We start from the raw sequence: 57297 nt of genomic DNA, 5'->3' as shown, positions 1-57297 counted from the left end.
CACCGTCCACGGACTCTCGGACACGTCGACCGGAAGCCCCCCGACGACGACGCTGTCGGCGGCGGCGGGAGCGGTGGACACCAGCGGTATCGCGGCCGCCGCGGCCGCCAGGACCAGCGGCCGGGACAGGGCTCGGACAATGCGAGATCGCATGCACACTCCTGACTCAAGGTGATGAACGGACACCCAGAGTCACGCAGAGCGCGGCCGGCCGCAGCACGAAGGCCCGGTTCCCACGGGGGAAACGGGCCTTCGGCGTGGTCGTGACGGCGACCTAGTCGAGGTAGTCGCGCAGCACCTGCGAACGCGACGGGTGACGCAGCTTCGACATGGTCTTGGACTCGATCTGGCGGATGCGCTCACGCGTGACGCCGTACACCTTGCCGATCTCGTCCAGGGTCTTCGGCTGACCGTCGGTGAGACCGAAGCGCATGGAGACGACGCCCGCCTCACGCTCGGACAGGGTGTCGAGGACGGAGTGCAGCTGCTCCTGCAGGAGCGTGAAGCTGACCGCGTCCGCGGGGACGACCGCCTCGGAGTCCTCGATGAGGTCACCGAACTCGCTGTCGCCGTCCTCACCCAGCGGGGTGTGCAGCGAGATAGGCTCGCGGCCGTACTTCTGGACCTCGATGACCTTCTCCGGGGTCATGTCGAGTTCCTTGGCCAGCTCCTCCGGGGTGGGCTCGCGACCCAGGTCCTGGAGCATCTGGCGCTGCACGCGCGCGAGCTTGTTGATGACCTCGACCATGTGCACCGGGATGCGGATGGTGCGGGCCTGGTCGGCCATGGCCCGGGTGATCGCCTGACGGATCCACCAGGTGGCGTACGTGGAGAACTTGTAGCCCTTGGTGTAGTCGAACTTCTCGACCGCGCGGATCAGACCGAGGTTGCCCTCCTGGATGAGGTCCAGGAAGAGCATGCCGCGGCCGGTGTAGCGCTTGGCCAGCGAGACCACCAGGCGGAGGTTGGCCTCCAGGAGGTGGTTCTTGGCGCGGCGGCCGTCCTCGGCGATGATCTCCAGCTCGCGCTTGAGTTTCGGCGCCAGCTTGTCGGCGTTGGCCAGCTTGTCCTCGGCGAACAGACCGGCCTCGATGCGCTTGGCGAGCTCGACCTCCTGCTCGGCGTTGAGCAGCGGGACCTTGCCGATCTGCTTGAGGTAGTCCTTGACCGGGTCGGCGGTGGCGCCGGCGGCGGCCACCTGCTGGGCGGGCGCGTCGTCCTCGTCCTCGTCGGAGAGCACGAAGCCCGCGCTCTCGGCGCCCTCGGGCTCGTCGCCGGCCTTGGGCGCGTCCTCGAGCACCTCCTCCTCGAGGATCTCGACGTCGTCCTTCTTGGCGCTGGTCTTCTTCGCGGGGGTCGCCTTCTTGGCGGCCGCCTTCTTCGTGGTCGTCGCCTTCTTCGCGGGCGCCGCCTTCTTCGCGGTGGCCCTCTTGGCGGCTGCGTCGTCCTCGACGGGCGCGTCGGCGGTGGGCGACGCCGGGGCTGCGGGCGCGGTGGCCTTCTTCGTGGTCACCGTCTTGGCCGCGACCGCCTTGGTGGCGGTGCGCTTGGCCGGACTCTTCGCTGCGACGCTCTTTCGGGTGCGCTTGGGCTCTGCGGCACTGACCATCAGCGTCACACCCTCTTCCTCGAGGATCTGGTTGAGGCTGCGCAGTACGTTCTTCCACTGAGTGGCCGGAATCTGGTCAGCTTCGAAGGCCCGACGCACATCGTCGCCGGCGATCTGCCCCTCAGCCTTTCCCCGCTCGATGAGAGCCATGACAGAGACGGACTCGGCGATCTCCGGCGGGAGCGTACGGGATGTGCTGGCCGACACGAACAACCTCTCGGAACGTTGGAAAACGGCTTCCGGCCCCGTCCATGGCGGACAGGAGCCGACCGACGGCTTGGGGAACCGGGCCGACGGCACGGGCTGGGGCCGGGAAGAGGCACAGCGCCGTGAACGGCGTCCGCATTCCTTCCTCGGCTGTCACCTCTTAGGTCATCGTGACTGTTTCCACGAGCGTTACGCCCAATCTGCGTGGCCCGAGTCACACCCCGTAAGTGCGCAAAAATTGTCAAACAAGGACAAACAAGGTCGCCCGCGCTGCGGACCGGGTGCGCTGCGCCGGTCGCGCGGCCCCTCGCACCGCAGGACCCCGCAGGATCCCGGGAATCCTGCGGGGTCCGACGGCGGGCGGCTCGTCGGCCGGGTGACGCCACAGGAGGGGGAGGCATCCACCGGCCGCGCCGTCCGCGGTGGGCGGTCAGTGCTCGCGTGGGGCGGGTACCACACGCTCGACCTCGGGGTGCACGGTGAGCAATTGGCGCATGGCCACCTCGGCTCCGGCACCGTCGCCCGCCGCGAGCGCGTCGACGATCCTGCCGTGGTGCCCCAGCGACGTCTCGTTCGGCCGGTCACAGCCCGTGACCGGGCCGCCGGAGACCTGGAGGGCCGCCGACACGATCCCGGACAGGTGCTCGAGCATCCGGTTGCCGGAGACCTGGATGAGCAGGGAGTGGAACTCGGCGTCGGCCCGGGAGAAGGTGAGCGCGTCGCCCTGCCCCATGGCCTGCCCCATGATCTCGACCATGTCGGCGAGCCGCTGCTGGACGTCCTCGCGGCCGTGCCCGGCGGCGAGCCGCGCGGCGAGCGGTTCGATGGTCCAGCGCAGCTCGCTCAGCTCACGGCGCTGGTCGTCGCGCTGCGGGCCGAAGGCCCGCCACTCGATGATGTCCGGGTCGAGGAGGTTCCAGTCGCTGACCGGACGCACGCGCGTGCCCACGTTCGGGCGGGCACTGACCAGGCCCTTGGCCTCCAGGACGCGCAGCGACTCGCGGACGACGGTGCGCGAGACCTCGAAACGCTGGCCGATCTCCTCGGGCACCAGCGGGCGGTCGGCTCCCAGATCTCCGGAGACGATCATCTGGCCGAGCTGCTGGACAAGTTGGCCGTGCAACCCGCGCCCGCGGCTGCCCGCGGTGCGCCGGCTCACGCGGCCCAGCTCCGGGTCCGCGCTCTCCCAGGCGGGGGCTCCGACGCGGTCGACGGCTGGCGCCTCGGCGTACGGGTAGCGGTCGAGTTCGCCCGGGCCGGCGAGACCGGAGTCTGCGGCGCGGGCGGCGGTCATCATGGTGTGCGCAAGGGTACTCACGCATCCTTTGTCGGCGCTGTCCTCAACTCCCTTGAGGGCTTTGGTGAAAAGCACACGAAAGGGTGATCGCTCACCCCGTCGCAATTGACGCCTTATCAGAAAGAAATCAGCTATCCCCGGGGAGTTGCACACAGGGCGGAACCGGGCGGGTACGCATGGTGATCACCGGGCCCTGCCGCGCAGGGTCGTGAGCAGATAAGCGCAGAGCAGAGCGGTCAGCGACAAGGTCAGTGCGCCGCCAACGGGTTGGGCGATCACGCGGGCCGCCGCCTCCAGATAGCGCTCACCCCCGAAGGGCCACTGGGACAGGAACACCTCACGCACGCGCCCGGGAAAGCCCGCGGCCGTTCGCACGGCCGGTCCCCGGAAGGCCCTTTGTACGAGAGGTACGGCGACGACGGGTACGGCGACCACCGCCGCGAGCCCGGCCGCGGTGGACCGGAAGACGCCGGCTCCCAGCACACCGGCCCAGGCGCACCCGACGACGAGCCCGGTCCAACTCGACACCTGCGACAGCCAGTCGGCCGGGACCTGCGCGACCTCCCGCCCGTAGAGGAGATACAGCGCCGCGGCGTCACAGCCCGCGGTGAGGAGAGCGAGCGTCAGCGCGGTGGCGGCTGCCACGAGGAGCTTGGCGGTGAGCAGCCCCAGGCGACGGGGCACCGTGCCGCGGTCCGCAGCCAGGGCGGGGTGGCGGAACTCGTCGCCGAAGGAGAGCGCACCGAGCAGCCCCGCACCGAGCGCGGCGGGCGGCAGCGGCAACTCATCCGGCCAGGCGGTCAGCAGGCGCGGCTGCGAGGTGTGACCGGCCCGGGCGAGGAGTACGGCGACGAGGACGGACCCGAGGAGCACGGCGGCCCCGGTGAGGAGACCCGTGCCGATGCCGGTGGCGCGGCGGATCTCGTAGCGCAGGGGCCACAGCGGACTCCTGGCGGAACGGACGGAGATGGGGGGCGGGAGAGGAGGCAACGCGGCGGGGCCGAGGCCCTCGGGGGCGGGGGCGGGGCACAGCGGCCGCAGCGCCTCGGACCCTTCCACCTCCTGCTGTCCTTGCGGTTCTTGCAGTTCTTGCTGCCCTTGCGGTTCTTGCTGTCCTTGCGATTCTTCCGGCTCCCCGAGCCCTTGCGGCCCTTGCGGCTCCTCGGGCGTGCGACTGGGAGCCGGGGATCCGGCGGCGTCCGACAGTGGTACGGCACCGGTCGCGTGCGGGCTGCCGAGTGTCTGCGACTCGCCGGTGCCGGACGGTCGGCCGGCGTCGCGGGGCTCGTCGGCACCGGATGCCCCGCCCGGTGCCGACACCTTCAGCGGGGTCGTGTCCGCCCCCGGTCCCATGTCGCCCACCTCGTCGGCGAGTCGGTGGACGAGGATGCCGTGCCGGAAGGCGGCCTCGCCGATGTCGGCGCAGCTACTGCCGTAGACGGCAAGGCGGTTGCCGTCCTCGCGGACGATCTCGACGGAGCGCTGTGCGGCGCGGGACTCCCTGGCCAGCACGGCGGCGAGGCGGGCGGCGTGCGGACTCCGGACGGCGACGCGGGGCCGCAGCCTGGTGCGGGCGAAGTCAGCGGCCTCCTGATCGGCGACAAGTCGGCCTTTCTCCAACGTCACGACGTGGTCGGCGTTGCGCGCGGCCTCCTTGGGGTCGGCCGTGGCGAACAGGACCGTGCCGCCCTGGGCCGCGTGGGCTCGCAGTACGCCGTGCAGCCAGCGGGCCTCACGGGTGGAGAGCCCGTCGGCGGGGTCGTCCAGCACGAGTGTGTGCGGGTCGGCCAGCAGGGCGCAGGCGAGGCCGAGGCGGCGGTCCATGCCCCGCGAGAGGGCGCCCAGGTGCTCGCGGCACAGGCCGACGAGGTCGACCGCTTCGAGGACTTCGTCGGCCCGGCGAGCCGGGACGCCCGCGGCGGCGCACAGCATGCGCAGGTGACCGCGGACCGTGCGGGCCGGATGCCCGGGTACGTCGCCCAGCAGGACGCCGACTTCACGCGACGGCTGAGCGATGCGGTGCAGGGGGCGGCCCCTGAAGTGGGTGACACCGCGGCCCGGTTGGAGTTCGAGCATGAGTCTGAGCGCCGTCGTCTTGCCCGCGCCCGGTGTCCCGAGCAGCGCGGTCACGCGGCCCGCGCACGCCTCGAACGAGACGTCGTCCACAGCGGGCGGAAGCTCCTTGCGCGGGTTGCTGGTCAGTCCGAAGGCCTGGATCACCGCAGCAACATAGCGCGCCATATCCGGTTTTTCGGACATCACGGAGCCAACCGCGCAGGCCGTGATCGGCCCGGTCGGATCCCTGTTCGCCGTTCACTCCCGAGGCCCGGCCGGGCGGCGGGTGTCCCGGACGCCGGGCCGGGGCCGTACTCGTCAGACCTCGGGGCGCAGCATCGGCGGGTTGAGCAGCGTGGCCCCGCCGGCCCGGAACAACTGGGCCGGCCGGCCGCCCTGACGCGTCGTGGTCCCGCCGGTGGGAACGAGGAAGCCCGGGGTCCCCGTGACCTTGCGGTGGAAGTTGCGCGGATCGAGCGCCACGCCCCACACCGCTTCGTAGACCCGGCGCAGCTCGCCGACGGTGAACTCGGCGGGGCAGAACGCCGTGGCGAGCGACGAGTATTCGATCTTGGAGCGGGCTCGTTCGACGCCGTCGGCCAGGATCTGGGCGTGGTCGAAGGCGAGCGGCGCGACCGGTTCGCCGTCACGGCCGTACCCGCCCTGCTGGAGCAGCTCGTCCACGGGCGCCCAGCGTGCGTTGCTGGCGTCGCCACCGGCCCGGGGCGGGGGCAGGTCGGGTGCGAGCGCGAGGTGGGCGACGCTGACCACCCGCATCCGGGGGTCCCGCTTGGGGTCGCCGTAGGTGGCGAGCTGCTCGAGGTGGGCGCCGTCGCCCTGGACGGGGACGGCCGGGTCGTGGGCGTGCAGCCCGGTCTCCTCCGCCAGTTCGCGCGCCGCCGCCTGCGCCAGGTCCTCGTCGGCCCGGACGAAGCCGCCCGGAAGCGCCCAGCGCCCCTGGAACGGCGGCTCGCCCCTGCGTACCGCCAACGCGCACAGGGCATGGCGGCGCACGGTCAGCACGACCAGATCCACGGTCACGGCGAAGGGCGGAAAGGCTGACGGGTCGTAGGGCATGCGGCGATCATAGTCGTCTGCCTGACGATAAACACTCCTTTCACCGGCCGCTTCGGTGGCTGATCCACTTCGGTCCGGCTGTGGGCTACACCGTGTGTACCGGCCCGTCGTACGACACCAGGCGGGCCGGTACCGAGGTCGGGGAGGCACCCGGCATACCCCCCGAACTGTCCTGCGGGGTAAGGCCGTCGGGGACTGGAGCGCCGACGCTTCACACCCGGCCGCGGCCACGCGCACCGGCCCCTGGTGGAGGCGTCGATGGCTCAGGCATCCCCGCTCCGGGACCTGTCGGCTCCGGTTCCGGGGCAGGCGCCGCGGTGTCGTACCGCGTCCCTCCTCGTGGCACGCGGGCGCGTGCCGTCGGTCCGGGTGATGTCGGACCGCCTGGTGTCCGAGGCCGGCGTGCGGGGACGCGGAACCCCCGGCCTCCGGCCGTCCGTCCTCGCCGGCCCGGCGGTGCCGCCGGCCGAGCGCGTACGGCGTCGCAGGCGGGAAGGCGGGCGCGGCAGGGCCACCGCCGTGATGTCACCGTCCTCCGGACTCTCGGCTCCCTGCCCGGCTCGGGCCTGCCGCGCCCGTGCCGCGCCGCCCCGGCGTTCCGCCCGCAGGCAGCGGCGGATCGACTCGGGGTCCAGACCCTCGTTGCAGGCCTGGTGCAGCAGGCGGGCGAAGAGGTAATCGGGGTCCGCTCCGAGTGCCATGGCCAGTGCCTCGCGGGCCTCCAGGTCGTCGCCGCCGGACCAGGCGACCCAGCCCGCGAGGGTGAGCGGCGCCGCCGCGTGTTCGCGGTACGGACCGACGCACCGGCGGGCCAGGGCCCGCCACAGACGGAGCGCCGGGCCGGCCTCGTCGCCCTCCATCCAGGCTGCCGCACGGTCACGTGTCGTCCGGTCCTGCAGGCCGAGAATCAGCGCCGCGGCGTCCTCGTGCCCCAGCAGCTCGTCGTCCCGGAGGTCGGCTTCGAGCGTGTCGGAGACGGGCGGCGTCTCGGCCAGCCTGCGCATCATCCGGTCCGCGAGCTCCAGCGTCTCCTGAGCGACCGCGGCGCGACCCGTGTCGTCGAGGATCCTCGGGACGAGCGCCATGTTGGCGTCGTCGAGGGCGGTCTCCTGTTCGAGGGCCGCGGCGGTCTCCCAGGGGAGCAGCCTGGCCCGCAACTCGCTCAGACTGCCCCGCACCCGCAGGCCGGCGTACGCGGCCGCGGCCGCCAGCACGGAGGTGCCGGGCAGTCCCATCGGCAGGCCCTCGGGCGGGCAGCACCGCTCGTTGTCGCAGCAGTACGACCAGAAGCGGCCGTCCGAGATGCACAGCGCCTCGACCACCGGCACGTCGAGGCGACCGCACTCGGTGCGCAGCCTCTGGGCCAGCGGGCGCAGTCGCCGCATGACCTCGCGTCCCGATTCGCCCTTACCGGGCTCCTGGCACAGGTAGGCGACCATCTGCTCGGGTCGCGCTCCCCTGCGCTCGCTGCCCGTGACCAGCCCGTGGGTCAACTGTCGGGCGGCGGAGTCCCAGTCTTCCGCGTTCGTGGGGATGCCGAGCCGGGCCCGGCCACCGAACCTGCCCCGACCGTCCCTGTCGTGCAGGGCGACCAGGACGATGCTGTCCTCGGGGCGGTAGCCGAGCAGGTACGGCAGGGCGTCCGCCAGTTCGGCAGGGGTGCGCAGCGTGACCTGCTGCTCGGCACCATGACTCTCGTAGGGGGTGCAGTCGAGGCGGTTCCGGCCGGCGTGGGGTGCGTCGTCGTACACATCGTGCGGGACGTACTCGTCGAAGACGGCGCGCTCGGCGGATACGGCGGGCACAGCACGCTCGGCGGGTACAGCACGCTCGGCGGGTACAGCACGCTCGGCGGGTACAGCACGCTCGGCGGGTACGGCGATGTCGCCGTTCTCGGATGATCCAGTGGTTTCGTCGCGGTTCGTCATGGGCCGACGATCTCGCGGATCGCGCATCTCGGTCCGGACCTGTGGACAAGTCCGATCAGGAACACGACAGTGCACGGCTCGTCAGGATCATCACCTCAATGAAAGCCCAGCTCACAGCGGTTTCCCCGCAGGGCTGGAATTCGTACGACCATCACACACCCCGCCGCGCCTCGCTCGCCGCCCGCCCCCACCCTCATAGCCCCCGCCGGCATACGCGGTCCGGCTGTCCGGATTGTCAGTGCCGTCCTGTTGGATGGGACGCATGGAGCACACGAGCAACGCGGATCTCCGGGCGGCCGCCGACACGGTTCTCGCCCGCCTCGTCGGGGACGCCACGGGGACGGCGCGCCTGCGCGAGGACCAGTGGCGCGCGATCGAGGCGCTGGTCGCCGACAGACGCCGGGCGCTCGTCGTGCAGCGCACCGGGTGGGGCAAGTCCGCGGTCTACTTCGTCGCGACCTCGCTCCTGCGGGCCCGGGGCAGTGGCCCCACCGTGATCGTCTCCCCGCTGCTCGCGCTGATGCGGAACCAGGTCGACGCCGCGGCCCGGGCCGGCATCCACGCCCGCACCATCAACTCCGCCAACCCCGAGGAATGGGACACCGTCCAGGCCGAGATCGCGGCGGGCGAGGTGGACGTGCTGCTGGTGAGTCCGGAGCGGCTCAACAACCCGGACTTCCGGGACCAGGTGCTGCCCAAGCTCGCCGCCGCCACCGGGCTCCTCGTGGTGGACGAGGCTCACTGCATCTCCGACTGGGGGCACGACTTCCGCCCGGACTACCGGCGGTTGCGCACCATGCTCGGCGATCTCCCGCCGGGGGTTCCGGTGCTCGCGACCACCGCCACCGCGAACGCGCGGGTGACCGCCGACGTCGCCGAGCAGCTCGGTACCGGAGGCTCCACGGACGCGCTCGTGCTCCGTGGTCCGCTCGACCGCGAGAGCCTGAGTCTGGCCGTCCTGCGGCTGCCGGACGCGGCGCACCGGATGGCCTGGCTCGCCGACCATCTGGACGAGCTGCCGGGTTCCGGGATCGTCTACACCCTCACCGTCGCCGCCGCCGAGGAGGTCACCGCTTTCCTCCGGCACCGGGGGCACACCGTCGCCTCGTACACGGGCAGGACGGAGAACGCCGACCGGCAGCAGGCCGAGGACGACCTGCTCGCCAACCGGGTGAAGGCGCTGGTCGCCACCTCCGCGCTGGGCATGGGCTTCGACAAGCCGGACCTCGGTTTCGTGGTGCACCTGGGTTCTCCGTCCTCCCCCATCGCCTACTACCAGCAGGTGGGCCGTGCCGGACGCGGAGTCGAACACGCCGAGGTGCTGCTGCTCCCCGGGAAGGAGGACGAGGCGATCTGGGAGTACTTCGCCTCGCTCGCCTTCCCGCCGGAAGAACTCGTGCGCCGCACCCTCGACGTCCTCGCGCGCTCGGACCGGCCCCTGTCGCTGCCCGCCCTGGAGCCTTTGGTGGAACTGCGCCGCTCCCGGCTGGAGACCATGCTGAAGGTCCTCGACGTGGACGGGGCGGTCAAGCGGGTAAAGGGCGGCTGGATCGCGACCGGGCAGCCGTGGACCTACGACCGGGAGCGGTACGACTGGGTCGCGCGGCAGCGCAAGGCCGAGCAGCAGGCGATGCGCGAGTACGCGGCCGCGACCGGCTGCCGCATGGAGTTCCTGCAGCGCCAGTTGGACGACGAGGCGGCCAAGCCCTGCGGCCGCTGCGACAACTGCGCGGGTGCGCGGTTCACCGCGGACATGTCCACGACGGCATTGGCCGCGGCTCGGGAGGATCTCGGCCGGGCCGGTGTCGAGGTGGAGCCGCGCCGTATGTGGCCGACCGGGCTCGCTGCCGTGGGCATGGACCTCAAAGGCCGTATCCCCGCGAGCGAACAGGCCGGCACGGGGAGGGCGTTGGGGCGGCTGTCGGACATCGGCTGGGGCAACCGGCTGCGGCCGATGCTCGCCCCCCAGGCCTCCGACGGGCCCGTCCCGGAGGACGTGGCGAAGGCGGTGGTGGGTGTGCTGGCCGACTGGGCCCGGGGGCCGGGCGGCTGGGCCTCGGGCGCACCGGACGCGCCGCCGCGTCCGGTCGGCGTGGTCACCGTGCCCTCGCGAAGCCGGCCGCAGCTGGTCGGCTCCCTGGGCTCGCACATCGCGAACGTGGGCCGTCTGCCGCTGCTGGGCTCCCTGGAACACACCGGCGACGCGCCCCCCGTCTCCCGCAGCAACAGTGCCCAGCGTCTGAAGCTCCTCGACGGCGCACTGGCGGTACCGCCCGCTCTCGCGTCGGCCGTCGCCGGAGCAGGGGGGCCGGTCCTGCTGGTGGACGACTTCACCGAGACCGGTTGGACGCTCGCGGTCGCGGCCCGGATCCTGCGACGCGCGGGCGCGCAGGGAGTGCTGCCGCTGGTACTGGCGGTGCAGGGCTGAGCTCATCCGACGCCCGGCTCCGGCACCGACGCGGGGGCCGGGCGTCACCCCCTCGCCCGGTCCGGCGTCGCCCCCTCGCCCGGTCCGGCGTCGCCCCCTCGCCCGGTCCGGCCCTGGCGCTCCGGACAGCCCCTCGCTGCATTCGCCACCCAACCGGTCACCAAGAGTGAGTGAATGCCAGGTGAACGATCGCCTCACGCGTCACACCGCCGACCAGCGGGTAGGGATATAAACCACACACCACCGAATTTCGGACGGTGACGCCAATTGCTCGTTGCCGCAATCAAGTTCGGCAGGAAGAATTGAAGTCCGCTCCCCGCACTGCCCGCCCGTGGACCGGTAGGGCTCTGCTGCGGTGCGCGCTCCCCCGAATCCGACCCTGCCCGCAGTGTGGGCGCGTAGCCGAAGGGAGGACCGTGACCTTCGGAATTGCTCCGTCCCCCGCGGCAGCCACGACGACGTCAGCCGACCTGTCCACCGCTTCCGCCACCCCCCTGGCCCGCATGCTCGAACCGGCGGAGTGGGCCGCCGCCGGCATCCCTCTGCTGCGCGATCCACGCGAGGTTGTCAGCGGGCTGCACTCCCGTCATCACCCCAGACCGGGGACCGCTGTCGTGGCGGTGCTCGACCCGGACGAACGGCTGCGGGCAAGCGCCTCGTTCACCCGTCGCACGGCTCCGGCCGACGGCTGGCTGTTCCGCAACGTGCTGCTGGCCCAACTGCGCCGGATCATCCCCCACGACCTGCGCCGCCGGACGCCGGTGCGCACCGCCGTGCTGCTCTACTGCCGTGAGGGCGACGCGCGCTGGACCGAGGAGGACGGCGCGTGGATGTGGGGCCTGCGTGACGCCTGCACGCTGCACGGCCTGCGCTGCGGGGCCTACATCACGCTGACCCGCGACGGCTGGCAGGTCCTCGGTGAGGGCCGCGGCGGACGCCACCCCAACGCGGATTCCACGCCGGGTCCGTTCAGCCTGTCCGAGGCGCCTCTCCCGCTCCCGCGCACCGGCGGCGCCGCCTCGGAGATCCTGCGCCGCGTGGCCGCCCGCTGAGCACAGCGGTCATCCGCTGCCGCACCGGCGGAGCGGCGGGGCTCCCCGTCGGCACCGCTCCCCAGCACCGCTCCGCCGCACATCCGTCGCACACGAAAGCCGTGTCCTGCGTCGCGCACGGGACCGTTGCGCCTCGCCCGGCACCCCGCACACCGGACAGGCCGCCGTATCCCGCCCGGGACCGCTCCCTGCGTCAGGGACGCCTCCGTCACGCCGCGCCGCTGCCGCCCGTGAACACGCCAGGGGCAAGTGCCCCTTCGGACCGCGCCCGACGCGTGCACACGCCCGGCCGCTTCAGGGCGAGAGGTGCCCGAAGGGACGTCGCCCCGCAGGCACGACGACGTCACCGTCACCGGTCCCCGTCACCTCGGCATGCGTTCCGTCCCCGGAACCGAACGGGGACTTCCACACCCGGAAGCGACGGCCACAGTCCGGGCACCCGGGCGCAGTCCGGGCACGCCGAACCGCCCACCGTGCCGACGCCGCTCACAGCGGCGCACTCGTCGCTCCGTCGGCACGCGAACGTGCCGGGACGGAATCAGACGCCTGCGCCCAGTATCGAGTTGATCTTCTGCGGGTCGCCGCAGACGATCAGCAGGGCACCGGCCCGGGCATGGGCCAGCGGCAGCACGGTGGCGGCCACCGCGTCGGAACCGCCGTTGACGGCGACCACGACCACGGGACGTGATGCGGCACGCTCGGCGACGGCGGCTTCGGCGTAGAAGATGTCGTCGCCGGCGTCGTGCTGCGCCCAGTAGGAGGCTTCACCGAAGGACAGCTCGTGGGCGGCCCACGGATGCTGTTCGCCGGTCGTGATCACCAGCACGTCACCGGGGGCACGGCCCGACTCCAGAAGCAGGTCCACGGCTTCCTCGGCGGCGTCGAGCGCGCCGTCGACCGAGGCCGGGATCAGCTGGATCTGCGGGGTCGCCGAAGCCGTGGCGGGGGCGGCGGGTGCAGCGGGGCCCGACGGGGCGGGCTTGGCCGGAGCCACGTCACGCGGCGTACGCTGCGCCGGCGGCGCGGGCCGGAAGGGGCCCGGACGACCGGGGCGCGGCGGAGCCGCTGGACGGGGGCCGGGTACGGGGCGGGGGGTCGGCGCGGTACGGCCGCTGGCCGGGGTGGCGCGGGGACCCTGGGCACTCTCGTGAATCTGAGGCTCCTCGGGAATGAGAGGCATGGGCTGATTTTTATCAAACATTGGTACGGCCCGCGTCGGCGGGTGGCACACGAGTGCGAGCGGAACCGTCAGAAGTCGAAGCCGAGCTGACCCTCGACCTCCGGAACGCTTCCGTCCGCCCAACCGCGGGCCTTCTTGAGGTGCCGCCACTGGGGCAGCGCATCAAGATACGCCCACGACAAGCGGTGGTACGGGGTGGGGCCCCGCTCCTCCAGTGCGGCCTTGTGCACGGGTGACGGATACCCGGCGTTGTCCGCAAAACCGAAGTCTGCATGGTCGATACCCAGTTCGGCCATCATTTTGTCGCGCTGGACCTTGGCGATCACCGAGGCCGCCGCGACCGCCACACACGACCGGTCACCCTTGATCACCGTGCGGACCCGCCAGGGAGCACCGAGATAGTCGTGCTTCCCGTCGAGGATCACGGCGTCGGGGCGGACCGGCAGCGCTTCCAGGGCGCGTACCGCCGCCAGGCGCAGCGCGGCGGTCATCCCCAGGTCGTCTATCTCCTCCGGGGAGGCGTGCCCCAGGGCGTACGACGTCACCCACTCCCGCAGGTGCGCAGCGAGTTCGGTGCGTCGCCTGACGGTGAGCAGCTTGGAGTCGGTGAGGCCTTCAGGGGGTCGGCGCAGTCCGGTGATCGCCGCGCAGACGGTGACGGGGCCGGCCCACGCGCCGCGCCCCACCTCGTCGACACCGGCAATGACCTTCGCTCCGGTCGTGGCGCGCAGGGAGCGCTCGACGGTGTGAGTGGGTGGCTCGTACGGCATGGCGCCCTTAGCGTACGCCGCCGGGATCACCCGGCGACACCCCGGTTCCCACGGCGGCGCCGAGGGCGTCGCGTGCCGCCGTCAGGCGCTGTCCGGCCTCAGCAGGGGAACCATCGACTGGTCGATCATCTCCTCGAGATCGCGGTCGCTCCATTCACTTCCGCACATCTTGGAGCGGTACATCATCACGGCCGGGACGGCATCGAAGACATAGCTGTCGGCTGCGTCGGATCGCACCTCTCCGCGCTCCATTCAACGGGCAATGACCTCCCTGAGCAGCTTCAGGGTGGGCTCCACGATCTGGTCGTAGATGACGCCATGGAAACACTCGGCCTACACGGGGTCGCATTCGTGAATCACCGCGCGAACGGCGGAGCCGGGGAGGGAGAACATGGCCCCGCGTGCCAGCCGGCACAGCTCGAGCAGGTCCGCGCGACGCTGCCGAGATCGGGCGCCACCTCGGCACTCGGCAGTCCGGCCTTGAGCGCGTCCGCGACGAGGTCCTCCTTGGACGGCCGGCGGCGATAGACAGCGGCCTTGCCGGTCTGGGCGCCGGCGGCGACGCCCTCCATCGTGAGGCCTTTCCAGCCGACCGTGCCGAGCTGCTCCAACGCGGCGTCGAGGATCGCGCGTTTGGCCATCCGCACCACCCCTCCGGCTACCGTCCCTCCCCCCACTCCGCGCCCGCGCCCGTTCGCACAGCAACCGCCACGACAACGAGCACCGGTCACAGAGAGTTCCCGTCGCGCACGGACGGTTACCCCCTGTGCCACCTGCCGCGCTACCCGGAGATCCCGTACGGTTCGGGGTCCCGCCACGCCCGCGAGGCCGGCGGGCTGGCGGGCTGGCGGGCGTCAGCGTCGTGACGGTCAAGGTCGTCAGTCCCTGAGCGGTCACCCGTGACCACACACGTGAGAATCCAGCGGCCGTCTGACGCCCCTTTCCGGAGCGCCGGACGGCCGGCTCGATCAGCTCTCGTCGTCGGCCTCCTCGGATGCCTGGGAACGCCTCCGGTCCCGGCGGTCACGAAGGAAGCGGAAGACCTCGGCTCCGAGCGCAAGGGCTGCGGTGGCTGCGCCAAGAGCCGCGTTGAGGGTGTTCACTGCTGCGGGTCCCTTTCTCCGGGACCTCGGCAGTCAGGCGTGCCAAGACCCCGGCACGTCCGTACATGCCTGGATTCCTTGGTCACGCCCGGCGACTTGGCGGCCGTACTGGGCTGTCCCTTTTCCAAGTCGCTTCCACGAGCAGTGGCAGGCTTCCGGTCCTCACCCCTCCTGGCTCGACGGAAGCTCCGAGGGATCTACCCACAGGTGGACATCAAAAATCCATGGAGCGGCGGCTCAAGAGCCTGCCGAAGCCGCGGGCTCCGACGACTGGTGCGGGACGGAACCGTTGGCGCCGGGCTGTGGGCGGGCCCCGGCCGAGTTCAGAACACCACCCAACTCGGGGAGCTTCGCGGCGGAGAACTTGAGGATCAACGCGGCTTGCAGATGCGCCTTGAGCGCCGGATCATCGACGTCTTCGAGCAGCCGGATCGCCTGACCGGCGTCCCGCTCGACCTTCATGTCCTGCCGGAGCGACTGCGTCTGGGACTCCATGTGCTTCAGGGCCAGGTCCGCCCTCCGGTGGAACAAGGTGCCGATGACCGTCATGACGAGGCCCGCCACGCTCGCCGTGACGGAGGCGTACTGGTCCCCGGTGCTCTCGGCCCGGAAGATCGCCATGCCGACGCCGGACAACAGGACAAGGCCGCCCAGCACAGAGCAGGTCAAGCTGACGCCGAAACTCCGACGGGCCTGCGTGAGCCCGTAGGCGTAGTACTCGATCAGGAGCCTGGCGAAGCGTGTTGCCGCCTGATCGTCGGAGGCCGTCCGGTCACCTCCGCTTGTGTCAGCGCCCTCTTCCGCCTTTGTCTCAGGCGTTTCACCCAGCACCTCGGCTCGCAGACGACGGCGCTCCTCGTCGACAGCCCCGAAGAGGGTCTTGCGAACGTAGGGCAAGAGGTACCGATTGACGAGGTAGATGTACCCGCCAAGGGCAGCAAGCGCGAGGGCCCCGACGCCGATTTGCTCCGGGAAGGTGAGCGTCACGCTCCAACCCTGTCAGAGCGTCGGCCCGTGTGTCTCTCCCTTCCTGACGGCCGTCAGCCCGTGACCGGTCACCCGTCAGCGTCCGAGGCTGGGCTCCGAAAATCCGATCACGCGACAGCCGACGCCCTCTATGGTCTTTCACATGGCCAAGGTCTGCGTCTTCTGCGGAGGTACTCCTCTGACGAAGGAGCACGTTCTCCCGCGCTGGCTCAAGGTCGCGTTCGACCCGACGGTCCGGCGACACCGGTACGTCCGGTTGAGCGTGGACACGGTTCGGCACCACGAGGCCCCGCCGCTGAACGAGCAGGTGAAGGTGGTCTGCTCGGAGTGCAACAGCGGCTGGATGAACCAGTTGGAGGAGAACGTCAGGCGCTTCCTGCCTGATCTGATCCGCGGAAACCCGTGCGACCTCGACGCAGGCGCACAGCGGGCATTGTCGGCGTGGTCCTTGAAGACCATGCTCATGTTCCAGCACACGCATCCCGCCGACGTCCGCGGCGTGATCCCAGCGGACGACTTCAGGACGTTCCACGAAGTGCGCGAGCCCACCAGGTCGATGCTCGGGCGCATCGGCTTCATGAACCACCCCCCTGACGATTCGGTCCCTCTCGTGGACACGATGTGCCAGGGGTACGCGACCACCGAGACGAGCGGTGTCGCCTGGATCAGCACGCTCAAGATCGGATGCATGGTGGTGCAGATCGTCCGGGCACCCGATGTGGCTGAGGGCAAACGCCTTGCTCCGTTCGAGGTCATGCCCTCGTTGCACCCGATGTGGCCGACGGAGGAGTTGATCCAGTGGCCGCTTCCGGCAGCGATTCCGTACGAACAGATGGTTGACCTGGGACACCCTGACGGTCTCAGCCTGACCATCCTGCCCGCCTAGGCCGCAGCTCGCCCCCTCGTGGAGGCCGGGGCGCTTTTCGCGTTCTCCTGGCAGGAACCACGCTGTGGATGCGGGAGCGGCGGCCGTTGAGTCGCAAGCCGTACGTCAGCGGCGCTCGGAGAGCCTGCGGCCTTCTCGAAGGGCGCCCTACTTCCATCGCTCGAAGGGCCGGTCGAGCACGTACTTGCCGTCGTCCCCGAGTCGGAGCATCCGCATCTCGGCGTTCCCCGGGTTCGACAGGGACTCGAACTCCGCCACCGTCCAGTGGAACCAGCGCATGCAGAACAGCCGCATGGCCAGGCCGTGGGTCACCAGCAGCACGTTCGGCGGGTGGTCGGGCGCCTCGAAGCTGCGGTACAGGCTCTCCAGGAAGCCGCCCACCCGGTCGTACACGTCGGCCCCGGACTCACCCTGGGCGAACCGGTAGAAGAAGTGGCCGTAGGAGTCCCGGTAGGCCTTCTGGAGACGTACGTCGTCGCGGTCCTGCCAGTTCCCCCAGTCCTGTTCGCGCAGCCGGGGCTCCTCGCGCACGCGAATGAGGTCCGGGTCGAGGTGGAAGGCCCGCAGGGTCTCGTGCGTACGACGGTACGGCGACACGTACACGCTGACGCGTTCGCGGCCGAACAGCTCCCGCAGCCGTTCCCCGGTCTCCTCGGCCTGGCGCCGGCCGCGCTCGGTCAGGGCCAGGGCGTGATCGGGCTCACGCTCGTAGACGGTGTCATCAACATTGCCCGTTGACTCCCCGTGCCGGACAAGAACGATGCGCCGTGGTCGTGCCATGCCGAAACCCTAGATCGGGTCGCGGCACATCGAGCACTCGTACGGTCCCCCTACGGCGTAGGTCACACAGTCCGCTCATACCGTCCAGGTCGATTCGAGATCCACGATGTCGCCCGTGAGGGCCGCGATGTCCGCCTCCGTCTGGGCCCGCAGGGCGAGCCGCTCCACCCGTTCCGTGCGGTACTTGCCGTGCTCGGCGGCCGAGTGCCACATCGACAGGATCAGGAACTCGTGCCCCGGCCCCTCCCCGAACAGCCCCCGGAGCATGCCGGGCGAGCCGGCCATGGCGGGGTTCCAGACCTTCTCCTGCATGAGCGTGAAGTGCTCGGCGCGCTCCTCGTGGACCCGGCAGAGGGCCACCCGGACGAGGTCGGCGTCGGTGAAACGCGGTTCGAAGCCCGTCTTCACGTCGAAGCGGTACTCGAACAGTTTCGCCCGGGCGTCCTTGAAGGTCCCCGACTGGGACGCCGCCAGCCGGTCGTGGGAGCGGGCCATGAAGGAGTCGTAGAAGGAACGGCTCTCCCAGAAGGAGAAGACGTGCGCCACGCCCGGCCGCCGCCGGCTCCAGCCACCACCCTGCCCCCGAAACCCCGGCTCCCCCAGAAGCCCCGCCCACTTCCGCTGCCCCCGCTCGAAACCGCGGCGGTCCACCACGGTGCAGCGAATCCACTTGACCAGCACCGCGCCATGGTAAGGCCCAGGAACGTGGCGGCGGTCACGCTCCGGCCGACAACGCCCCCGGACACCTCCGCGCCCGCGTGGCAGGATGGACAACCGCCCTTGTCTGCGCGGCAGTTAAGGGCCAAAACGGCATAGGGAGAAGGGGAGTCGGGTGAGCGCCATCAACAAGGGCATCCGCAAGGTCGAAATCGCGATCAAGTGGGACCCCAGTCCGGCGGGCGAGCCGCCCACCGATCTTGACATCGTGGCGGCGACCTATACGACGGACGATCCGTACGGTGATCCGGCCTATGTGGTGCACTTCGACAGCCGCTCCCCCGACGGCACCATCTACCTCAACCGGGACAGCCACGACGGCAAGGGCTTCGGCTGGGACGAGGTGATGACGCTGGAGCTCGAGCGGCTCAGCGAGCGGTACGCCCGCGTGGTGGTCGGTGTGGTGATCCAGCAGCGGCCCGCGCGCCGGACGTTCGTCGGCGTGCGCAGCGCGGGCCTGCGCATTCGGGAGGGGTACACCGTGCTGGCCGAGGACGACTTCGGCGGCGTCCTCGGGGCGACGGCGGCGACCGTCGCGGAGTTCGTGCGCGGGGGCGACACCGTCTGGGACTACCACCCCGGCATCCAGGGCTTCGACGACGACCCGGCGACGTTCACCCGCACCATGGGCCGGACGCGCCGGCCCTGACCCGCGCCGCCGCCGCGCACGGCGGAGAGGGGCGCCGACACGTGGTCGGCGCCCCTCTCGCGTGAAGCGTCCGTCAGGCGGGGACGCGCCCCGCCCCGGTCAGCTGCAGCCGCTGGTGGAGCCGCAGCCCTCGCAGATGTAGCAGGAGCCGGCCCGCTGCATCTTGGTGCCGCAGGAGAAGCACAGCGGGGCGTCGGCCTGGATGCCGAGCTGCATCTCCACCAGTTCGGCGCTGGTGTGCGCCTGCTTCGGGGCGGGCTGGGCCGCCTCGACCTCGGCCCTCGGCGCGGCGACGGCCTTCAGCTCCTGGGTGCGCGGCGCCGACTGGGCCAGGCCCTCGACGTCGACCTCGTCCTCCGACGGCTCGTAGGAGCCCGTCTCGAGGTGGCGCTGACGCTCCTCGGCGGAGTGGATGCCGAGCGCGGAGCGGGTCTCGAAGGGCAGGAAGTCGAGCGCCAGGCGGCGGAAGATGTAGTCGACGATCGACTGCGCCATCCGCACGTCCGGGTCGTCCGTCATGCCGGCCGGCTCGAAGCGCATGTTGGTGAACTTCGAGACGTACGTCTCCAGCGGCACGCCGTACTGCAGACCCACGGAGACGGCGATGGAGAAGGCGTCCATCATGCCGGCGAGGGTGGAGCCCTGCTTGGACATCTTCAGGAAGACCTCGCCCAGTCCGTCGTCCGGGTAGGAGTTGGCCGTCATGTAGCCCTCGGCGCCGCCGACCGTGAAGGACGTCGTGATGCCGGGGCGGCCCTTGGGGAGGCGCTTGCGGACCGGACGGTACTCGACGACCTTCTCGACCTTGGACTCCTTGGCCGACCGATCGGCCCTGGCCTCCGTCGTCTCCTTCTTCTTGGCGGAGAGCGGCTGGCCGACCTTGCAGTTGTCGCGGTAGATCGCGAGGGCCTTGATGCCCATCTTCCAGGCCTCGAAGTAGATCTCCTCGACCTCCTCGACGGTCGCCGTCTCCGGCATGTTGACCGTCTTGGACAGCGCGCCGGAGATCCACGGCTGGATCGCGGCCATCATGCGGACGTGGCCCATCGGGGAGATGGCGCGCTCGCCCATGGCGCAGTCGAACACCTCGTAGTGCTCGTGCTTGAGGCCGGGGGCGTCGATCACGTTGCCGTGCTCGGCGATGTGGGCGACGATCGCCTCGATCTGCTCCTCCTGGTAGCCCAGGCGGCGCAGGGCCTGCGGGACGGTGCCGTTGACGATCTGCATCGAGCCGCCGCCGACCAGCTTCTTGAACTTGACCAGAGCGAGGTCGGGCTCGAGGCCGGTGGTGTCGCAGGACATCGCCAGACCGATGGTGCCGGTCGGGGCGATGACGGACGCCTGGGCGTTGCGGAAGCCGTTCTTCTCGCCCAGGTGCAGCACGTCCTGCCAGGCCTCCGTGGCGGCGGCCCAGATCGGCGTGTCGAGGTCGTCCATGCGGACGGCCACGGCGTTGGCGTCGGCGTGCTGCTTCATGACGCGGTTGTGGGCGTCGGCGTTGCGGGCGTAGCCGTCGTACGGGCCGACGACCGCGGCGAGCTCGGCGGAGCGCTTGTACGCCGTGCCGGTCATGAGGGAGGTGACGGCGCCGGCGAGGGCACGGCCGCCGTCGGAGTCGTAGGCGTGGCCGGTCGCCATCAGCAGGGCGCCGAGGTTGGCGTAGCCGATGCCGAGCTGGCGGAACGCGCGCGTGTTCTCGCCGATCTTCTGGGTCGGGAAGTCGGCGAAGCAGATGGAGATGTCCATCGCGGTGATGACCAGCTCGACGACCTTGGTGAAGCGGTCGACGTCGAAGGACTGGTGGCCCTTGCCGTCGTCCTTCAGGAACTTCATCAGGTTCAGGGAGGCGAGGTTGCAGGACGTGTTGTCCAGGTGCATGTACTCGCTGCAGGGGTTGGAGCCGTTGATCCGGCCGGACTCCGGGCAGGTGTGCCAGCGGTTGATGGTGTCGTCGTACTGGATGCCCGGGTCGGCGCAGGCCCAGGCCGCCTCCGCCATCTTGCGGAAGAGGGACTTGGCGTCGACCTCCTCGATCACCTCGCCGGTCATCCGCGCGCGCAGGCCGAACTTGCCGCCGGACTCGACCGCCTTCATGAACTCGTCGTTGACCCGGACCGAGTTGTTGGCGTTCTGGTACTGGACGGAGGTGATGTCCTCGCCGCCGAGGTCCATGTCGAAGCCCGCGTCGCGCAGGGCGCGGATCTTCTCCTCCTCCTTGACCTTGGTCTCGATGAAGTCCTCGATGTCGGGGTGGTCGACGTCGAGGATGACCATCTTGGCGGCCCGGCGGGTGGCGCCGCCGGACTTGATGGTGCCGGCGGAGGCGTCGGCGCCGCGCATGAAGGAGACGGGACCCGAGGCGTTGCCGCCGGAGGACAGCAGTTCCTTGGAGGAGCGGATGCGGGAGAGGTTCAGGCCGGCGCCGGAGCCGCCCTTGAAGATCATGCCCTCTTCCTTGTACCAGTCGAGGATCGACTCCATGGAGTCGTCGACGGACAGGATGAAGCAGGCGGAGACCTGCTGGGGCTGCGGCGTGCCGACGTTGAACCAGACGGGGCTGTTGAAGCTGAAGACCTGGTGCAGGAGGGCGTACGCCAGCTCGTGCTCGAAGATCTCGGCGTCGGCGGGCGAGGCGAAGTACTTGTGGTCCTCGCCGGCCTTCCGGTACGTCTTCACGATGCGGTCGATCAGCTGCTTGAGGCCGGTCTCGCGCTGCGGGGTGCCGACGGCACCGCGGAAGTACTTGCTGGTGACGATGTTGACCGCGTTCACCGACCAGAAGTCGGGGAACTCGACGCCGCGCTGCTCGAAGTTGACCGAGCCGTCGCGCCAGTTGGTCATGACGACGTCACGGCGCTCCCAGGTCACCTCGTCGTACGGGTGCAGGCCCGGGGTGGTGTGGATGCGCTCGATACGCAGCCCCTTGCCGGCCTTGGCGCCCTTGGCTCGGGAACCTCGTGCCGGACCGCTCGCCGTCTCTGTCATGCCGCCTCCCTGGTACGGGCGAAACGCCCTGAAGTGCCCCGAATGTTCCCGTGGCACGGTGTGGTGTCTGATGTCGCGGGCGCTCTCCTGCCGCCGCCCGCAACGGGTCTTCGATCGCCGCCGTCCGGCCGGTCCCGGGGCCTCGGGCCCGGTTCCGGCCCTCCGGTCAGTCGGCGGCGTGGGCGGGCTCGGGGACCTGGACGGTCTCCCCGGGCCCGGATCCGTCTTCCCGGCTCTCCGCGACAGCGCCCGCACGGTCGTCGTCCGCGGCGGCGCGTCGCGTCTCCTCCCTGAGTTCCGCGATCGCGGCCTCGAAGTCCTCGAGCGTGTCGAACGCCCGGTAGACGGAGGCGAACCGCAGATACGCGACGAGGTCGAGTTCCTGCAACGGGCCGAGGATGGCCAGCCCCACGTCGTGGGTGGTCAGCTCGGCGCTCCCGGTGGCCCGCACCGCCTCCTCGACCCGCTGGCCGAGCTGGGCGAGCGCGTCCTCGGTGACGGGCCGCCCCTGGCACGCCTTGCGCACGCCGTTGATGACCTTGGTGCGACTGAAGGGCTCGGTTACTCCGGACCGCTTGATCACCATCAGTGAGCACGTCTCCACCGTCGTGAAACGACGGGAGCAGTCAGGGCACTGACGGCGCCTGCGGATCGACGTGCCGTCGTCGGTCGTACGACTGTCCACGACACGGCTGTCGGGGTGCCTGCAGAAGGGGCAGTGCATGGTTCCCAACCCTCCTCACAGCAGACTCAACAACCTCGCCGGGCCTCACGGGCCCCTCGAAGCAGCCCCCAGCATAGGCGATCTCCGGAGGTCCGAAGACCCGGGGCACCACAACTTCTGGGCTGCTGTCGCAATCCAACCACTAGATGTGGGGATTGGCTCATACACACAGGTCGCCCGCGCGTGTCGCGCAATGTCGGGCCGCGGCACGGCGCGGCGGACCGCGGCACGGCGCGGCGGGGCGGGCGCCGCGGGGCCGGCCCGCACGACGACGGCACGCACGCGGCGGTACTCGTCGGCGCCCACCGGGGCCCGGCGGGCTCCGCCGGGACAACATCGGCGCACGGCTGTACCGTCACCGCGCGTGCGGGGATACCGTGGGCGCCACACGGAGGGGGCGCGGGGCTCCCGCGCGGACGCGGAGCCGGTGCCGGTCGCCGGTGTCCCGGATGGCAGACTGGGCCGCGACCCACAAGGTCGCCGACCCGGCGGTGAAGCGTACAACAGCAAGCCCTTCCGCCTGCCGGGTGCCGCGTCAGCCATACACCCAAACACGCGATCGCGTCAGGTAACTCGCAGTTTTTCACTCGAACGTGTGTTTGGCGCAACCTTTCGAAAGCAACTACCGTTGTCCAGCAGGGAGACCATCGAGAGGGGCCGACGTGACCACCACCGCAGACAGCGCCACCATCACTGCCCAGGACCGCGCCCAGGGCCGACTCGAGCCGGTGCACGCGATGAACGAAGTTGTGAACGCCGAGGGGCCCAAGCGCTCCCTGCCCGGCCGACCTCCAGGCATCCGGGCGGACAGCTCCGGACTCACCGACCGGCAACGCCGGGTGATCGAGGTCATAGGGGACTCCGTGCAGCGACGCGGCTACCCGCCGTCGATGCGGGAGATCGGCCAGGCCGTCGGCCTGTCCAGCACCTCCTCGGTCGCCCACCAGCTGATGGCACTGGAGCGCAAGGGCTTCCTGCGCCGCGACCCGCACCGCCCGCGCGCCTACGAGGTGCGCGGCTCCGACCAGGCCGCCTCCGTGCAGCCCACCGACACCGCCGGCAAGCCCGCCGCGTCGTACGTCCCGCTGGTCGGCCGCATCGCCGCCGGTGGTCCGATCCTCGCCGAGGAGTCGGTGGAGGACGTCTTCCCCCTGCCCCGCCAGCTCGTGGGCGACGGTGAGCTGTTCGTGCTGAAGGTCGTCGGCGACTCGATGATCGAGGCCGCGATCTGCGACGGCGACTGGGTCACGGTGCGCCGCCAGCCGGTCGCCGAGAACGGCGACATCGTGGCCGCCATGCTCGACGGCGAGGCCACCGTCAAGCGCTTCAAGCGCGAGGACGGCCACGTATGGCTCCTCCCGCACAACTCCGCGTACGAGCCCATCCCCGGCGACGACGCGACCATCCTGGGCAAGGTGGTGGCGGTGCTGCGGCGCGTGTGACGGCCGCAGCGAGCGGTCCTGCGTCGGACCCGCTCCCTGACCGGGCCCCGGAACCACTGCGCCGGTTCCGGGGCCCTGCCCTGTCCTGCCCCGGCCGCCCTCGGTGCTGCCCCCTGGAGCCCGAGGGTGCTACTCCGCCTCCGCCTGCGCCTCGGCCTGCTTCGCCACCGCGTCGATCGCCGCCAGCGACCTGCGCACCTGGTTGCGGTCCGTGGTGTACCAGAAGTCGGGCAGAGACGCCTTCAGATAGCTCCCGTACCGGGCCGTGGCCAGCCGCTGGTCCAGCACCGCGACCACACCGCGATCCCCCGACGCCCGTACGAGGCGGCCCGCGCCCTGGGCCATCAGGAGCGCGGCGTGGGTGGCGGCGACCGCCATGAAACCGTTGCCGCCGGCGTCCTCCACCGCCTTCTGGCGGGCGCTCATCAGCGGGTCGTCCGGCCGCGGGAACGGGATCTTGTCCATCACCACCAGCTGGCAGCTGGGGCCGGGGACGTCGACGCCCTGCCAGAGCGACAAGGTGCCGAAGAGGCAGGTGCGCGGGTCGGCCGCGAAGTTCTTGATCAGCTCCCCGAGGGTCTCCTCGCCCTGGAGCAGGATCGGGAACTCGGGGATGCGGTTACGCAGTTCCTCGGCAGCGAGTTGGGCCCCCCGCATCGAGGAGAACAGGCCCAGCGTGCGGCCTCCCGCCGCCTGGATCAGCTCCGTCAGCTCGTCGAGCATGTCGGCGCGGTCACCGTCGCGGGCGGGTCGGGCCAGGTGCTTGGCGACGTAGAGGATGCCTTGCTTGCGGTAGTCGAAGGGGGAGCCGACGTCGATGCCCTTCCACTGCGGCACGTCGTCGCCCTCGGTGCCCTCCGGGGCGAGGCCCAGGGACGCGCCGACGCCGTTGAAGTCCCCGCCCAGCTTCAGCGTCGCGGAGGCCAGGATCACCGAGCGGTCCGCGAAGAGCTTCTCCCGCAGCAGTCCCGACACGGACATCGGGGCCACCCGCAGGGAGGCGCCGCTGTATCGATATGCGGCTCCGCCGCGGGGCTCGTGGCGCTCGTACCAGACGACGTCCCACTCCGAGCCGTTCACCACCCTCTCCGCCACGTCGTGCACCGACTCCACGGAGGCCAGGGCCTGCTTGCGGACCGCGTCCTCGTCCTGGACGGACTTGTCGCGGGTCGCGCCGATCGCGGAGATCACCGTACGGCAGGCGTCGCGCAGTGCCATGAGGGCGTAGCCGAGGTCCTCCGGGATCTCCTCCAGGCGGCCCGGCAGGGCCAGCTCCATCAGCCGCTCGAAGCCCTCGGCGGCGGTCTGGAGCTGATCGGCGGCCTTCTCGTTGACCAGCTTCGCCGCGCGGCGCACCGCGCGGTTGACCTGGCCCGGGGTGAGCTCGCCGGTGGCGACGCCGGTGACCCGCGAGACCAGTTCGTGCGCCTCGTCGACGATCAGCACCTCGTGCTGCGGCAGGACCGGGGCCCCCTCGATCGCGTCGATGGCGAGCAACGCGTGGTTGGTGACGACGACCTCGGCGAGCTTGGCACGCTCGCGGGCCATCTCGGCGAAGCATTCGGCGCCGTAGGCGCACTTGGACGCGCCCAGGCACTCCCGGGACGAGACCGACACCTGGGACCAGGCACGGTCGGAGACCCCGGGCGTGAGGTCGTCCCGGTCACCCGACTCGGTCTCGTCCGCCCAGTCGCGCAGCCGCAGCAGGTCCTGGCCCAGCTTGCTGGTCGGCGCGGCCGCCTCGAACTGGTCGAAGAGACCGTCCTCCTCGTCCTGTGGGACGCCCTCGTGGAGGCGGTGCAGGCACAGGTAGTTCGACCGGCCCTTGAGCATCGCGAACTCCGGGCGGCGGCGCAGCAAGGGGTGCAGCGCGTCGACCGTGCGCGGCAGGTCCCGCTCGACGAGCTGGCGCTGCAGGGCGAGGGTGGCCGTGGCCACGACGACGCGGTCTCCGTGCGCGAGGGCGGGCACAAGGTAGCCCAGCGACTTGCCGGTGCCGGTGCCGGCCTGGACCAGCAGGTGGGAGCCGTCGTCGATCGCCTCCGCGACGGATTCGGCCATGGTCACCTGGCCGGGGCGCTCCGTGCCGCCGACGGCGGCGACGGCGGCATGCAGGAGTTCGGGGAGTGAGGGCTTCGTCATAGCGCGACCACCCTACGGCCCGGCACTGACAATCGGGCGATCAAGGCGGATCCGGGGGCGGCGGGCGGCACGGTGGCGCTCCTCTCACAGGACGACGGGGTGGCTGTGGCCCGGGACGACCGTCCCGGCGCCGGAGTGACAGTCGAGGTAAGGGTGTCCGTCGGCGCCCTCGGCGGTCAGGCCGCGGGCCCGCACGGGGACGATCGGCAGGGCGCGCGCGTAGCTGCGGGCCGTGGAATCCCGGGCGGGGCCGGCGCCGCGGGATCGTCTCGTGCGCGGACTCGGCCACGTTCTCCCTGCCCTCCCGTTTCCACCGCTTCGCCGGAATCCACCCCGGTTCTCCCGGTCCGCCCTGTGGTGCGGGACGAGTCGGCGTCTCACTACGCAGGCGGACGTGCCACGCCGCACACAGGAGTGGAGGACCGCACGCGCACGGCAGACCACGCAACGACTACAACCCCACCGCGCCCGACGGGTTACGGACGGTTCCAAGATCCTTCCGTGCTCCTCGGCCCGCCCCGCCCCTCGCAACTCGGACCGCACCCGGCGCCATTGGCATCGACGCGAACCGACTCCCCCTCACGGAGCGGCAGGTCAGACGCCTTGTAGCCGAACCGTTGCCGTTCCGTCGGAACTCGCCCGCAGCGACCGCATAGTGTGTGGTGCCGTTCCGACGAACCGGGGCCGCGCCTGCGGTCACGGCCGCAACACCGGTACTTTCATCAGCTCAGGGGGAGTTCAGACCATGCGATCCACCAGGCCACCGTTCACCGCTCGCAGTGAGAGGAGCGTGCGCCGCAGGACCTCCCCCGTTCTCGTCGCCGTCGCCCTCGCCTCGGCTCTGGCGCTCACCGCCACTGGTTGCTCCTCCGGTGACGCCGAGGCCGGCGGTCAGGCCTCCGCCACCCCGACCGGCGGCGGCGACGGCAAGATCCAGATACCCGACGACATCAAGCAGAAGCTCAAGGAGCACGGGTTCGACCTCGACAAGTGGAAGAACGGCGCCTGGAAGAACTGGGACAAGGACGACTGGCTGCGTGAGGCCGACGAGTTCATCAACCCGATCATCAAGGGGCTGTGGGACCCGGACCGGATGCGTGACGCAGAGGACCCGGACAAGAGCGTCGACGAGAACGACATCTCCGGCGACCAGGGGGTGACCGACCCGGAGCCCGCGCCGGTGCAGGCGAAGGCGGTGGCGCCCGCGTACCACGCGAACGCCGCGACGGCGGGCAAGGTGTTCTTCGACGCGCCCGAGGGCACGATGGTCTGCTCGGCGACCGTGGTGGAGGACCCCGCGCACCCGGGCAAGTCCAACCTGGTGTGGACGGCGGGCCACTGCGTGCACGCGGGCAAGAAGGGCGGCTGGTACCGCAACATCGCGTTCGTGCCGTCGTACAACGACGCGGGCCGGACGGCGGACCAGTTGCAGAACGCCACCCGTGAGGAGGTCGCTCCGTACGGCGTGTGGTGGGGCGACTGGGCGCAGACCTCGGACCAGTGGATCAAGCAGGGCGGGGAGACGGGCGGCGACGGCGCCTCGTACGACTTCGCGGTCATCCATGTGACCCCGGAGAAGGGCGGCAACGGCAAGTCCCTGGAGGAGACGGTCGGTGCGGCGCTTCCGGTGAACTTCAACGCCCCGGCCGTACCGGAGGTCTCCGACATCACCGCGACCGGCTACCCGGCCGCCGCCCCTTACGACGGCCAGAAGCTGTACCAGTGCACGGACAAGCCGGGCCGGCTGTCGCTGAACACCTCCGACCCGACGATGTACCGCATCGGCTGCACCATGACCGGCGGTTCGTCCGGCGGCGGCTGGGTCGAGACGGGGTCGGACGGCAAGCCGGCGCTGGTCTCCAACACCTCGATCGGCCCGGTGACGGCGGGCTGGCTGGCCGGTCCGCGGCTGGGTGACGTGGCCAAGGACGTGTACGACGAGGTGAGCGGCAAGTTCGCCAAGCAGTGAACGACGACGAAGGCCCGCTCCTGGGTGGGCGGGCCTTCGTGCTGTCTCGGGTGGCTGCGCCGGTGGCCGGACCGGTGATGGACCGGTGACTACGCGGCCGGTGCCGGGACGTACGGCGCCAGATCGGCCGCCAGTTCCTCGTGCACCCGCACCTTGAGCAGGGTGCCCTCCGGGGTGTGCTCCTCGGAGATCACCTCACCCTCGGAGTGGGCGCGGGCGACCAGCTTGCCGTGGGTGTACGGCACCAGCGCCTCGATCTCGACGGACGGCCTGGGCAGCTCGCTGTCGATCAGGGCGAGCAGCTCGGGGATGCCCTGGCCGGTGCGGGCGGAGACGGCGATGGACCGCTTCTCGATCCGCAGCAGCCGCTGGAGGGTCAGCGGGTCGGCCGCGTCGGCCTTGTTGACGACGACGATCTCGGGTACGCCGGTGGCGCCGACGTCCCTGATCACCTCGCGCACGGCGGCGAGCTGCTCCTCCGGGTTCGGGTGCGCGCCGTCCACCACGTGCAGGATCAGGTCGGACTCGCCGACCTCCTCCATGGTGGAGCGGAACGCCTCGACCAGGTGGTGCGGCAGGTGCCGGACGAAGCCGACGGTGTCCGCGAGCGTGTAGAGCCGGCCGCTCGGGGTCTGGGCCCGGCGGACGGTCGGGTCCAGGGTCGCGAACAGCGCGTTCTCGACCAGGACACCCGCACCGGTGAGGCGGTTGAGCAGCGAGGACTTGCCCGCGTTGGTGTAGCCCGCGATGGCGACGGACGGCACCTTGTTGCGCTTGCGCTCCCTGCGCTTGATCTCGCGGCCGGTCTTCATCTCCGCGATCTCCCGGCGCATCTTCGCCATCTTCTCGCGGATCCGCCGCCGGTCCGTCTCGATCTTGGTCTCACCGGGACCACGGGTGGCGAGGCCGCCGCCCTTGCCGCCGCCCATCTGCCGGGACAGCGACTGACCCCAGCCTCGCAGCCGCGGCAGCATGTACTGCATCTGCGCGAGCGCGACCTGCGCCTTGCCCTCCCGGGACTTGGCGTGCTGGGCGAAGATGTCCAGGATCAGGGCCGTGCGGTCGATGACCTTGACCTTGACGACGTCCTCGAGGTGGATGAGCTGGCCCGGGCTGAGCTCACCGTCGCAGATGACGGTGTCCGCGCCGGTCTCCAGGACGATGTCCCGCAGCTCGGTGGCCTTGCCGGAGCCGATGTAGGTGGCCGCGTCGGGCTTGTCGCGGCGCTGGATCACGCCGTCGAGCACCAGCGCGCCCGCGGTCTCCGCGAGGGCGGCGAGCTCGGCCAGCGAGTTCTCCGCGTCCTGCACGGTCCCCGAGGTCCAGACGCCGACGAGGACGACCCGCTCCAGCCGGAGCTGGCGGTACTCGACCTCGGTGACGTCCTCGAGCTCGGTGGACAGTCCCGCGACGCGGCGCAGGGCCGCGCGCTCGGAGCGGTCGAACTGGTCGCCGTCCCACTCGCCGTCGATCTCGTGGCTCCAGGCGACGTCCTCTTCCATCAGGGCATCGGCCCGAAGACCCTCGGGGTAGTTCTGCGCGAGGCGCTGCGTGTCCTGGGAAGGGGATGAAGAGGAGGTCATTGGATCCTTACGTCGTCGGTGGGTGCCGTGTCGGCAGTGGTTGCCGGCGGTCATTCTGCACAACGCACGAGTGCCCCGGGAGATTCCCGTGTCCCCTGCGACGCCGGCCTGACGATGGTGGCACGGTGCGGTCCGTTCCGTCACCGTCTTATTCGGCGGGCGCGGCGGAGGAGGCGGCAGTGGACGTGGCGACGGGCGCGGCGGAGGACGCGGCCGGCTTCCAGTCCGGGTGGCCGGGCATCGGCGGGGTCTTCTCGCCGTACAGCCAGGCCTTGAAGAAGCCGCTCAGGTCGCGTCCGGAGATCTCGGCGGCCAGCCGTTCGAAGTCCTCGGTGGTCGCCGTGGAGTCCCGGTGGTCCCGCACCCAGGCCCGTTCCAGGCGTTCGAAGGCCGGGCGGCCGATCTCCTGGCGCAGGGCGTAGAGGACGAGCGCGGCACCGTCGTAGACGTTGGGCCGGAAGATGCTGATCTTCCGGCCGGGGCTGGGGGGCTCGGGCAGGGCCGGCGGTCCGCCGGCGGCGCGCCATCGGTCGGAGGCGGCGTAGGCGGCCTTCATGCGCGTCTCCATGGGCTTGTTCGCCTTCTCCTGCGCGTACAGGGCCTCGTACCAGGTGGCGTGCCCCTCGTTGAGCCACACGTCGGACCAGGTGCGCGGGGTGACGCTGTCGCCGAACCACTGGTGGGACAGCTCGTGCACCATGACCGATTCGACGTACCACTCCGGGTAGGCGGCCGCGGTGAACAGGCCCTTCTCGAAGAGCGAGAGCGTCTGCGTCTCGAGTTCGAAGCCGGTGTCGGCGTCGGCGACGAGCAGGCCGTACGTCTCGAAGGGGTAGGGGCCGACCTTGCTCTCCATCCAGGCGATCTGCTCGGGCGTCCGCTTCAGCCAGCGCTCGAGCCGCTCACGGTCCCGGGTGGGCACGACGTCGCGCACGGGCAGGCCGTGCGGGCCCTCGCGGTGCCGCACGGTGGACCGGCCGACGGACACCTGGGCCAGCTCGGTGGCCATGGGGTGCCGGCTGCGGTACGTCCAGGTGGTCGCCCCGCCGGCCCGGTGGACACCGGCCGGCAGGCCGTTCGCGACGGCCGTGTAGCCGTCGGGCGCGGTGATCCGGATGGTGAACCGCGCCTTGTCGGAGGGGTGGTCGTTGCAGGGGAACACCAGGTGGGCGGCGTCGGCCTGGTTGGCCATGGCGAGTCCGTCCGCGGTGCGCACCCAGCCGCCGTCCTGGCCGCGGGCGGGGACGGGGTCGCTGGTGTGCCGCACGGTGATGCGGGCCAGGCTGCCCTCGGGCAGCGGGTCCTCGGGCGTGACCACCAGGTCGTCGCCGGCCTGCGCGAACGTGGCCGGCTCACCGTCCACCCGCACCGACTCGACCGTGCCGTGCGCGAAGTCGAGGTTGACCCGGTCCAGGTCCGCGGTCGTCCAGGCGTCGATCGTGGTGACCGCCCGCAGCGGCTCCCTGTTGCCGCCCGGGTAGGTGAAGGAGAGGTCGTACGACGCCACGTCGTACCCGGGGTTGCCCAGGTACGGGAAGAGGCGGTCGCCGACGCCCAGGGGGGTGGCGGGAGCGCTCGCCGCGAGGAGGCAGGCGCAGACGACCGGGGCGAGCAGCGCGGCGGCCCGCGGCCGGGGGCGGGGCCGGGGGCGGTGGGTGAGCGGCATGCACCACCGCTACCAGTGCACGCGCGCGTGACGGCGGCGACGCGGCACCGGTTCACCCGAACGGGTCGTTCAGGCGCCGGGTGCCTGCGTCCGGTTCACGTCGTACACGCCCGGCACGTCGCGCATGGCCCGCATCAGGCCCGGCAGCAGGGCCGCGTCGGGGAGCTGCACGGTGTAGGTGTGGCGGACCCGCTGCTGGGCCGGGGGCTCCACGGTCGCGGAGACGATCTCGGCGCCTTCCAGGGCCATGGCCTCGGTCAGGTCGGCCAGCAGGTGGGGCCGGACGAACGATTCGGCGAGCAGCGTGACCCGGCACTCCGCGGTGTCGCCCCAGCGGACGCCGACCTCCGGGCGCCCCCCGTCCTTCATGCGTGCCACCGCGGCGCACTCGACGCGGTGGACGGTGACCACGCCGCCGCGCACGGAGAAGCCGGTCACCTCGTCGGGGGGGACGGGGGTGCAGCAGCCGGCGAGGCGTACCGTCGCGCCGGGGTGGTCGACGATGACGTCGGGGTGGGCCGGGCGGGCGGCCGGCTGTTCGGCGGCGGGGCGGGGAGCGGCGGCCGGCGGCCGGCCCACCGCCTCCTCGGGGCGCACCGGGTGGGTCGGGTGGGTCGCCAGCCACCGCTGGATGGCGATGCGCGCGGCGGGGGTGTGCGCGTGCTCCAGCCACTCCCGGGAGGGCTCGGAGGCCGGGTCCTGGCCCATGAGGAGCTGCACGGTGTCGCCGTCCCGCAGGACCGTGCTCAGGGTGGCGAGACGGCCGTTGACGCGGGCGCCGATGCACGCGTGCGCGTCCTCGCCGTACTGCGCGTACGCGGCGTCCACGCAGGTCGCGCCCTCGGGCAGGCCGAGCGTGCCGCCGTCGGGGCGGAAGACGGTGATCTCGCGGTCCTGGGCGAGGTCCTCGCGGAGGGTGGACCAGAAGATGTCGGTGTCGGGCGCGGCCTCCTGCCAGTCCAGGAGGCGGGAGAGCCAGCCGGGGCGGGTGGGGTCGACGCGCTCGCCGTAGCCCGTGGCGGAATCCGCGGAGGCGGAGGACTCGGTGGAGGGCTGTTCCTCGGCGGGGGGAGCGTAGGGGTTGCCGAGCGCGACGACGCCGGCCTCGGCGACCTTGTGCATCAGGTGGGTGCGGATGAGGATTTCGGCGACCTGGCCGTCGGCTCGCGCGACGGCGGTGTGCAGCGACTGGTACAGGTTGAACTTGGGAACGGCGATGAAGTCCTTGAACTCCGAGACGACGGGCGTCATGCAGGTGTGCAGTTCGCCGAGGACGCCGTAGCAGTCCGCGTCCTCGTTCACCAGCACCAGCAGGCGGCCGAAGTCGGTGCCGCGCAGTTCGCCGCGCTTGCGGGCGACCCGGTGCACGGAGACGAAGTGCCGTGGCCGGATGAGGACTTCGGCCGGGATGTCGGCCTCGCGCAGCACGCCGCGCACCTCGTCGGCGATCTCGGCGAGTGGATCGTCCGGCCGCGAGGCGTTGTCGACGATCAACTCCCTGGTGTGTTCGTACTCTTCGGGGTGGAGGATCGCGAAGACCAGGTCCTCGAGCTCGGTCTTGAGGGCCTGGACGCCGAGCCGTTCGGCGAGCGGGATGAGGACGTCGCGGGTCACCTTGGCGATGCGGGCCTGTTTCTCGGGGCGCATCACGCCGAGGGTGCGCATGTTGTGCAGGCGGTCGGCTAGTTTGATCGACATCACGCGGACGTCGTTGCCGGTGGCGACGAGCATCTTGCGGAAGGTCTCGGGTTCCGCGGCGGCGCCGTAGTCGACCTTCTCCAGCTTGGTCACGCCGTCGACGAGGTAGCGGACCTCCTCGCCGAACTGCTCGCCGACCTGATCGAGCGTCACGTCCGTGTCCTCGACGGTGTCGTGCAGCAGAGAGGCCGTCAGCGTCGTTGTCTCCGCGCCGAGTTCGGCGAGGATGAGGGTCACCGCGAGGGGGTGCGTGATGTACGGCTCGCCGCTCTTGCGCATCTGGCCGCGGTGCGAGGACTCGGCCAACACATAGGCGCGGCGGAGGGGTTCGAGGTCGGCGTCGGGGTGGTGGGCGCGGTGGGCGTCGACGAGGTGGCTGATGGCGTCGGGCAGCCGGTCGCGGGCGGCGGGGCCGAGCAGCGCGGCCCGGCCGAGGCGGCGCAGGTCGATCCGCGCCCGCCAGCGCGCCCCCGGGCCTGTCACCGGACTCGGGGTCGCGGGGTTCGTGGCCTCCGCACTCATGGGCACCTCCGGCTGCGTGGACCGGCGGACGGGGTGCCCCAGGGCGGACACGGCTCAGGGGGCGGCATCGGTCCCCCGTCCGGGCCGGTGCTTGATGCTACCGAGCCCACCACGTGCGCCTGACCAGCTCTCGTCGAGCGTGAAACGGATCACCCCTTCGAGCGACCGTTTTGAGGTTTACGGTTTCGATGCCGCAGAACTGTGACCGGTTTCAACGAACGGCGTTTTCCAGCCACTCCGCGTCGATCTCGCCTTCGGCCACGATCACCGCGGGACCGGTCATCTCGATCTCGCCGTCGGGCCGCTCGGTGATCACCAGGGTGCCTCCGGGCACGTCGACGGTGTACGTCACGGGGCTGCCGGTGACCGCCGGGTCGGCGCCGTCACGGCGGGCGGCGGCCACGGCGACGGCGCACGCGCCGGTGCCGCAGGAGCGGGTCTCGCCCGCGCCGCGCTCGTGCACGCGCAGCGCGACGTGCCGGGGACCGCGGTCGACGACGAACTCGACGTTCACGCCTTCCGGATAGGCCGCGGCCGGGCTGAACGGCGGCGGCGTGAGCAGGTCGCCGGCGTGCGCGAGGTCGTCGACGAAGGCGACGGCGTGCGGGTTGCCCATGTTCACGTTCCGCGCGGGCCAACTGCGCTCGCCCACGCCGACCGTGACGGCCCCTTCGGGCAGCAGTGCCTTGCCCATGCCGACGGTGATGCCACCGTCCTTGGCGATGTGCACGGTCTTCACGCCGCCGCGCGTGGCGACGGCGAGGTCGCCCTCGCCGACGTGTCCGGCGCGCTGGAGGTAGCGCGCGAACACGCGCACGCCGTTGCCGCACATCTCCGCGATCGAGCCGTCACCGTTGCGGTAGTCCATGAACCACTCCGCCTCGGCCGCCATGTGCCGCGCCTCGGGGTGCGCCGCGGACCGTACCACGTGCAGCAGTCCGTCGCCGCCGATGCCCGCACGGCGGTCGCACAGGGCGGCCACGGTGGCCCGGGGCAGGGCGACGGCGTTCTCGGGGTCCGGGACGACGACGAAGTCGTTCTGCGTGCCGTGACCCTTGAGGAAGGCGATCCGCGTGCTCATTCCTCGATCGTACGGGAGCACTCCGGCGGGAGGACGGACGGGCTTGCGGGGCAGGTGGCGGCCGGTACGGGCCGGTGGCGGGCGACACCGGCAGGTACGCCGAGACCGGTCGCGGGGTATCCCGAGGCCTCGTGGCCCCATGGCCCCGTTGGGCGCGTTGGGCGCGTTGGGCGCGTCAGCGCAGCCTTGCCACGCGCCACACGGCGAGCACGACCACCGCGGCGACGACCACGACGTAGCCGAGCACGACCCGCCAGTCCGGGCGGCGGCCGGACCCGCGCTGCGGCAGGCCGGGCCAGGTGTGTCCCACCCGCCGGGCGGCCGTCATGCCCCAGCCGGCCGCGCAGGAGCAGATCAGCAGTCCCAGCATGGCGATGACGGCCCCGCTGTCGCCGAAGTCGAAGGCGAGCGGGAAGGCGAACATCAGGGAGCCGACGGCGGCCAGCGCGACGATGGGCGCGAGCTGCCAGATGCGCAGCCGCCGCTGCGGCCGCAGCTCGACCTCGACCTCGGGTCCGCCCGTGAACATCTCTTCGGGCTCGGGACCGTCGTCGGTCACGCCGTCCTGCATCTCGTCGAGCGCGTCGGGGTCGAGCCCCTCCGCGTCGCGCTCCGCTTCACCGCTGTCCGCGGTGAGGGGCTCGGTGTCCTGTGCGGTGTCGCGAGGGCCGGCCTCCATCGCCACGCGCCCTCCCAACTTGGACTCCACTTGGTCGATCGAAGCTCGATGATGGCACGGCACCGGAGGCCGGGATGACGGCCGGGGCGTCCCGATGCCATGACGTGATCAGGCTGTAACCGGTCGTTCGACCAACGCCAGTGCGAGGTCCGGAAGTTCCTTGAGGTCCGCCGCGGCCCCACTCAACCAGTGCACCCGCGGATCGCGCCTGAACCACGAATCCTGACGGCGCGCGAAGCGTTTGGTGGCACGTACGGTTTCGGCCCGCGCCTCCTCCAGCGTGCACTCACCCGCGAGCGCCGCGAGCACCTGCTGGTAGCCGAGGGCGCGGGAGGCCGTGCGCCCCTCGCGCAGGCCCTGCGCCTCCAGCGCGCGCACCTCGTCCACGAGCCCCGCTTCCCACATCCGGTCGACCCGGCTCGCGATGCGCTCGTCGAGTTCGGGGCGCGTCACATCGACGCCGATCTGGACGGTGTCGTAGACCGAGTCGTGACCGGGGAGGTTGGCGGTGAAGGGCCGTCCGGTGATCTCGATCACTTCCAGGGCGCGCACGATGCGACGGCCGTTGCTGGGCAGGATCGCCTGCGCCGCCTCGGGGTCGGCGGCGGCCAGGCGGGCGTGCAGCGCGCCCGAGCCGCGCAGGGTGAGCTCCTCCTCCAGCCGGGCCCTGACCTCGGGGTCGGTGCCGGGGAACTCGAGGTTGTCCACGGCCCCGCGGACGTACAGCCCGGAGCCGCCCACCAGGATCGGCCAGCGGCCCTCGGCGAGCAGCCCGTCGATCCTCGCGCGGGCCAGCCTCTGGTACTCCGCCACGGACGCGGTGACCGTCACGGCCCAGACGTCCAGGAGATGGTGCGGGACGCCGCCGCGTTCGTCGGGCGTCAGTTTGGCGGTGCCGATGTCCATGCCCCGGTAGAGCTGCATGGAGTCGGCGTTGACGACCTCGCCGCCGAGTTGCCGGGCGAGAAAGACGCCCAGATCCGACTTGCCTGCCGCGGTCGGTCCGACGACGGCGATGACTCGGGGGGCGGAGGGTGCGGTGCTCACCGCACCAGTCTCGCAAACACGCGGGCCACTCCTCGAACGAGTTGCGTGACGGTACGGGCGCGGGGTCGTTGCCCGTTGGGGGATTCCCCGCCGCCGGACTTCCCGGGCGGGCGGCCCGGGCGCCGCGAACGGACGCACCGGACGACGCGGGATGTCGCCCGCACGAGTAACGTATGGAGCTGATATGGGCGTTTTCGCACGACTCTTCCGGAGGTCGACCATCACGGAGCAGGCGTCGGCCACCGAGGCACCGGCCGGCGCGCCGACGGCGGAGCCGGCAGAGGCGGCAGAGGCGGCAGAGGCGAAGGGACAGACCGAGGCCGGGGGCGGCGCCGGGGCCGGACCGCGGGCTCGGGCCGAGGCCGAGGCCGAGGCCGAGGCCGAGGCCGACACCGAGACCGAGGCCGCGACTGAGTCCGAGACCGCGACGGAGTCCGGCGACGGCGCGGGGGGCGCGGGCGTCGGGATCCCCAAGCAGCAGTCCGTCGCGCCGGCGGCCGGCAGCGAGGCCGGCGAGGGCGCCCGCAGGTAACCGCCCGCAAGAGCGCCACGGAAGGTGGACCATGGGTCTCCTGAACAATCTGAAGTCCCGTCTCGCCCCGGCCAAGGACAAGGTCTCGGACCTCGCCCAGCAGCACGGGGGCAAGATCTCGCACGGTATCGACAAGGCGGCGCGGGTCGTCGACGAGAAGACCAAGCGCAAGTACAGCGACCGGATCCACACGGGGACCGACAAGGCCAAGGGCGCCGTGGACCGGCTCGCGCACAAGGGCGGCACGAAGACGGGCGGCACGGGGACACCGCCGCCCTCCTCCCCGCCGCCGGTCTCCTGAACCCTGTAGGCACGGCACAACCCGGTAGGCACGGCACGACGACGGACGGCCGCGGGGCCCGAGCGCTCCCGGCCGTCCGCCGTGTCCGGACCGCGGCCGCGGCCCCGCGGTCCGCCCTACGACCAGGCCGCGACCAGGTACCCCACCCCGTACGGCGCGTCCTCGAACAGCAACGCGCCCGAGAGCCCCGCGCCCTCCGCGGCGCCCGCGAGGACCTGCCAGGGCGCCCGCCCCGACACCATCAACTCCCGCGCCGCCCCGGCGTCCAGCGCTTCGAGGGCCGCCGCGTCCGCCGCCGCCAGCGCCCGCGCGACCTGCGCGTCGAAGGGCGCCGCGCGCTCGTCCAGATAGCCCGGCGCCTTGAGGGTGCGGCACGCGCTGCCGTCGCCCATCGCCAGCAGCGCCACCCGCCCGGCACGGGCCGCGATCTCCTTCCCAGCCGCGAGACACCGCTCGGTCGTGAGGGTCTCCCGCACGCCGAGTCCCTCGATCGGGGCGTCCGACCACCCGGTCCGCTCCAGCAGCCAGGCGGCGACGGCGAGCGAGGACGGGAGCCGGCGGGGCCCAGGGTCGCCGCCTGCGTCCCCGGGCCCGCCCAGCCGCACGTCGAGATCGACCCCGAAGCCGCGGAACGAGCCACGGGCGCCCTCCGGATACGCCCCGTGCTCGCTCTCCGCGGCGGGCCCCACGACCACGAGCCGGTCGGGCCGGGCGGCGGCGAGGACACCGAGGGCGTCCGTGCACGCGGCACGCGCGGCGTCCAGTTCCGGGGCTGCGCCCGCGGCGACCTCGGGCACGAGGAGCGGCGGGCAGGGGCAGACGGCAGCGGCGACAAGCATGATCGGCAGATTACGCGGTCGACGCCCGCCCGGTCCCCGGCACCACCCGGCCCGGCCCGGCGGGGTGGGGCGGTGCGGGGCGGCGGGACGCGCACGGGCCGCCCAGCAGGACGGGCACGGGACGGACGGGGAGAGCGGACGGAACGCAGACGGGCCACCCGGCCACCGGACCGCCCGACCACCCGACCGCCGACCGCCCGGCCACCGGACCGCCCGACCACCGGACCGCCCGACCACCCGACCGCCGGACCACCCGACCGCCGGACCACCCGGCCACCGGACCGCCCGACCGCCGGACCGCCGGACCGCCCGACCGCCCGGTCAGTCGCCCCGCCCGCGGGCCTGCTGCCCGGCCCCGCCGCTCAGTCGCTGCCGCAGCCGCTGCCCGTGGCGACCGGCAGCGGCTCGGGCACACCGATCTTCGGCAGGCCGAGCATCACACCGGCCGGCTTGGCGGCCTCGGCGGCGTTGCGCTTCTCCCAGGCGTCGCCCGCCCGCGTGCGGCGCACGCCGAGGACGGCGCCCTCGGCGAGGAGGTGGTGCGGGGCGGCGTAGGTGATCTCGACGGTGACCACGTCGCCGGGGCGGACCTCCTGCTCCGGCTTGGTGAAGTGCACCAGCCGGTTGTCGGGGGCACGGCCGGAGAGGCGGTGGGTGGCGCCGTCCTTGCGGCCCTCGCCCTCCGCGACCATCAGCTCCAGCGTGCGGCCGACCTGCTTCTTGTTCTCCGCCCAGGAGATGTCCTCCTGGAGGGCGACGAGACGCTCGTAGCGCGCCTGGACGACCTCCTTGGGGATCTGGTTCTCCATGGTCGCGGCCGGGGTGCCGGGCCGCTTGGAGTACTGGAAGGTGAACGCCTGCGCGAAGCGCGCCTCGCGGACGACGTGCAGGGTCTGCTCGAAGTCCTCCTCGGTCTCGCCGGGGAAGCCCACGATGATGTCGGTGGTGATCGCCGCGTGCGGGATGGCCGCGCGGACCTTCTCGATGATCCCCAGGTAGCGCTCCTGGCGGTAGGAGCGCCGCATCGCCTTCAGGACCGCGTCCGAGCCGGACTGCAGGGGCATGTGCAGCTGCGGCATCACGTTCGGCGTCTCGGCCATGGCGGCGATGACGTCGTCGGTGAAGTCGCGCGGGTGCGGGGAGGTGAAGCGGACCCGCTCCAGGCCCTCGATCGCCCCGCAGGCGCGCAGCAGCTTGCTGAAGGCCTCACGGTCGCCGATGTCGGAGCCGTAGGCGTTGACGTTCTGGCCGAGCAGCGTGATCTCGGAGACGCCCTCGGCGACCAGTGCCTCGACCTCGGCCAGGATGTCGCCGGGGCGGCGGTCCTTCTCCTTGCCGCGCAGCGCCGGGACGATGCAGAAGGTGCAGGTGTTGTTGCAGCCGACGGAGATCGACACCCAGGCCGCGTACGCGCTCTCGCGGCGCGTCGGCAGCGTCGACGGGAACGCCTCCAGGGACTCGGCGATCTCGACCTGCGCCTCCTCCTGGACGCGGGCGCGCTCGAGCAGCACGGGCAGCTTGCCGATGTTGTGCGTGCCGAAGACGACGTCCACCCAGGGCGCCTTCTTCACGATGGTGTCGCGGTCCTTCTGCGCGAGGCAGCCGCCGACCGCGATCTGCATGCCGGGACGGCTCGCCTTCCTGGGCGCGAGACGGCCGAGGTTGCCGTAGAGGCGGTTGTCGGCGTTCTCCCGCACGGCGCAGGTGTTGAACACGACGACGTCCGCGTCGCCGTCGGAACCCTCCGGAGCGCGGACGTAGCCCGCCTCCTCCAGCAGCCCGGACAATCGTTCGGAGTCGTGGACGTTCATCTGGCACCCGTAGGTGCGCACTTCGTAGGTCTTCGCGCCCACTGCCTGGCTCCGGTCGATGCTGCTCATGCCACAAGGGTAGGGGGTCCCCGGAGCGGCCCGGGCCGCCTTTCGCCCCGAGGCGGCGGACGGCGCACCGCGGACAACGGGGGCGCGGTCACGCCCGGCGCGGCTCCCATCCCTGGCGCCGCAGCACGCCCGCCACGTCCGGCGCCTCGTAGTGCTCGCCCTTGAGCACCTTGCCGTCGGGGCGGCGGGCGACGCGGCCGTCGGGCCCGAGCTTGGTCATGTTGGAGCGGTGGATCTCGGCGATCACGGCGTCGAGGTCTATGCCGTGGACCAGGGCCGTGCCGTACGCGACGTAGACGACGTCGGCCAGTTCGTGCGCGAGCTTGTCGAGGGGGCCGGTGACCGCGACCTCGGCGACCTCCACGGCCTCCTCGGCCAGCAGTTCGCCGCGGTGGGCGGCCAGTTCCGGCTCGACCTCGGTGGGGGTGGTGCGGGCGTCGAGCCCGACGGCCAGGTGGAACGCGCGGACGAGGTCGGCCGGTGATGAGCTCATGCGGCGACTCTACCGACCGGCACCGACAGTCCCCCGGGCCCCGGTCGTGGCCCCGGTCGTGGCCCTTTTCGCGCCCCGGTTGCGCCCCCGGCCCTGGCCGGGACGGCATGCCTGCTGGCAGGATCGCGCGCATGTCCAACACGTCCGCCCGGATCGGCAGGCGCCGGGTCCTGCGGGGCGCGGCCGCCGGCATCGTCGCCCTCGGGCTGCTGCTGTGGTGGCTGCTGCCGCTGGGCGAGGATCCCCCGAGCGGCACGATCACCTTCAGCACGGGCACGCAGCTGGGCGTCTACCACAAGTACGGCGAGATGCTGCGCGACGAGTTCGACAAGGACATGCCGGGCCTGCGGGTGGACCTGCAGACCAGCCCCGGATCGCAGGAGAACGTCAAACGGGTGGCGACCGGGAGGGCCGACTTCACCATCGCCGCGGCCGACGCGGTGGACACCTACGAGCTCGGCCACAAGGCCGGGGCCGGCGGGCTGCGCGGCGTCGCCCGCCTGTACGACGACTACGTGCAGCTGGTGGTGGCGCGCGACTCGGGCATCGATTCCGTCGGGGACCTGCGCGGCAAGCGGGTGGCGATAGGGCCGCCCCGCTCGGGGGTGCGGCTGATCGCCACCCGGGTGCTCGCGGCGGCCGGGATCGACGCGGCCGAGGACATCACCCCGCTGTCCGACGGCATCGACACCGGACCGAGCGGGCTGAAGAAGCACCGCATCGACGCCTTCTTCTGGTCGGGCGGGCTGCCGACGGACGGTCTGAAGGACCTCGCCGAGACCTTCGCGTTCCGCTTCGTGCCGATCCGGGCGAGCCTCGTCGCCAAGCTGCACCGGCAGGGCGGCGCGACCCGCTACTACCGCGCCACCAACATGCCCGAGTCGGCCTACCCGAGCATCCAGAACGGTGTCGCCGTGCCGACGCTGGCCGTCTCGAACCTGCTGGTGACCCGCAACGACATGGATCCCCGGCTCACCGAGTGGGTGACCCGCACCGTGATCAAGAGCCGGGACCGCATCGGCCGGGACGTCCACTCCGCCCAGCTCGTCGACCTGCGCACGGCGATCTACACCGATCCGCTGCCCCTGCACGAGGGCGCCCGGCGCTACTACCGGTCGGTCAAACCGTAGGTCCGCTCCTCGGCACCGACACCGTCACCCGCAGCCCGTGCGGCTCGTTGTGGGCGTACGAGACCGAGCCGCCGCCCGCGGCCAGCAGGGCGCGGGAGATCGACAGGCCTAGGCCGGAGCCCTTGATGTTCTGGTGCCGGCCGCTGCGCCAGAAGCGGTCGCCGACCCGGGTCAGTTCCTCGTCGGTCAGCCCCGGGCCGTGGTCGGCGACCACGACGGTCGAGGTGTCGCCGTCGACGGCGACCGTGACCGCGACGGTCCCGTCCTCGGGGGTGAACTTGACCGCGTTGTCGATCACCGCGTCCAGCGCGCTGGAGAGGGTGACCGGATCGGCCCAGGCGGTGGTGGGCGGGCAGTCGCCCACCAGCCGCACGCCCTTGGCCTCGGCCGTGGGCGTCCAGGCGGCGACACGCTCGGCGGTCAGCGCGCCGACGTCGGTGACCTGGAGGTCGGCCTCGGTGTGCTCGGCCAGGGCCAGGTCGAGCAGGTCGTCGAGGACCTGGGCGAGGCGCTTGCCCTCGGTCCGGACGGAGGCGATCTCCTCGTTGTCCTCGGGCAGTTCGAGGGCGAGCAGCTCGATGCGCAGCAGCAGCGCGGACAGCGGGTTGCGCAGTTGGTGGGAGGCGTCGGCGACGAAGGCGCGCTGCTGTTCGAGCACGTCCTCGACGTGGTCCGCCATCTCGTTGAACGACTGGGCCAGCCGCCTGAGTTCCGGGGGCCCGCCGGCGGCCGCGACACGGGACTTCAGCCGTCCGGTGGCGATGTCGTGGGTGGTGGCGTCCAGGACGCCCACGGGTTTGAGCACCCAGCCGGTCAGCCGCAGCGCGGCGCCGACCGCCAGCAGCATCGCGCCGATCTCGCCCACGCCGACGACCAGCCAGCCGTGCAGGATCCGGGCACGCATCTGCCCGGTGGGCGAGTCGGTGACGACGACCGCGACGACGTCGCCGTCCCGGATGACCGGGGAGGCGACCACGAGGGTTCCGTGCTGCCAGGGCCAGACCTGCTTCGGGTCGTGGCTGCGGCGGCTGAGCAGCGCCTCGGCGAACGCCTCGCGCACCTCGCCGGTCTCGGGCACGAGCCAGGTCGCCGGGGCGTTGGCCATGGGGGTGCCGGTCCGGCAGAAGACGCCGGCCTTGATGTCGTAGACGTCGTGGTAGCTGGCGAGCTCGCTGATCAGCGTCTTCAGGCGCTCGTCGCTGGATGTGCGGCTCGATCCGCAGGCGTCGGTGACGAACTGGGCGAGGGCGGCGAAGCGGGCCGTGTCGTCGATCCGGTCGACGACGACGTTCTGCTGCTGTGCCGCGGCGACGCTCACGGCGAGCGGGATGCCGAGCGCGAGCAGCACGGCCGCCAACAGGACGATGAGCAGCGGAAGGAGACGTGTGCGCACCCGTGCCCGCTAAGCGGCCGGCGCGACGAGCCGGTAGCCGACGCCGCGTACGGTCTCGATCAGTGCCGGCATGCGCAGCTTGGCGCGCAGCGAGGCGACGTGCACCTCCAGGGTGCGGCCGGTCCCCTCCCAGCTGGTGCGCCAGACCTCGCTGATGATCTGCTCGCGGCGGAAGACGATCCCCGGGCGCTGGGCGAGCAGGGCGAGCAGGTCGAACTCCTTGCGGGTGAGCTGGACGACCGTGCCGTCCACGGTGACCTGGCGGGTGGGCAGTTCGATGAGGACGGAGCCGAGCCGCAGCGCGCCCTCGCCGCCCGGGCCGGTGTCCTCCGCGGCGGTGCGCCGGCTGACGGCGTGGATCCGGGCGAGCAGCTCCCCGGTGTCGTACGGCTTCACCACGTAGTCGTCGGCTCCCAGGTTGAGGCCGTGGATGCGGGAGCGCACGTCGGAGCGGGCGGTGACCATGATCACCGGTGTGCTGGTGCGCTTGCGGATCTTGCCGCAGACCTCGTAGCCGTCCTGGTCGGGCAGGCCCAGGTCGAGCAGCACGACCCCGAAGCAGGTGCCCTCCGGGACGAGGGCCTGGAGCGCCTCCTCGCCGCTGCGCGCGTGGGTCACCTGGAAGCCGTGGCGCGCCAGCACCGCCGACAGCGCGGCGGCGACGTGGTTGTCGTCCTCGACGAGGAGCAGTCTCATCCGGTCCCTCTTCGGTTCATCGGCCGTACGATCAGGATCGGTACATCCGTGTGCACGCCCGTGTGCACCAGTGCAGTCATCGCTGATGGACGACTACGCCGTCAAGTGGGTTCCGGTTGCCCGCCGCTTTAGTTACGCGGACGATACGCACCCCTGAACGACTGCTACGACGCGTGTCCGATTGCTATCGAGTCGTGATGCTCAGATTCCCCTCAGATGTAATGACGCTGGTCGTGGCGGGTCACTACTGTCCTCCGAAACCGAGGAGGACGGAGCCCGATAGCGATGACCGAAGTAGCGTTGGACAAGCGAGACTTGGCCCCAACCGGCGATCTGGTCGTCCTGAGAAGCGTCAACAAGCACTTCGGCGCGTTGCACGTGCTCCAGGACATCGATCTGACGATCACCCGCGGTGAGGTCGTGGTCGTCATCGGGCCCTCCGGGTCCGGCAAGTCCACACTGTGCCGCACCATCAACCGACTGGAGACCGTCGACTCGGGCGAGATCACCATCGACGGCGCGCCGCTGCCCCAGGAGGGCAAGGGACTGGCCCGGCTGCGGGCGGACGTCGGCATGGTCTTCCAGTCCTTCAACCTCTTCGCGCACAAGACGGTGCTCGAGAACGTGATGCTGGGCCAGATCAAGGTCCGCAAGGCGGACAAGAAGCAGGCCGAGGAGAAGTCCCGGGCCCTGCTCGACCGGGTGGGCGTGGGCACGCAGGCCGACAAGTACCCCGCGCAGCTCTCCGGCGGCCAGCAGCAGCGCGTGGCCATCGCACGGGCGCTGGCGATGGACCCGAAGGTCATGCTCTTCGACGAGCCGACCTCGGCCCTCGACCCGGAGATGATCAACGAGGTGCTGGAGGTCATGCAGCAGCTCGCCCGCGACGGCATGACCATGATCGTCGTCACGCACGAGATGGGGTTCGCGCGATCGGCCGCGAACCGCGTGGTCTTCATGGCGGACGGCCGGATCGTCGAAGAGGCCACGCCGGACCAGTTCTTCAGCAATCCGCGCAGCGACCGGGCCAAGGACTTCCTGTCGAAGATCCTGCACCACTGAGCTTCCCCCCGCCCCCCATCACCACGGGGCACGCACCACCGACGGCCCCCGTCCCTCCACCCCGGGACGGCCCCGCCCCGCTCCCCCGACGGCCCCGGCTCTCCACCACCGGACGGCCCCGCCCCACGCCACCGACGGCCCCGGCCCTCCACCACCGGACGGCCTCCCGTCTCTCCACCACCAAAGGATGTGCACCATGAAGCTCCGCAAGGTCACCGCCGCCTCCGCCGCCGTGCTCGCCCTCGCCGTCGCCGCGACCGCCTGCGGCTCGGACAACGACAAGGACAGCGGCTCGTCCGGCGGCGGCAAGAAGATCAAGATCGGCATCAAGTACGACCAGCCCGGTCTGGGCCTCAAGGAGCCGGACGGCTCCTTCTCCGGCTTCGACGTGGACGTGGCGACGTACGTGGCCAAGCAGCTCGGCTACACGCCCGGCCAGATCGAGTGGGTCGAGACCAAGAGCGCCGACCGTGAGAACGCGCTGCAGCGCGGCGACGTGAAGTTCATCGCGGCGACCTACTCGATCAACGACGAGCGCAAGCAGAAGGTCGACTTCGCCGGCCCCTACCTGCTGGCCCACCAGGACCTGCTGATCAAGAAGGACTCGACGATCAGCAAGGGCACGGACCTCAACGGCAAGAAGCTGTGCTCCGTGACCGGCTCCACCTCGGCGCAGAACGTGCACGACACGATCGCCCCGAAGGCCCAGCTCAAGGAGTACAGCGGCTACTCGGAGTGCATCGCGGCCCTGCAGAGCGGCGCCGTCGACGCCGTGACCACCGACGACTCGATCCTCGCGGGCTTCGCCGCGCAGGACAAGTACAAGGGCCAGTTCAAGCTCGCCGGCCTCAAGCTCAGCAACGAGAACTACGGCATCGGCGTGAAGAAGAGCGACACCGCGACCGTCGACAAGATCAACGCCGCCCTGGAGAAGATGGTCAGCGACGGTTCCTGGCAGAAGGCCGTCGACGCGAACTTCGGCCCGGCCGGCTACAAGAACGAGCCGGCCCCGAAGATCGGCCAGATCGTCAAGTAAGCGGCGGCCCGGCTCCACAGGGTTCCTCAAGCGCCGCCGCCCGCCGCGATCACGGCGGCGGCGCGCCAGGCCCTCCTCGTTCACCACACACCCGGAAGCGCGGGAGATCGTGTTCGACTTTCTTGAAGGTTACGACGTCCTCGGGGCGTTCTGGATGACGGTGAAACTCACCGCCCTGTCCGGCCTCGGCTCCCTGGTCTGGGGCACCCTGCTGGCCGCCATGCGGGTCGGTCCGGTCCCGCTGATGCGCGGTTTCGGCACCGTCTACGTCAACGTCGTGCGGAACATCCCGCTGACGGTCATCATCGTCTTCACCTCGCTCGGCCTCGCCGACATCTTCGGCATGACGCTGGGCGCCCCCGACGACTTCAAGGCCCAGGGCTTCCGCCTCGCGGTGCTGGGCCTCGTCGCCTACCACGCCGCCTTCGTCTGCGAAGCGCTGCGCTCCGGCATCAACACGGTGCCGCTCGGGCAGGCCGAGGCGGCCCGCGCGATCGGGCTGAGCTTCAGCCAGACCCTGCGGCTCGTCGTGCTGCCGCAGGCGTTCCGCTCGGTCATCGGCCCGCTGGCCAACGTGCTGATCGCACTGACCAAGAACACCACGGTGGCGGCCGCGATCGGCGTGGCCGAGGCGGCCTACCTGATGAAGGGGATGATCGAGAACGAGGCCCAGACGCTGGCCATCGGCGCGGTCTTCGCCTTCGGTTTCGTGGTACTGACCCTGCCCACCGGCCTCGTCCTGGGCTGGCTCGGCAAGCGACTGGCGGTGAAGCGATGACCTCCGTCCTCTACGACACCCCCGGCCCCCGGGCCAGGCAGCGCAATGTCGTCTTCTCGATCGTCTTCGTCGTCCTGCTCGCCCTGCTCGGGTGGTGGATCTGGCGGGCGATGGACGACAAGGGCCAGCTGAAGTGGTCCCTGTGGGAGCCGTTCACCTCGTCGGAGGCGTGGACGACGTATCTCCTGCCCGGTCTGGGCAACACCCTCAAGGCCGCCGCCCTGGCCATGGTCATCGCGCTTCCGGTGGGCGCGTTCTTCGGCATCGCCCGCCTGTCCGACCACCGGTGGGTCCGGGTGCCGGCCGGCGTCGTGGTCGAGTTCTTCCGCTCGATCCCGGTCCTGCTGCTGATGCTGTTCGCCAACGAGGTCTACGCCCGCTACGGCAACGTGGGCAGCGCGGAGCGGCCCCTGTACGCGGTCGTCACCGGCCTGGTCCTGTACAACGCCTCGGTCCTCGCCGAGATCGTCCGGGCCGGCATCCTCGCCCTGCCCCGGGGCCAGACGGAGGCCGCGTACGCGATCGGCCTGCGCAAGGGCCAGACGATGACCACCATCCTGCTCCCGCAGGCCGTCACGGCGATGCTGCCGGCCATCGTCAGCCAGCTCGTGGTCATCGTGAAGGACACCGCGCTGGGCGGCGTGATGATCGGCTACACCGAACTGCTCAACGCCCGCAGCACCTTCGCCGCCAACTACGCCAACGTCATCCCCAGCTTCATCGGCGTCGCCATCATCTACATCGTCGTCAACTTCCTGCTGACCAGCTTCGCGAGCTGGCTCGAGGGCCGGCTGCGGCGCAGCAAGCGCAGCACGGGCGCGGTCCTCGGGGCCGAGGACGTGGACGACATCAACGCCGGAGAGGTGGGCGGCGCCCCGGCGGCCGGGGCCGGCAGGAGCACCGTCTGACGGGTACGTTGCGACGCTCCGGCACCTCGCGTCACCTGTGCGGAGGCAGTGGCATGATCGCCACTGCCTCCGTCACTTGACGCAAGCACCGGCAATGGGTTGCATACGTTCTGTGATCGTGCACCCTGCTCAAACTTCCTGTTCACACACGTCCTCCCGGACGGCTCCGCGGGCAGGGGGCGCCACGCCGTGGATCCGGTGATCATCGTCGGGGCGGGGCCCGTCGGGCTCACGCTCGCCCTGGCCCTGGCCCGCCAGGAAGTGCCGTCGGTCGTGCTCGACGAGGGCCCCGGCGAGGACGAACCGCGCCTCGCGCGCACCGTCGTCCTGCGCGAGGACACCGCCGGTCTCGTGGAACGGCTGACCGGAGTGCCACTCGCCGAGGCGGGCCTGCACTGGGCCGGATGGCGGTCGTTGCGGCGCAAGCAGGTGATGCGCGAGATCGCGTTCGACGACGACACCGGCCCCGCGCCCCTGCACATCGCCCAGCACGTCCTGACCGGCGCCCTGCGCACCGCCCTCGCGGGCGAGCCGCTGGCCGAGGTCGCCGTGGACAGCCGCCTGGACGCCATGGAGCAGGAACGCTCCGGCGTCACCGCCCACACCCGCGGTCCGAAGGGCACCTGGTGGCGCGGCAGCTTCCTGGTGGGCTGCGACGGCCCGCGCTCGACCGTGCGCAAGCTGCAGGACATCCGCTTCCCGGGCCGTACGGCGGTGGAACGGCACGCCGTCGCGGCGCTGCGCACGGAACTGCCCTGGCCGGAGGAGTCGGTGCTGCACCGGCTGCCGCCGTGGCGGACGTCCGGCCCCAGCGCCGGGGAGATCACCGCCCGCCCCCTCCCGGACGACGTGTGGCGCCTGGACTGGCTGCTGCCACCGGGCAAGGACCTCGTCACGCCCGAACTGCTGGTCACCCGCATCAGGGAGACGCTGGCGGGCTGGGGCGACGGCACGACACCGCCCTACGACCTGCTGGACACCGGCGTCCACACCGTGCACCACCGGCTGGCCCGCCGCTGGCGCGCCGGAAGGGTCTTCCTCGCCGGGGACGCCGCGCACCTGCTCGGCGCGCTCGGCACACAGGGGCTGGACGAGGGCCTGCGGGACGCCGACAACCTGGCCTGGAAGCTGGCGTCGGCCTGGCACCACGGGCCGCACGAGGCCCTGCTCGACAGCTATCAGGCGGAGCGGCGCGCGGTCGTCGCCGCCCGGCTGCGCGCCGCCGACCAGGCGCTGCCGCTGCTGCGCGGCGGCGGAGGGCTGCGGGCCTACGTCCCCGGCTCGGCCCGCGGCAACGACGCGCTGTTGACGGAAGGCCATCTGGGGCGTGGCGCTCTCGGCGCGCCGGGGACGTACGCCGGCTCGCCGCTCGCCCCCCGGCACCTCGAAGGGGAGGTGCCCGTGGACACCGCCCCGGGCGCGCCGGTCGCCGACGTCCGGGTCACCGCGGAGGACGGCTCCTTCGTACGGTTGCGGGACCGGCTCGGCCGGGGCGCGCTGCTGGTGGTGCTCGTCGCGCCGGGCACGGGCGTGTGGGACCGCAAGCACTGGGTGACCGCCGGGGTCATGCCCCGGCTGGCGGCCGCCGTCAGCGCCCTGCCGCACGCCGCCGAACTGCTCGTCGCCGAGAGCTACCCGGGTGCGGCGGCCCACACCGTCCTGCTGGTACGGCCCGACGGTCACCTCGTCACCGCGCTGGGCGGGGTCCGGCCGGCCGACCTGTACGCCGCGGCGGAGGCCACACTGGGCGGTCCGGCGATCGCTCAGGCCGAGGCCGAGGCGGGCGCCCACTGACGCCTGCCGCTCACCGTCACCGGGCCCCCGTCACCGTGCGTCCACACCGTTTACGGTGAGTTGACCGGTCCGCGCCGTCGTGGTTCACTCCGGACCATGACCGACACCCGCGTGCGCCTGTGGCGGAGGGTCCACATGGACCTCGTCCGCTATGCGGGCTGCGTGTGTCGCCCGTCCTGCTGAATTCGCTCCCCTCTTTTCCGCGCGCCCTTCCAGGCTGTCGCGCGCTCCCGCGAACCCTCATCAGGACGGTAAGAGTTGTCTGTCTCCCCTTCCGCACCCATGCATGCGCCCGCGTCCGCGCCCGCTTCCGCGTCCACTTCGGCCTGCACGTCGGATTCCGGATCCGCCGACGCACCCGGGTCCGCGCCGACCCAGGCCGAGCTGCTGGACTTCGCGCGGCGTACGGCCGCCGACGCCGAACTCATCGCCTCGCTCCCGCTCGACCCGGAGGGCCGCACCTGGGTGCGCCTCGACGGCCCCGGCGGCAGCGAGGCCTGGCTGATCGGCTGGCCTCCCGGCACGGGCACCGGCTGGCACGACCACGCCGATTCCGTCGGCGCCTTCGTGATCGCGGCCGGTGAGCTGAGGGAGAACTCGCTCGCCGCCCGGCTGCCCACCGACGGCTGGAGGACCCTGGAACTCACCGACGGCGTGGACCGGGCCCGGCGGCTGCCGGCCGGCCAGGGCCGCTCCTTCGGCCGCCACCACGTCCACGAAGTGCTGAACACCTCCGCCGACCGGCACGCCGTCTCCGTCCATGCCTACCACCCGCCCCTGCCGCAGATCCGCCGCTACAGTCGCACCGGCCAGGTGCTGCGCCTGGAGCAGGTCGAACACCCGGAGGCCTGGCAGTGAGCGCGACCCGTGACGCCGCGGCGGACAGGCACCTGCGGGAGGCGGAAGACCGGCCCCTCGGCATCGACGAGTTGCTGGAGCGGGTGCGCGCCGATTACCAGCGGATCGGGGCCCGGGAGGCGTACGACGCCGCCCGGGCCGGCGAGGCGCTGCTGGTGGACATCCGGTACGCGGCCCTGCGTGAGCGCGACGGCCTGATCCCCGGCGCCCTCGTCGTCGAGCGCAACGAGCTGGAGTGGCGCCTGGACCCGCGGGGCAGCCACCGCCTACCCGAGGCCACCGGTCACGACCTGCGGATCGTCGTCGTCTGCGACGAGGGCTACGCGTCGAGTCTCGCGGCGGCGTCGCTGCACCGGCTGGGACTGCACCGGGCCACCGACCTGGTGGGCGGGTTCCAGGCGTGGAGGGCGGCGGGGCTGCCGGTGACGCCGTAGACCCGCGGGGTCGGTGGAAGTCCATGGGGCGGTACAGCGGGGGCCGTCTCGACGTCGGCCGGGGCTTCGAGGGGCGGCCGCCCCGTCCGGCCGCCGCCCGGCCGCTCGGCTGCCCGCACCGCGTGGCGGGCACGGCCTGGCGTGCCTCCCGCCTCAGACTCCGTCGTCCTCCAGGAACTCCGTGTCCTCGCCCTCTTCCTCCAGCGCCTGCCGGACCACGCGCAGGGCCATGCCCTCGGAGTAGCCCTTGCGGGCGAGCATGCCCGCGAGGCGCCGCAGCCGCTTGTCGCGGTCGAGACCGCGGGTGGAGCGCAGTCTGCGGGCGACGAGCTCGCGCGCGGTCGTCTCCTCCCGCTCGGAGTCGAGCTGTGCGACGGCCTCGTCGATCAGGGCGGAGTCGACGCCCTTGGTCCGCAGCTCCCGGGCGAGTGCCCGTCGGGCCAGTCCCCGGCCGTGGTGTCGGGACTCCACCCAGGCGTCCGCGAACGCGCCGTCGTCGATCAGGCCGACCTCCTCGAACCGCGACAGCACCTCCTCGGCGGCGTCATCGGGGATCTCCCGCTTGCGCAGGGCATCCGCCAGCTGTTTCCGCGTGCGCGGGGTCCCGGTCAGCAGGCGCAGGCAGATGGCCCGTGCCCGCTCGACCGGGTCCCCTGGGGGCTCCCCCTTCTCGGCCCTCGACGAGGAGGGCGAACCCCCGTCTTCATCGTGCGCCGGGACGTGCCCGCGCATCTCGCCGCCCGTCCCGGCGGACCAGGTGTCGCCTGCCCGGCTCCCACCCCGTGGAGTGTCCGGGTAGGCGTACTCGGCCCAGTCGGTTCGCCGTGTCACGGGTCAGCTCTTGGCCGCCGGAGCCTTGGTCTTGGCGCCCTTGGCCGCCGCGGTGGCGGGCGCCGTCTTGGCGGCGTCGTCCGTGGCGGCGGGGACGGCGGCGCCCGGCTCGGTGGCCGGCTCCTCAGGACGCACGCCGACGCCCAGCTTCTCCTTGATCTTCTTCTCGATCTCGTTGGCCAGGTCGGGGTTGTCCTTCAGGAAGTTGCGCGCGTTCTCCTTGCCCTGGCCGAGCTGGTCGCCCTCGTACGTGTACCAGGCGCCGGCCTTGCGCACGAAGCCGTGCTCCACGCCCATGTCGATCAGACCGCCCTCGCGGCTGATGCCCTGGCCGTAGAGGATGTCGAACTCGGCCTGCTTGAAGGGCGGCGCGACCTTGTTCTTGACGACCTTGCAGCGGGTGCGGTTGCCGACCGCCTCCGTGCCGTCCTTCAGGGTCTCGATGCGGCGGATGTCGATGCGCACCGAGGCGTAGAACTTCAGCGCCCGGCCACCGGTCGTGGTCTCCGGGGAGCCGAACATCACACCGATCTTCTCGCGGAGCTGGTTGATGAAGATGGCGGTGGTCTTGGACTGGTTGAGCGCGCTGGTGATCTTCCGCAGGGCCTGGCTCATCAGGCGGGCCTGCAGACCGACGTGGCTGTCACCCATCTCGCCCTCGATCTCGGCACGCGGGACGAGTGCCGCGACGGAGTCGATGACGATGAGGTCGAGGGCACCGGAGCGGACCAGCATGTCCACGATCTCCAGGGCCTGCTCGCCGTTGTCCGGCTGGGAGAGGATCAGGTTGTCGATGTCGACGCCGAGCTTGCGCGCGTACTCGGGGTCGAGGGCGTGCTCCGCGTCCACGAAGGCGACCTGGCCGCCGGCCTTCTGGGCGTTCGCCACCGCGTGCAGGGTCAGCGTGGTCTTGCCGGAGGACTCCGGTCCGTAGATCTCCACGACACGGCCACGCGGCAGGCCGCCGACGCCGAGGGCCACATCGAGCGCGGTCGACCCGGTCGGGATGACCTCGATGGGCTCCCTGGACCGCTCGCCCATGCGCATGACCGCGCCCTTGCCGAATTGCCGTTCAATCTGTGCGAGCGCGGCATCCAGGGCCTTCTCGCGGTCGGTTCCTGCCATGGGTTCCACCCGATTTGCTTGATTCGATCGCTTCACGTCAAAGACGCTAACGCCTGCCACTGACAATGCGCCCCGACGCCGGTCCGGCCTGTGGACAACCCGGGCACATCCCCACCCGAACCGGGACGAAAAGACCGTCCGAGCCCCCGCCGGAGCCTCCATAAGAATAGATGTTCGATTTTCGTGTCAAGCGCACCGGGCACCGGCCGAGGCCCGCGCCGTCCGGCCTTTCCGACAGCGCACGGCCCCCTGCCGTCTCAGGAAGGACTGCTCCCGGAACCGGAACCGGAACCGGAGCCGGCACCAGGACCGGAGCCCGAGCCGGAACCCGGACCGGCATCGGAGTCGGAGTCGCCCACGCCGGACCGCTCCGCCCCCGGCCCCCAGGTCCACATCCGCCGGGCGCGCCGGAGCAGGCCCCGCCCCGGTCCGCCGCCCCGGTGCCCGTGGACACGGGGATCGTCCGTGACCGCGTACCGCCTCACGTAGGCCCCCAGGAACGCCTGCAGGGTGGCGACCGCCGGAATCGCGATCAGCGCGCCGACGGCGCCGAGCAGGGCGGTGCCGGCGATGACCGAGCCGAAGGCGACGGCGGGGTGGATGTCGACGGTCTTGGAGGTCAGCTTGGGCTGCAGCACGTAGTTCTCGAACTGCTGGTAGACCACCACGAATATCAGCACCCACAGCGCGTACCAGGGATCGACCGTGAAGGCGATCAGCATGGGCAGGGCGCCCGCGAGATACGTGCCGATGGTGGGGATGAACTGCGAGACCAGACCCACCCAGACCGCGAGCACGGGCGCGTAGGGCACGTTCAGGACCTGCAGCAGGATGAAGTGCGCGACGCCGGAGATGAAGGCCATCAGGCCACGCGAGTACAGGTAGCCGCCGGTCTTGTTGACGGCGATCTCCCACGCGCGCAGCACCTCGGCCTGCCGCGCGGGCGGCAGCAGGGAGCAGACCGTGCGGCGCAGCCGCGGGCCGTCCGCGGCGAAGTAGAACGAGAACAGCGTTATCGTCAGCAACTGGAACAGGCCCCCGAGGACCTGCGCGGACACGTCCAGGACGCCGGTGGCGCTGTGCTGCACGTAGTTGCGCAGCCAGTCGGAGCGCAGCAGCCCCTCCTGGACGTCCACGCGCCTGAGCTCGGCGTGGAAGTGGGTGTTGATCCAGCCGATGACGGAGTCGAGGTAGTCCGGGAAGTGCTCGACGATCTTTATGATCTGGCCCGCGAGCATGGACCCGAGCAGCGTCACGAAGCCCGCCGTCACGACCATCACGGCGAGGTAGACCAGCCCGGTGGCCAGCCCCCGGCGCATCCCGCGCGAGGCCATCCAGCTCACCGCGGGTTCGATGGCGAGGGCCAGGAAGAACGCGATGAGGATGTTGACCAGCAGGCCGGTGAGCTGGTGGAAGGCCCACGTGCCCAGCTGGAACGCGGCGTAGAGGGCGAGGACGAGCACCACCGCACGCGGCAGCCAGCGCGGCATGCGCCCGCCCTGCGCGGCGTCGTCGGCCGGGGGCGGGACGGGCGGCGGCGTGCCGGGCGGGGAGGGCTGGCGGGTGTCGTCAGTGGAGGCCACGGTGCAAGTCTCGCCCACGCGACGGACAACCGGCTCCGGTCCTGCGATCTTCGTGACGGCTCAGCGCTTCTCCCCCGGAACGTCCATGACCGCGCAGACCACGCGCCACACTTCCTTGGCCTCCCAGCCCTCGTCCAGCGCCTGGTGCACCGTGCGTCCGCCGAGCTGCGCCATGACATGGTCGCGCGCGAAGGTGTCGGCGTACTCGGGACCGAAGTGCTCCGCCATACGCTGCCAGAAGACCGTCAACCGCATGCCTCCAGTATCCCGCCTGCGGGGGTGGGCCCGAGCCGGTGCCACCCGCCGCGGCCGCTTTCCCCTACGGTCTGACGCATGTCCGCAACCGGAGCTCCACCACCCCCCGGCTCGCCGCTCCTCCGCGCCGAACACTTCGTCCGGCTCACCGCGCGCGTGCTGGAGCAGCACCTCTTCGCCCACCACTTCCGCAACGGCGGCGCCGACCCGGTGGAGCGGGCGCTGGACGCCTACCGCAACGAGGACGGCGGCTACGGCCACGCGCTGGAGCCCGACCTGCGCGGCCCGGTCAGCCAGCCGCTGCACACCGCTCACGCACTGCGCGTGCTGGACTCCATCGGACGCTGCGACGGCCGGCGCGCGGAGCGCGTGTGCGGCTATCTGACCTCCGTCTCGACGGCGGACGGCGCGCTGCCGGCGATCACCCCCAACCAGCGCGGCCATCCCACCGCACCGTTCATCCCGGTCGTCGACGACCCGCCCGGCGACCTCCTGGCCACCGGACCGGTGGTGGGTCTGCTGCACCGCAGCGAGGTGTGGCACGCCTGGCTGTTCCGGGCCACGGAGTTCTGCTGGCACGCGGTCGAGTCCCTGGAGCACTCTCACCCCTACGAGATCGAGGCCGCCGTCGCCTTCCTGGACTTCGCCCCCGACCGCCCGCGCGCGGAGGCGGCCGCCCACCGCCTCGGCCGTCTGGTGCGCGCGCAGCGGCTCGCGGCGCTGGACCCGGACGGCCTGGAGGCGTTCCCGGTGGCGCCGGGCTACGCCCCCGGCGAGCACCACTTCCCGCACCACTTCGCGAGAACGCCGGGCTCCCTCGCGCGCGGTTGGTTCACGGACGCCGAGATGACGCGCTCCCTGGACCACCTCGCGCAAAGCCAGCAGGAGGACGGCGGCTGGCCGATCGACTGGCCCCAGTGGGCGCCGGGCACCGCCCTGGAGGCACGCCCCATGGTGACGATCGAGGCCCTGCGCACCCTCAGGGCATACGGCCGCCCCATCGGCTGACCTCACCCGCCCATGGCCCGCACCCCCGCGGTCACCGCCACGGCCACCGCGACGACCAGCAGGAACGGCGCGCGCAGGACGAGCGCCACAGCGGCCGCGGCGATCCCCGCCACGCGTGCGTCGAGCACCAGCACACGCCCGTCGGCGAAGGTCTGCTGGGCCGTGAGCGCGGCCAGCAGAGCCACCGGCAGCAGCGCGGCCAGCCGCCTGACGAGCGGGCGTTCGAGAGCCCCGGCGGGCACGAGCAGCCCGGCGAGCTTGACGGCGTAGCAGCCGAGCGCGGTCGCGCCGATCGCGATCCAGGTGTTCACCGCTGCTCCCTCCGCCCGCGCAGCCACAGGACGACGGGCGCCGCGAGCGCGGCCGCCAGGACGGGCACACCGGCGGGCAGTACGGGCAGCAGACCGAGCCCCAGCAGCACGGCGAGACCCGCGACGGCCCGCTCGGTGGCGGTCCTCAGCATCGGCGCGAGCAGCGCCAGGAAGACCGCGGGCCCCGCCGCGTCGAGTCCCCAGGCGTCGGTGTCCCCGATGGCCCGGGCGCCCAGCGCCCCCGCCAGCGTGGTGAGGTTCCACAGCACGTACAGACTGAGCCCGGTGACGGTGAACCCGATCCGCGCGCTCCTGCGCGCCGGCTGCGCCAGCGCGACGGCGGTGGTCTCGTCGATGACCCACTGCGCGGCGAACGGCCGCACCGCGCGCGGGAGGGCCAGCAACTGCGACAGGCGCAGCCCGTAGAAGGCGTTGCGCACCCCCAGGAAGAACGCGCCCGCGGCCGCCGTGAGCGGACCGCCCCCGGCCGCCAGCGCTCCCACCAGCGCGAACTGGGACGCCCCGGTGAACACCAGCAGGCTCAGCGCGCAGGTCTGCAGCAGCGAGAGCCCGCTGCCGGCCGAGGTCACCCCGAAGGCGAACCCGGACAGCCCCACGGCGACGCCGACACCGAGGGCGTCCCGTACGACAGCGGCGTCCGGCTTTTCCGGGGAACGTATGTCAACAACAGCTTCCGTCACGCCCCGGACGGTAGATCAGGCTTCCGCCGCACGTCTTGTACGTTCTTGCGCTCCCGTTGGTACGCCCCCGGCGGCACCCCGACGATCCGGCTGAAGTGCCGGTTCAGATGAGGCTGGTCGGTGAAGCCCACGGCGACAGCGGCCTCGGCCGGCGACGTCCCGGTCTCCAGCAGCCGCCGCGCCCTGCGCACCCGCGCGTCCGTGAGCCAGGCGTGCGGAGGCATCCCGTACACGTCGCGGAAGGCCCGCAGCAGCGCGAACGGACTGGTCCCCAGGTCGGCGGCCAGCCCCTCCAGAGTCGGCGGCCGGGCCATCCGCTCCTCCAGCAGGGCCCGCGCCCGTGCCGCGGCCCGCGCCCCCGCGGTCCGCACCGCCCGCTGCGGCAGCACCCCGCCGTTCAGCCGCAGCAGCCGGGTCACGGCGACCCTGAGCAGCGTGTCGGCAGCCAGCGCGTTCCCCTCGTCGGCGGCGCGCAGCACCTGATGCACCAGCCCCACGCTGTACGGATCGTCCAGCACCGGCCTGACGAACCCCGGCGTCCCCCGTATTCCGGTGGACTCGGCGGCGATCTCCGCCACCACCTCGGGCGACGGATACAGGGCGCCGTACCGCCACCCCTCCGGCCCGCCGGCCCGGCCGGTGTGCGCGGTGTCGGGATTGACCAGCGCCAGCGCGCCCGCCCCCGCGTACTGATCGGCCCCGCGATGGTGGAAGACCTCGACCCCGTCGGCTATGGCGGCGATGACGAAGTGCTCATGCGTGTGCCGCACGAAGCTCTTACGTATGTACCGGGCCCTGAGCAGGTCGACCCCGGGCAACTCGGCGTACTGCCAGTGCCGCGCCCGCTCACCCGATCCGACCATGCCCCCATTGTCCCATCCGCCCGGAACGGGCCGTCGGCCGCGCACGGCGGTGAACCGGTGTCCGAGCTGTCGCGGGACCCGCACCCGCGCGCGGCGGGAAGGGGACGGGGCGGGGGTGTTCGCCCGCAGCGGTTGGCGCGTCAACGCCGGCACCTCCCGAACCCCCGATTCCGCGCCGTTCCGAGGACGGACACCCCCGCCCCGGCCCCGACCCACCCCCCAC

General features: G+C 71.8%; 49 protein-coding genes and 3 pseudogenes (1 of these 52 only partly in view). 18 read left to right on the top strand and 34 right to left on the bottom strand.

Going from position 1 to position 57297, the window contains the following annotated elements; translation table 11 throughout:
- The 6 genes from VKA29_RS10810 to VKA29_RS10785 form a co-directional block, all read right to left on the bottom strand.
- Positions 1–153 carry the beginning of a serine protease gene (locus VKA29_RS10810; protein ID WP_324785126.1) on the bottom strand. It extends 753 nt beyond the left edge of the window, so 153 of the gene's 906 nt are visible here — the first part of the coding sequence; it begins with the start codon at positions 151–153; its stop codon lies off the left edge, out of view.
- A gap of 121 nt (positions 154–274) precedes the next feature.
- The gene (locus VKA29_RS10805; RefSeq protein WP_324785125.1) at positions 275–1816 is read right to left on the bottom strand and encodes an RNA polymerase sigma factor; all 1542 of its coding nucleotides are present in this window, start codon (positions 1814–1816) and stop codon (positions 275–277) included.
- Between the two features lie 430 nt (positions 1817–2246).
- Positions 2247–3134, bottom strand: coding sequence for a FadR/GntR family transcriptional regulator (locus tag VKA29_RS10800; RefSeq protein ID WP_324785124.1), 888 nt, complete (start codon positions 3132–3134; stop codon positions 2247–2249).
- A 162-nt stretch (positions 3135–3296) separates the two neighbouring features.
- Positions 3297–5333 (bottom strand): ABC transporter ATP-binding protein, encoded by a 2037-nt coding sequence (locus tag VKA29_RS10795; RefSeq protein WP_324785123.1) that lies wholly within the window; start codon positions 5331–5333, stop codon positions 3297–3299.
- A gap of 153 nt (positions 5334–5486) precedes the next feature.
- Positions 5487–6245: an NUDIX hydrolase gene (locus VKA29_RS10790; RefSeq protein WP_324785122.1), complete on the bottom strand. Its 759-nt coding sequence runs from the start codon at positions 6243–6245 to the stop codon at positions 5487–5489.
- Positions 6246–6508: 263 nt separating this feature from the next.
- Positions 6509–8173, bottom strand: coding sequence for a DUF4192 domain-containing protein (locus VKA29_RS10785; RefSeq protein ID WP_324785121.1), 1665 nt, complete (start codon positions 8171–8173; stop codon positions 6509–6511).
- A gap of 262 nt (positions 8174–8435) precedes the next feature.
- On the opposite strand from VKA29_RS10785, the gene VKA29_RS10780 reads away from it, so the two are divergent.
- Both VKA29_RS10780 and VKA29_RS10775 read left to right on the top strand, forming a co-directional pair.
- Positions 8436–10601: a RecQ family ATP-dependent DNA helicase gene (locus VKA29_RS10780; RefSeq protein WP_324785120.1), complete on the top strand. Its 2166-nt coding sequence runs from the start codon at positions 8436–8438 to the stop codon at positions 10599–10601.
- A gap of 416 nt (positions 10602–11017) precedes the next feature.
- The gene (locus tag VKA29_RS10775) at positions 11018–11653 is read left to right on the top strand and encodes a hypothetical protein (protein WP_324785119.1); all 636 of its coding nucleotides are present in this window, start codon (positions 11018–11020) and stop codon (positions 11651–11653) included.
- 538 nt (positions 11654–12191) lie between these two features.
- Here VKA29_RS10775 and VKA29_RS10770 read toward each other — a convergent pair.
- The 4 genes and pseudogenes from VKA29_RS10770 to VKA29_RS10755 form a co-directional block, all read right to left on the bottom strand.
- The gene (locus tag VKA29_RS10770) at positions 12192–12833 is read right to left on the bottom strand and encodes a hypothetical protein (protein ID WP_324785118.1); all 642 of its coding nucleotides are present in this window, start codon (positions 12831–12833) and stop codon (positions 12192–12194) included.
- 68 nt (positions 12834–12901) lie between these two features.
- Positions 12902–13603: a ribonuclease HII gene (locus VKA29_RS10765; RefSeq protein WP_324785117.1), complete on the bottom strand. Its 702-nt coding sequence runs from the start codon at positions 13601–13603 to the stop codon at positions 12902–12904.
- Between the two features lie 81 nt (positions 13604–13684).
- Positions 13685–14238 (bottom strand): annotated as a pseudogene (locus VKA29_RS10760) (TetR/AcrR family transcriptional regulator); the annotation flags it as partial.
- Between the two features lie 705 nt (positions 14239–14943).
- A complete protein-coding gene (locus tag VKA29_RS10755; RefSeq protein WP_324785116.1) occupies positions 14944–15693 on the bottom strand; it encodes a TRADD-N-associated membrane domain-containing protein in 750 nt (249 codons plus the stop codon).
- 142 nt (positions 15694–15835) lie between these two features.
- Here VKA29_RS10755 and VKA29_RS10750 point away from each other — a divergent pair, with 142 nt between their 5' ends.
- Complete coding sequence (locus VKA29_RS10750; RefSeq protein ID WP_324785115.1) at positions 15836–16579, top strand: hypothetical protein; 744 nt, start codon at positions 15836–15838, stop codon at positions 16577–16579.
- 147 nt (positions 16580–16726) lie between these two features.
- Here VKA29_RS10750 and VKA29_RS10745 read toward each other — a convergent pair whose 3' ends face one another.
- The gene (locus VKA29_RS10745) at positions 16727–17359 is read right to left on the bottom strand and encodes a histidine phosphatase family protein (RefSeq protein ID WP_324785114.1); all 633 of its coding nucleotides are present in this window, start codon (positions 17357–17359) and stop codon (positions 16727–16729) included.
- Positions 17360–17434: 75 nt separating this feature from the next.
- Positions 17435–18040, bottom strand: coding sequence for a YdbC family protein (locus VKA29_RS10740; RefSeq protein WP_324785113.1), 606 nt, complete (start codon positions 18038–18040; stop codon positions 17435–17437).
- A 151-nt stretch (positions 18041–18191) separates the two neighbouring features.
- Between VKA29_RS10740 and VKA29_RS10735 the strand changes: the two genes are divergently transcribed.
- Positions 18192–18725 carry a TerD family protein gene (locus tag VKA29_RS10735; protein ID WP_324785112.1) on the top strand — a complete coding sequence of 178 codons (534 nt, stop codon included), beginning with the start codon at positions 18192–18194 and terminating at the stop codon, positions 18723–18725.
- A 99-nt stretch (positions 18726–18824) separates the two neighbouring features.
- On the opposite strand, the gene VKA29_RS10730 is transcribed toward VKA29_RS10735, so the two are convergent.
- Positions 18825–21710, bottom strand: coding sequence for a vitamin B12-dependent ribonucleotide reductase (locus VKA29_RS10730; protein ID WP_324785111.1), 2886 nt, complete (start codon positions 21708–21710; stop codon positions 18825–18827).
- Between the two features lie 166 nt (positions 21711–21876).
- Positions 21877–22434: a transcriptional regulator NrdR gene (nrdR, locus tag VKA29_RS10725; protein ID WP_324785110.1), complete on the bottom strand. Its 558-nt coding sequence runs from the start codon at positions 22432–22434 to the stop codon at positions 21877–21879.
- A 662-nt stretch (positions 22435–23096) separates the two neighbouring features.
- Between nrdR and lexA the strand changes: the two genes are divergently transcribed.
- Positions 23097–23876, top strand: coding sequence for a transcriptional repressor LexA (gene lexA / locus VKA29_RS10720; protein ID WP_324785109.1), 780 nt, complete (start codon positions 23097–23099; stop codon positions 23874–23876).
- Between the two features lie 129 nt (positions 23877–24005).
- Here the strand turns inward: lexA and VKA29_RS10715 are convergent, their stop codons facing one another.
- On the bottom strand, positions 24006–26018 hold the full coding sequence (locus VKA29_RS10715; protein ID WP_324785108.1) for an ATP-dependent DNA helicase: 2013 nt from the start codon (positions 26016–26018) through the stop codon (positions 24006–24008).
- Between the two features lie 87 nt (positions 26019–26105).
- Positions 26106–26346: pseudogene (locus VKA29_RS10710) on the bottom strand (aspartate aminotransferase family protein); the annotation flags it as partial.
- 417 nt (positions 26347–26763) lie between these two features.
- Between VKA29_RS10710 and VKA29_RS10705 the strand changes: the two are divergent.
- Entirely contained in the window at positions 26764–27987 is a 1224-nt protein-coding gene (locus VKA29_RS10705) for a hypothetical protein (protein WP_324785107.1), read from the top strand.
- An 89-nt stretch (positions 27988–28076) separates the two neighbouring features.
- On the opposite strand, the gene hflX is transcribed toward VKA29_RS10705, so the two are convergent.
- From hflX to miaA, 6 genes are all read right to left on the bottom strand, one after another.
- A complete protein-coding gene (gene hflX / locus VKA29_RS10700) occupies positions 28077–29570 on the bottom strand; it encodes a GTPase HflX (RefSeq protein WP_324785105.1) in 1494 nt (497 codons plus the stop codon).
- A gap of 148 nt (positions 29571–29718) precedes the next feature.
- Positions 29719–31236, bottom strand: a complete 1518-nt coding sequence (locus VKA29_RS10695; protein ID WP_324785104.1) for a M1 family metallopeptidase — start codon at positions 31234–31236, stop codon at positions 29719–29721.
- A gap of 69 nt (positions 31237–31305) precedes the next feature.
- Positions 31306–33456, bottom strand: a complete 2151-nt coding sequence (locus tag VKA29_RS10690) for a RelA/SpoT family protein (protein WP_324785103.1) — start codon at positions 33454–33456, stop codon at positions 31306–31308.
- A 211-nt stretch (positions 33457–33667) separates the two neighbouring features.
- Entirely contained in the window at positions 33668–34537 is an 870-nt protein-coding gene (gene dapF / locus VKA29_RS10685) for a diaminopimelate epimerase (protein WP_324785102.1), read from the bottom strand.
- 175 nt (positions 34538–34712) lie between these two features.
- Entirely contained in the window at positions 34713–35216 is a 504-nt protein-coding gene (locus tag VKA29_RS10680; protein WP_324785335.1) for a hypothetical protein, read from the bottom strand.
- Positions 35217–35324: 108 nt separating this feature from the next.
- Positions 35325–36263, bottom strand: coding sequence for a tRNA (adenosine(37)-N6)-dimethylallyltransferase MiaA (gene miaA / locus VKA29_RS10675; protein ID WP_324785101.1), 939 nt, complete (start codon positions 36261–36263; stop codon positions 35325–35327).
- Positions 36264–36447: 184 nt separating this feature from the next.
- On the opposite strand from miaA, the gene VKA29_RS10670 reads away from it, so the two are divergent.
- Together VKA29_RS10670 and VKA29_RS10665 are read left to right on the top strand one after the other, a co-directional pair.
- Complete coding sequence (locus tag VKA29_RS10670; RefSeq protein ID WP_324785100.1) at positions 36448–36795, top strand: hypothetical protein; 348 nt, start codon at positions 36448–36450, stop codon at positions 36793–36795.
- Between the two features lie 31 nt (positions 36796–36826).
- The gene (locus VKA29_RS10665; RefSeq protein WP_324785099.1) at positions 36827–37096 is read left to right on the top strand and encodes an antitoxin; all 270 of its coding nucleotides are present in this window, start codon (positions 36827–36829) and stop codon (positions 37094–37096) included.
- Between the two features lie 116 nt (positions 37097–37212).
- Here VKA29_RS10665 and VKA29_RS10660 read toward each other — a convergent pair whose 3' ends face one another.
- The 3 genes from VKA29_RS10660 to VKA29_RS10650 form a co-directional block, all read right to left on the bottom strand.
- The gene (locus VKA29_RS10660) at positions 37213–37935 is read right to left on the bottom strand and encodes a class III extradiol dioxygenase subunit B-like domain-containing protein (RefSeq protein WP_324785098.1); all 723 of its coding nucleotides are present in this window, start codon (positions 37933–37935) and stop codon (positions 37213–37215) included.
- Positions 37936–38297: 362 nt separating this feature from the next.
- Positions 38298–39815 (bottom strand): tRNA (N6-isopentenyl adenosine(37)-C2)-methylthiotransferase MiaB, encoded by a 1518-nt coding sequence (miaB, locus tag VKA29_RS10655; protein WP_324785097.1) that lies wholly within the window; start codon positions 39813–39815, stop codon positions 38298–38300.
- 88 nt (positions 39816–39903) lie between these two features.
- Entirely contained in the window at positions 39904–40308 is a 405-nt protein-coding gene (locus VKA29_RS10650) for a MazG nucleotide pyrophosphohydrolase domain-containing protein (RefSeq protein ID WP_324785096.1), read from the bottom strand.
- Between the two features lie 131 nt (positions 40309–40439).
- Here VKA29_RS10650 and VKA29_RS10645 point away from each other — a divergent pair, with 131 nt between their 5' ends.
- Complete coding sequence (locus tag VKA29_RS10645; RefSeq protein ID WP_324785095.1) at positions 40440–41438, top strand: TAXI family TRAP transporter solute-binding subunit; 999 nt, start codon at positions 40440–40442, stop codon at positions 41436–41438.
- Here VKA29_RS10645 and VKA29_RS10640 read toward each other — a convergent pair.
- Positions 41428–42831: a HAMP domain-containing sensor histidine kinase gene (locus VKA29_RS10640; RefSeq protein WP_324785094.1), complete on the bottom strand. Its 1404-nt coding sequence runs from the start codon at positions 42829–42831 to the stop codon at positions 41428–41430. The genes VKA29_RS10645 and VKA29_RS10640 overlap by 11 nt on opposite strands.
- A gap of 9 nt (positions 42832–42840) precedes the next feature.
- Positions 42841–43527 carry a response regulator transcription factor gene (locus VKA29_RS10635; protein WP_324785093.1) on the bottom strand — a complete coding sequence of 229 codons (687 nt, stop codon included), beginning with the start codon at positions 43525–43527 and terminating at the stop codon, positions 42841–42843.
- A gap of 285 nt (positions 43528–43812) precedes the next feature.
- Here VKA29_RS10635 and VKA29_RS10630 point away from each other — a divergent pair, with 285 nt between their 5' ends.
- From VKA29_RS10630 to VKA29_RS10600, 8 genes are all read left to right on the top strand, one after another.
- Entirely contained in the window at positions 43813–44589 is a 777-nt protein-coding gene (locus VKA29_RS10630) for an amino acid ABC transporter ATP-binding protein (protein WP_324785091.1), read from the top strand.
- A 196-nt stretch (positions 44590–44785) separates the two neighbouring features.
- Complete coding sequence (locus tag VKA29_RS10625) at positions 44786–45625, top strand: glutamate ABC transporter substrate-binding protein (RefSeq protein ID WP_324785090.1); 840 nt, start codon at positions 44786–44788, stop codon at positions 45623–45625.
- Between the two features lie 109 nt (positions 45626–45734).
- Positions 45735–46403 carry an amino acid ABC transporter permease gene (locus VKA29_RS10620; protein WP_324785089.1) on the top strand — a complete coding sequence of 223 codons (669 nt, stop codon included), beginning with the start codon at positions 45735–45737 and terminating at the stop codon, positions 46401–46403.
- Positions 46400–47311: an amino acid ABC transporter permease gene (locus VKA29_RS10615; RefSeq protein WP_324785088.1), complete on the top strand. Its 912-nt coding sequence runs from the start codon at positions 46400–46402 to the stop codon at positions 47309–47311. The genes VKA29_RS10620 and VKA29_RS10615 overlap by 4 nt, the downstream gene beginning before the upstream one ends.
- A 189-nt stretch (positions 47312–47500) precedes the next feature.
- Complete coding sequence (locus VKA29_RS10610) at positions 47501–49105, top strand: FAD-dependent monooxygenase (RefSeq protein ID WP_324785087.1); 1605 nt, start codon at positions 47501–47503, stop codon at positions 49103–49105.
- Positions 49106–49201: 96 nt separating this feature from the next.
- A complete protein-coding gene (locus tag VKA29_RS36950) occupies positions 49202–49288 on the top strand; it encodes a putative leader peptide (RefSeq protein ID WP_324608114.1) in 87 nt (28 codons plus the stop codon).
- Positions 49289–49387: 99 nt separating this feature from the next.
- A complete protein-coding gene (locus tag VKA29_RS10605; protein ID WP_324785086.1) occupies positions 49388–49963 on the top strand; it encodes a cysteine dioxygenase in 576 nt (191 codons plus the stop codon).
- Positions 49960–50397 (top strand): rhodanese-like domain-containing protein, encoded by a 438-nt coding sequence (locus tag VKA29_RS10600; RefSeq protein ID WP_420718468.1) that lies wholly within the window; start codon positions 49960–49962, stop codon positions 50395–50397. Before VKA29_RS10605 ends, VKA29_RS10600 begins: the two co-directional genes overlap by 4 nt.
- A 153-nt stretch (positions 50398–50550) precedes the next feature.
- On the opposite strand, the gene recX is transcribed toward VKA29_RS10600, so the two are convergent.
- The 4 genes from recX to VKA29_RS10580 all read right to left on the bottom strand — a co-directional run bounded on the left by recX (position 50551) and on the right by VKA29_RS10580 (position 54191).
- A complete protein-coding gene (gene recX / locus VKA29_RS10595) occupies positions 50551–51228 on the bottom strand; it encodes a recombination regulator RecX (RefSeq protein ID WP_324785085.1) in 678 nt (225 codons plus the stop codon).
- Positions 51229–51231: 3 nt separating this feature from the next.
- A complete protein-coding gene (gene recA / locus VKA29_RS10590) occupies positions 51232–52353 on the bottom strand; it encodes a recombinase RecA (RefSeq protein ID WP_324785084.1) in 1122 nt (373 codons plus the stop codon).
- 257 nt (positions 52354–52610) lie between these two features.
- Positions 52611–53936 carry an AI-2E family transporter gene (locus tag VKA29_RS10585; protein ID WP_324785083.1) on the bottom strand — a complete coding sequence of 442 codons (1326 nt, stop codon included), beginning with the start codon at positions 53934–53936 and terminating at the stop codon, positions 52611–52613.
- Positions 53937–53996: 60 nt separating this feature from the next.
- Positions 53997–54191: a DUF3046 domain-containing protein gene (locus tag VKA29_RS10580; RefSeq protein WP_324785082.1), complete on the bottom strand. Its 195-nt coding sequence runs from the start codon at positions 54189–54191 to the stop codon at positions 53997–53999.
- Between the two features lie 78 nt (positions 54192–54269).
- Between VKA29_RS10580 and VKA29_RS10575 the strand changes: the two genes are divergently transcribed.
- Positions 54270–55199, top strand: a complete 930-nt coding sequence (locus VKA29_RS10575; RefSeq protein WP_324785081.1) for a hypothetical protein — start codon at positions 54270–54272, stop codon at positions 55197–55199.
- Positions 55200–55201: 2 nt separating this feature from the next.
- On the opposite strand, the gene VKA29_RS10570 is transcribed toward VKA29_RS10575, so the two are convergent.
- The 3 genes and pseudogenes from VKA29_RS10570 to VKA29_RS10560 form a co-directional block, all read right to left on the bottom strand.
- Complete coding sequence (locus VKA29_RS10570) at positions 55202–55510, bottom strand: AzlD domain-containing protein (RefSeq protein ID WP_324785079.1); 309 nt, start codon at positions 55508–55510, stop codon at positions 55202–55204.
- Positions 55507–56190, bottom strand: coding sequence for an AzlC family ABC transporter permease (locus VKA29_RS10565; protein ID WP_324785332.1), 684 nt, complete (start codon positions 56188–56190; stop codon positions 55507–55509). Before VKA29_RS10565 ends, VKA29_RS10570 begins: the two co-directional genes overlap by 4 nt.
- Positions 56097–57074: pseudogene (locus VKA29_RS10560) on the bottom strand (AraC family transcriptional regulator). Before VKA29_RS10560 ends, VKA29_RS10565 begins: the two are co-directional and overlap by 94 nt.
- Between the last annotated feature and the right edge of the window lie 223 nt (positions 57075–57297).

It is taken from the genome of Streptomyces sp. H51, from assembly GCF_035656535.1.
In the GTDB taxonomy this organism is placed as follows: Bacteria; Actinomycetota; Actinomycetes; order Streptomycetales; family Streptomycetaceae; genus Streptomyces.
The sequence above is the reverse complement of the archived record's forward strand: the minus strand, read 5'-3'. Positions and strand labels throughout refer to the sequence as shown.

Excerpts from the sequence above, each read along its gene's own strand:
- VKA29_RS10790 (WP_324785122.1), bottom strand. The coding sequence starts at position 6,245 with ATGCCCTACGACCCGTCAGCCTTTCCGCCCTTCGCCGTGACCGTGGAT.
- VKA29_RS10785 (WP_324785121.1), bottom strand. The coding sequence starts at position 8,173 with ATGACGAACCGCGACGAAACCACTGGATCATCCGAGAACGGCGACATC.
- VKA29_RS10780 (WP_324785120.1), top strand. The coding sequence starts at position 8,436 with ATGGAGCACACGAGCAACGCGGATCTCCGGGCGGCCGCCGACACGGTT.
- VKA29_RS10770 (WP_324785118.1), bottom strand. The coding sequence starts at position 12,833 with ATGCCTCTCATTCCCGAGGAGCCTCAGATTCACGAGAGTGCCCAGGGT.
- VKA29_RS10765 (WP_324785117.1), bottom strand. The coding sequence starts at position 13,603 with ATGCCGTACGAGCCACCCACTCACACCGTCGAGCGCTCCCTGCGCGCC.
- VKA29_RS10750 (WP_324785115.1), top strand. The coding sequence starts at position 15,836 with ATGGCCAAGGTCTGCGTCTTCTGCGGAGGTACTCCTCTGACGAAGGAG.
- VKA29_RS10745 (WP_324785114.1), bottom strand. The coding sequence starts at position 17,359 with ATGGCACGACCACGGCGCATCGTTCTTGTCCGGCACGGGGAGTCAACG.
- VKA29_RS10730 (WP_324785111.1), bottom strand. The coding sequence starts at position 21,710 with ATGACAGAGACGGCGAGCGGTCCGGCACGAGGTTCCCGAGCCAAGGGC.
- nrdR (WP_324785110.1), bottom strand. The coding sequence starts at position 22,434 with ATGCACTGCCCCTTCTGCAGGCACCCCGACAGCCGTGTCGTGGACAGT.
- VKA29_RS10715 (WP_324785108.1), bottom strand. The coding sequence starts at position 26,018 with ATGACGAAGCCCTCACTCCCCGAACTCCTGCATGCCGCCGTCGCCGCC.
- VKA29_RS10705 (WP_324785107.1), top strand. The coding sequence starts at position 26,764 with ATGCGATCCACCAGGCCACCGTTCACCGCTCGCAGTGAGAGGAGCGTG.
- hflX (WP_324785105.1), bottom strand. The coding sequence starts at position 29,570 with ATGACCTCCTCTTCATCCCCTTCCCAGGACACGCAGCGCCTCGCGCAG.
- VKA29_RS10695 (WP_324785104.1), bottom strand. The coding sequence starts at position 31,236 with ATGCCGCTCACCCACCGCCCCCGGCCCCGCCCCCGGCCGCGGGCCGCC.
- VKA29_RS10690 (WP_324785103.1), bottom strand. The coding sequence starts at position 33,456 with ATGAGTGCGGAGGCCACGAACCCCGCGACCCCGAGTCCGGTGACAGGC.
- dapF (WP_324785102.1), bottom strand. The coding sequence starts at position 34,537 with ATGAGCACGCGGATCGCCTTCCTCAAGGGTCACGGCACGCAGAACGAC.
- VKA29_RS10680 (WP_324785335.1), bottom strand. The coding sequence starts at position 35,216 with ATGGAGGCCGGCCCTCGCGACACCGCACAGGACACCGAGCCCCTCACC.
- VKA29_RS10670 (WP_324785100.1), top strand. The coding sequence starts at position 36,448 with ATGGGCGTTTTCGCACGACTCTTCCGGAGGTCGACCATCACGGAGCAG.
- VKA29_RS10665 (WP_324785099.1), top strand. The coding sequence starts at position 36,827 with ATGGGTCTCCTGAACAATCTGAAGTCCCGTCTCGCCCCGGCCAAGGAC.
- VKA29_RS10660 (WP_324785098.1), bottom strand. The coding sequence starts at position 37,935 with ATGCTTGTCGCCGCTGCCGTCTGCCCCTGCCCGCCGCTCCTCGTGCCC.
- miaB (WP_324785097.1), bottom strand. The coding sequence starts at position 39,815 with ATGAGCAGCATCGACCGGAGCCAGGCAGTGGGCGCGAAGACCTACGAA.
- VKA29_RS10650 (WP_324785096.1), bottom strand. The coding sequence starts at position 40,308 with ATGAGCTCATCACCGGCCGACCTCGTCCGCGCGTTCCACCTGGCCGTC.
- VKA29_RS10645 (WP_324785095.1), top strand. The coding sequence starts at position 40,440 with ATGTCCAACACGTCCGCCCGGATCGGCAGGCGCCGGGTCCTGCGGGGC.
- VKA29_RS10635 (WP_324785093.1), bottom strand. The coding sequence starts at position 43,527 with ATGAGACTGCTCCTCGTCGAGGACGACAACCACGTCGCCGCCGCGCTG.
- VKA29_RS10630 (WP_324785091.1), top strand. The coding sequence starts at position 43,813 with ATGACCGAAGTAGCGTTGGACAAGCGAGACTTGGCCCCAACCGGCGAT.
- VKA29_RS10625 (WP_324785090.1), top strand. The coding sequence starts at position 44,786 with ATGAAGCTCCGCAAGGTCACCGCCGCCTCCGCCGCCGTGCTCGCCCTC.
- VKA29_RS10615 (WP_324785088.1), top strand. The coding sequence starts at position 46,400 with ATGACCTCCGTCCTCTACGACACCCCCGGCCCCCGGGCCAGGCAGCGC.
- VKA29_RS36950 (WP_324608114.1), top strand. The coding sequence starts at position 49,202 with ATGACCGACACCCGCGTGCGCCTGTGGCGGAGGGTCCACATGGACCTC.
- VKA29_RS10605 (WP_324785086.1), top strand. The coding sequence starts at position 49,388 with ATGCATGCGCCCGCGTCCGCGCCCGCTTCCGCGTCCACTTCGGCCTGC.
- recA (WP_324785084.1), bottom strand. The coding sequence starts at position 52,353 with ATGGCAGGAACCGACCGCGAGAAGGCCCTGGATGCCGCGCTCGCACAG.
- VKA29_RS10580 (WP_324785082.1), bottom strand. The coding sequence starts at position 54,191 with ATGCGGTTGACGGTCTTCTGGCAGCGTATGGCGGAGCACTTCGGTCCC.
- VKA29_RS10575 (WP_324785081.1), top strand. The coding sequence starts at position 54,270 with ATGTCCGCAACCGGAGCTCCACCACCCCCCGGCTCGCCGCTCCTCCGC.